Raw genomic sequence first — 44,486 nt, 5'->3', positions numbered from 1 at the left:
AATCATCGCTTTCAAATCACCATAAGGTACAGCATTAAGCCATTCTTGATCATTATCAATATCAAAAGCTGCCCAACCACCAGGTTTGCATTGCATTGTCGCAATCCAATTTAAAGCCCTATTAATGGCTTGTTTTTTTAGTTCTTCATTTGACAATTTAGCCTGATGTAAAGCCATAACAACTACAGCAGAATCATCCACATCTGGATAAAAACGATTTTCAAATTCAAACGCCCAAGCACCGGGAGTTCCCTGCTTGTTTTTGACGTTCCAATCACCATAATCAAGAATTTGTTTCTCTATTAACCATTCTCCAGCTTTGACAATAGCGGCATCATTTGGCTCTAAACCTGAATCTATTAAAGCCCGAATCGCCCAAGCTGTGTCCCATACAGGAGAAACACAAGGTTGGACACAGTAACTATTTTCTATTTCAATAGCAAAATTATCAACTGCTTTTAAACCTCGTTTGATAATTGGATCATTAGCATCATAATCTAAACACTTTAAAGCTAATAGAGAATTTAACATAGCGGGAATAATTCCCCCCCAATCACCTGTAACTTCTTGACGTTCTAAAATCCACTTTTCTGCCGCTTTAATCCCCTCATTTCTAAAAGGAACAAAATTTAGACTTTCTGCTAATTTAAAACCATCATCCAGAATGTTAAATATATCTGACCAATCACCATTTTTTGGTAATTTCCAACGGACATTATTCACACCTTCAGCATATAATTCATCTAAATTAATTGGCTGATCAATTTTAAAGACAGGTTTTTGATCAAAGACAATTAATAAAGGTACAGTGCTAGAACGCGCCCAACTCGAAAGTTCATAAATATTGAAGAAAAAATTATCGGGTAGCAACATTACCCATGGTGGTAAAGAAGGCAGTCCGCGCCAATTATAACAGCCAATTAAAGCTAGATGTAATTTTGTAAAAATGCGAGTTTTGCTAATACCACCTTTAGCTAAAATTAGGGATTTCGCTTTTAGCAATGCTGGGTCTGTAGGGGATACACCTAACAACCTCAAAGCCATATAAGCTTCTACGGTTGTACTTAAATCTCCACCATCACCATAAAATAATTCCCAACCTCCATGTTCTCGCTGTTGAGAACGGAGATAATTTTCAACTTTATGCAAAGGTCTGGTTTTATCAGTTCCCCAAATCTTATGCAGTAAAACAGCTTCCGAAGTGATGGTAACATTAGATTCTAACTCTGCCCACCAATAACCATCGGGATTTTGAATAGAAAGCAGATGTTTTTGACTGGCGGCTATCGCATCAACAACTTTATTGACTTCTGTTCTATCTTGTGTTTCCATCAAATACCTACCTCAGCACCAAACTCAAGTATTTAATAACATAACCGAATTACGAGAAAATTCTTCCCCAAAATCAGCAGACATTGTATTCTATCCAAGTCAGTGACAATTAAATTTGTTTTTAAGTTTTAAATTGGAGTATAGCAACAGTTATGGCAACAATTATCTTGAGTTTGACCCTTCTATCCTTAGTCATTTGGTTATTTTTAATCTTATTTTGGGGGCAATTTTGGCGAATTAATCACCAATTAGAAGCAACGCCAGACAAAAATATTGAGAATAACACCTTACCCACAGTGTGCGTAATCATTCCCGCCCGCAATGAAGCCGATGTCATTCCCATTAGCTTGCGATCGCTCCTCCTGCAAGACTATCCTGGTAACTTCACCATCTTCCTCGTAGACGATCAAAGTAGCGATGGTACAGCCAACATTGCCCAAGGAGTAGCCTACGCCCTCGACAAAACCCCACAATTGCAGATTATATCCAGCCCCCCATTACCTCCGGGTTGGACAGGCAAATTATGGGCAATGGAACAAGGTGTACAAACAGCCAGCCAATTAAAACCAGACTATTTTTTACTTACCGACGCAGATATAGAACATCATCCCAGTAACCTCAGCCGCCTAGTTGCCAAAGCCGAAGCACAGAAATTAGACCTCGTATCCATCATGGTACGATTACGCTGTCAAAGCTTTTGGGAACAACTATTAATACCCGCATTCGTCTTCTTCTTCCAAAAACTCTATCCCTTTTCCTGGGTAAATAACCCCAAAAAGGCGATCGCCGCCGCCGCCGGAGGTTGTATTCTCATTCAGAAAGAAGCCCTCAATCGAATTGGTGGATTACAAGTTATTCGTCAAGCCCTAATTGATGACTGTTCTCTAGCCAAAGCCGTCAAATCAACCAAGGGAAAAATCTGGTTAGGACTCAGCACTCTCACCCGTAGCTTACGCCCCTACGATTCCCTCAAAACAATTTGGGATATGGTCGCCAGAAGTGCTTATACACAACTGAATTATTCCCCCTTTCTCCTCCTAGGTAGCCTCTTAGGAATGATCTTAGTTTATATAGTCCCCCCAATAGGAATTATTTTAGGACTGGTATTCGGGAATTGGATAATTACCCTCACCTCTGTCATCGGATACCTGCTAATGACTTTTGCTTACTTCCCAATTACTCGCTTTTACAAATGCTCCCCCGCTTTTGCCTTTAGCCTACCCATAATTGCCTTTATGTATACTTGTATGACACTAGATTCAGCATTACAACATTGGCAAGGTCGTGGAGGCGCGTGGAAAGGTAGAGTATATGCCAATTGACAAAGTAGGACGAGCAAAAGCAGCAAAGACAGAAATTTCCCTCTTCTTTTGACTTCTGACTTGGCGTAAGCCATACTCGTGATTCCTGACCCCTGATCCCTAATCAAGCCAGAGTTTACCCCGTTGACAACCAGTAGCAGACATTTTTCCTAAAAATCCCCATTTTTACCCATTAAACACCAGCCCCAGCATTAACCACACATTAGGATTACTGGTAAAGACAGTAGATCAAAAGTAGTCAGAATATTTAAAACAAGTCCGGATTGGACATTAACAATTAGGGATTAAGTTATAGGAATCTGGACTTGAGAACAGGGAAGAGAAAATTTTCCCATTGATATCAAGTATCATAACCGCAAACTAAAACAGATTGTCATGTTTACAGCCAATGATAAAAGCCCAACTCAGGAATTTGCGTGTTATTGACCTCAACTTCACAGAAACTTCACAACTAATAACACAATATCTAGGCTATACTGTTTTCGGGCAATCAAAGTAAACTTTCTCGTTAGTGAAAAACTAAGAGTCCTTAAATCAAATCAGGCATAAACTTCAGCATCTTCCCGCGTCTGGGTGTAGTCGGCAAAAACCCCAAGTCTTAAATAGACCTGGATTTGATTATATGAGGTGAAAAATTTGGTACACAAATATGGATATAAAGAGAGTTTTATCTGGCATAGAAACTAACCGTATCTGACTATCCGAAAAAATTATCTCCACCAACTCTGGCTACTCAACTGCAAGCCAGGGAAGTTTCGTCATAAGTAATTGGACAAAAATATTTACAGTCATTGCGAGCGAAGGGAAGCAATCACAACCCTTGCAATTGCTTCATTCCACTTCATTCCATTCACAATGACATTGTGTAATTAATTCTGTCTCACTACTTACCAGGGTATTAACTACTATTCCCTTATTTCCATCAAAAGTTACTCTAGCGACTCAAGCTTAGGGGCAACCACACATATTTACCCCAAAGGTATGAACTTCTGTCCATACTGTCACCAACACTCTAGCCACTCAACTACAGCCTAGAGCTATTTCTCAATGCAGATTTATGGCAAATACCTGTGTAACTAGCGTGGAACTATCTATTACACCAGCTTTGCTGTAACCGAAATTTGTCAACCATCGAAAAAAACTAATAACACTACATCATTATGGACACCACAACTGTAGATAGCAGCAATCTATTAACAGAACTAGATCCTATGTCCGCCACAACTGAAGATACTAGCAATCTATTAACAGAACTAGATCCTATGTCCGCCACAACTGAAGATACTAGCAATCCATCAACAGAACTAGATCCTATGTCCACCACAACTGAAGATACTAGCAATCCATCAACAGAACCAGATTCTAATCCTATTGCCACCGCAACTGGAGTTAGCAGCAATCCATCGATCATAACAAGTGAAAATACCCCAGTTGAGGAGATCCCATTTGAAGCAGCCCTACCAGATCCTAATTCCAGCAGTGAAGATGAAGAGTTATTTTTGATCGGTATAGATCCTGTAACTGGCGAGACTATTGTTATCGATCCTGTAAGTGGTGAGATTATACCCACTTCCACTCCCATATCCAACAACAACGGCTTTACTATCAAGGGTGTAAGTAGCGATGAGTTCGGCTACTCAGTTAGCGCTGTTGATATTAATGGTGATGGAATTGAAGATATCGTCATTGGCTCACCTTTGAGCGATCCTAATAACAAAAGCAACGGCGGAAAAACCTATGTAGTCTTTGGTGAAAGAGATTCACGTAATCGAACCATAGATGTCTCTAGCCTCGATAACACTAAAGGCTTTGTGATCAATGGGCCTAACGCGGGTGATAAATTCGGCTATTCTGTTAAGAATATTGGGGATATTAATGGTGATGGTGTTGATGACCTAGCCATTGGCGCACCTGGTGCAAATGGGAATAGTCTCGGCTCTGCTTATGTCATCTTTGGCAGTAATGACCCCAACTATTTTAATAGTCCCATCGAACTTTCCAACCTTGGCAGTAAGGGCTTTACGATTCAAGGCAGTGAATATAGTCGTAATGCCGGTTGGTCTGTTAGTGCCGCTGGTGATATCAATGGTGATGGCATCAAAGACCTATTAATTGGCGCAACTAATCCTGGTGATAATGGATCAGGGACTATAGGTGAAAGCTATATCATCTTTGGGAAAGAGAATTTTGACTCAACCCTAAACCTCGACGACCCAAACTTTGGGCTTGATGACGGTTTGATTATCTACAGCTATAACCCGGATAACCCAAGTGATGACAACAATAGCTTAGGTTATTCTGTCAGTGACGCTGGGGATATCAACGGTGATGGAATTGATGACCTCATCATTGGTGCGCCCTATGCGAATCCCAATGGTAACAATTCTGGCAGCAGTTATGTCATTTATGGGCGTAGCAATGACAACTCCTTTACTGATGATATTAACATTTACAACCTCAGTAGCAGCGATGGCTTTGTCATCAATGGACAAGATGGTGATCAATCAGGACTCTCTGTTAGCAAAGCTGGGGATATCAACGGTGACCGCATCGGAGACTTGATTATTGGTGGGAAAGGCAAAGGCTATGTGGTCTTTGGCAAAGAAGATTTTGGTTCTAGCATCAATCTTTCTGACCTTAATGGTAGCAATGGCTTTACCATCAATGGTATTTCAACCCTTGATAACTCCGATTGGTATGTCAGTGGTGCTGGGAATATTAACAATGATGACATTGATGACATCATCATTGGGGCAAAAAATGCTAATAATAATGTTGGACAAGTCTACGTCATTTATGGCACAGAGGAAGACTTTGCACCTACCTTTGAACTCTCAAGTCTCGAAAGTCCCGACAGTCAAAATGGCTTTATAATTGACGGTGCTTCTATAGGTGATAAGTTAGGTAGCTCGATCAGTAATGGAGATTTTGATGGTGACGGTGTTAACGATTTAATTATTGGCGCACCTGGATCAGGGAAAGTCTATGTGCGGCTTGGCACTGGCACTGATACTGACACGGGAACCGACACGGGAACCGACACTGGCACTGATACTGGCACTGATACTGGCACTGACACGGAAACTGACACGGGAACCGACACGGGAACCGACACGGGAACCGACACGGGAACTGATACGGGAACCGACACGGGAACTGACACTGGCACTGACACAGAAACTGACACGGGAACTGATACGGGAACTGACACTGGCACTGACACGGGAACTGATACGGGAACCGACACGGGAACTGATACGGGAACCGACACGGGAACTGACACTGGCACTGACACAGAAACTGACACAGAAACTGACACTGGCACTGATACGGGAACTGACACTGGCACTGATACGGGAACTGATACGGGAACCGACACGGGAACTGACACTGGCACTGACACGGAAACTGTTAACGTTAACGATTTCCTCTCACTAATTAGTGATAATGTCTTCAATATCAAAGATAACGACGGCAAAGTGACACTAGAAGTAAAATTGACAGGATTCAATTTTAATGGTTTCTATGAAATAGGAGTATTTACTGTTGATGATGCGTCTGGTAAAATAGATGGAATTGCCCCAGGTGAACCTGGTTATGCAGAAAAAGCATTAGCAAAAGGTCAGATAATTTTCTCTACTATTACTAATCTTCCTGCTGGATTTGATCTCACTAGCCTCGGTAGGTTATTAGAGTTTAACTCCAATGACAATTTGAGATTCTATTTAGTAAAAGATGGTTCAACCGATTCTGTACTGAATAAGAACACACCCATTGGCAATGTTCTCTTTGCCAACCCTTCTACTGTAAAAATTACAGACTTGGGGTCTAATAGTTTCTCCCTAAATTGGGAAGATGGTTCTGGTAATTCAACTGGGTTCGACGATTTGCAAGTCCAGATTCAAGCAAATGATAAATCTATGCCTTTGGGTACAGCTTTGCAAAGTAAACCACAAGGCGAATCGCTGGATTTACGGGGTATTACTGGTGCAGTAACCGCTGATTTTACTGTTTACCGAGAAGCAAGTTACAACAATTTCGTTGGTTTCTATCGCGTAACTGATGGGAATGGCGGTATTGATACTAATGGTGATGGTATCGCTGATATCCTCCCAGGACAGGATGGTTATGTGCAAGCGGCTCTGAATGGCCGTGTTTCTGATGTTAGCTTGAACGTGAATAACGGCGGAACAGCAGGTTTCAATACTACCATTCAAGGTGGTGCTATGTATGTACCATTTCTTGTGGCTAATGGTACACTTGATGCCCTACTTGATAGAAATCCTAATAATAACCCAGATATTTACTTCGCCTTCTTGGGGGCTAACTCAGATGGTGTTGATCATGTGCGGATATTAGGTGATAATACCTTTGGCTTTGAGGATTTACGTGGTGGTGGTGATAAAGACTTCAATGATGTGATTGTTAAAGTCAATTTGGCATCAGTGGTTTAGCTTAAGGGACTTCCAATTAAAAAAATCCCCAAAAGTTTCTTGTGGTGCGGGCATCTTGCCCGCTAATTACCAAGGACAGGCAGGATTGCCCATCCCACAAAATTGGGTAATTTATTTTTTGGTGATCCCTAAAAGATATTTCTCCGGTTTAAATTCTGTTTAGATCCCCGACTTCTTAGAGAAGTCGGGGATCTTATGGGTCTATTGGACATTCTTGCCTTAAGCCGTAAACAATAATTGTGTAACTGTTGTTAAAGCTCTGAGTCCTTTTAATGAACCGGTAATTAATCGAGTTGCTGCTAGGGGTTGACGGATTAATTCCCAAGCTAAGGGTAAAGGTTGTAATGAGCCGTCTGCGCTAATGGCTGAGGTGATATTGGGGATGTCATGGTGAGCATCATCGCTAACTACTCGTAGGATGGCTACTTGTACTGGTGGAGAAACTGCGTCAGATGGTTGCTGGAAAAATTCGAGAAAAGCGTATCCTTCCATATCTACAACGTCAGCGCCGGATTGTTCTTGTAACTGGCGTTTTTGTTTGGCTTTATATAAGAGGCGATCACTCGTTAACCCTTTGACTAAAGATACATGATCTCCAAGTTTATTATGTATATCTGCGGTAAAGGAATTATCGCCCTCTTGCAGATTTCCTTGATAAAGACAATTTTGATATAAAACAATATCTCCAATTTGATATTTTTGGCTCAAGCTACCGCATAAACCCATCATCAGCATCCGATTTGCTTGATTATGGGTGAATTGTTGTAAATATTTCCGCACTGGTTCAATTCCCATTGGTATCGCTAATACCTTGACTTGGGAACTGGGGACGCGCCTTAATCCGCGACAGACGGCTTGATATTCTGCTCCCTGGGGGACTAGGATCAAAGTTGACATGAGAATAAAAAACTTAGAAACTATTTTCCTTTTACTACTAAGAGTGTAAAATACTAAAGATACAACAATTTAATGTTATCCGTGTCTGCTAAAGATATTTTTCATGAATCAGTCAGAAAAGCTTTAGAAAAAGAACAGTGGTTAATTACAGATGATCCACTAAAATTTAAATTTGGTGATGTCAATTTTCAGGTCGATTTAGCTGCCTAGAAATTACTTGGTGCGGAAAAAGCAGGTGAGAAAATAGCTGTAGAAATCAAAAGTTTTCTCAATCCTTCGGCAATTACAGACTTTTAGGCTGCGTTAGGTCAGTTTCTCAGTTATCGTCTATATCGTCTAGCATTGGAAACTATTGAACCAAATCGTATACTGTACTTAGCGATTCCCTTAGATGCTTATGAAATATTTTTCCAACTTGAATTTACTCAAATTGCACTACAAAGATATCAAGTACCATTAGTAGTCTATGAACCCAGGAAAGAGGTAATTTTTAAATGGATAAAATAGCTAAATATCGAGAATATATTCAAACTTTGTTAACTAATTACGCCAAAGATGATGAAGAAGAAGAACTACAACTGATTTTTGATACCCAAAGGGATCATTACCAATGGATGAATGTCGGCTGGCAAGAACTACATCGAGTTTATCGTAGTGTCATGCACTTTGATATTAAAGATGGCAAAATTTGGCTACAACAAAATTTGACAGACCAAAATCCTGCTGAGGAGTTAGTAAAAATGGGTGTTCCCAAAGAAGATATTGTGTTGGGGTTGCATCCACCCTACAAGCGTCCATATACAGATTATGGTGTTGCTTAGAATACTTTGAACAAGGAACGAAAGGATTAAGGATCTACCATGACTAAACATCTACAACCATTTTCACCCTAGAAGTTCTATACTAGCCTGTCAGTTGTCAGTGATCAAAAGACTGACAACTAATGACCAAGGACTCAAATAATTTTATCAGATGGTACAGACCAATACACAATCTACACGCGAAAGCTTCAATATTTCCAAATTAGCGATTAAGTTTTCTTGGTTGACAGTGTGTTTTTGGATAGGTATAGCGGTAGCTGGTATCCTGGCATTCAGTTCCCTCAAATATGCTTTATTTCCAGACATCACCTTTCCGGTAGTGGTGGTAAATGCCCAAGCACCCTTAACATCTGCCCTAGATACGGAAGAACAACTAACTAAACCCCTGGAGGCAAGTCTCAAATCACTGGCAGGTCTTGAGGATATTCGTTCATCAACCTATCCTGGTCAAACTGCCGTAATTTCCTCTTTTGTGGTGGGGACAAATTTAGAAACTGCGACCAAGAAAATTTCTCAAATCGTCAATCAATTAAATCTACCCAAGAATGCCACTAAAAAAATCATCCCTTTGAATCTGAACGAATCAGCGGCTGTTAGCTATGCCATTGAAAGTGCTACTGGGAAGATTGATAATTTACAGCAACTAGCAAAAGAGAAAATTGTCCCAGCGATCGCTAAATTACCAGGAGTTCTCAAAGTCTCCCTCTTAGGAGATGGCAGCACAAGGAGTCAGGAGGGTAGGGGCGCAGGGCCTGCGCCCGTAACTCCCATAAGTCAGGAAGAAGAAAGAAGAAGGAATGTTTTATTACCCTCATCTGGCACTTTAGTAAGATTCAATGGTAAACAGGCTTTAGCCTTTCAAGTAATTAAAAAAGGTAATGCCAACACCCTAGAAGTAGTCAGTCAGGTAGAAAAAGAAGTACAACAGCTAAGGTTGAGCTTAAAAGATGTCACCCTCACCTTAGCTGCTACCCAAGCTGAATATATTCACAACGCCACCCATTCCACCATAGATGCACTGATCGAAGCGATCGTCCTCTCAGTAGTTGTCATCTTTCCCTTTTTATGGAATTGGCAAGCCACCCTAATTTCTGCCTTAGCTATTCCCGTGTCTTTGTTAGGGACATTTATCGTCATGGCGATATATGGCTTTAACCTAGAAACCATCACCCTGTTAGCCTTAGCTTTAGTCATTGGCTCGATAGTAGATGATGCCATAGTTGATGTAGAAAACATCATGCGGCATATAGAAGAAGGAAAAACCCCCCGCGAAGCCGCACTCATAGCCACCAATGAAATTGGTTTAACTGTCACCGCAGCCACTTTAACAGCAGTAGCGGTATTTTTGCCTATCGGTTTAATGGGTGGAGTCATTGGTCAATTTTTCAAACCCTTTGGGATTACAGTTTCCGCTGCGATGCTGACATCTTTATTAGTAGCCCGAACCTTATCACCCGTCTTAGCTATTTACTGGCTCAAAGCTAAATCATCCAGTTCTCCCCAAAAGCAAAGTAAAATTTGGCTAGAATTTGATCAGGCTTACCGTAACTTGTTAGCCTGGTCATTGCAGCACCGCTTAATAGTTGTCGGCTTGGCAGTTGGTAGTTTAATAGCTGGTTTAGCCCTGATTCCCCTAATTCCCAAAGGGTTTATTCCCAAACTTGACCGAGGAGAATTTAATATTGTCTATACTGCTCCCTTACCTAATCTTCCTGGGAATCTTGGACAAGCGGGGCAAGGAGGACGACAACAACCAGGAGGACAACCAGGACAAGCGGGACAAAAAGATAAATTAGAAAATTCGTCTTTGTCTGCTGCGGCTTTAGCTGCTTCATCATCTTCTATTCCCATTCCTAATCCTCTAAACGATTCTTTGGATGTTGCTAAGAAACTGGAAGAAGTAGTGAGGAAGTTCCCCGCAGTGGCAACGGTATTTACTACTGTGGGTTCTCGTGAAGGTGAACCAAACAAAGGTACGCTGTACGTTAAGCTCAAAGCAGAGCGAGAAGTGAAAACGGTAGAAATACAAGACCAACTCCGCGCTGCTTTGCCAAAATTGGCGGGTGTAACTACAAGTGTAGAAGATATTCAGTTTGTGGACACAGGTGGACAAAAACCTCTGCAAATAGCCTTACAAGGTAATGATCTTCAAGCCTTAACGACAGCAGCTAAAGCAGTAAAAGCCCGAATTGAGAAAATATCTGGGTTTGCTGATGTCACTATCACAGGTGCATCTGATCAACAAGATCCAATTTTACAAATTGAACGTTTGAATAATCAGCGGGTGGCTTATATCGGTGCTAATCTGGGTCAAAATTTAACTTTGGGTGATGCGACGGATAAGGTGGTAGCAGAAGCTAAAGCAGTTATACCTGCGGGTGTTTCTTTGAATTTAGGGGGAGATTCTGCCCGTCAGAATGAGGTTTTTGGGAGTTTTGGCACGACTTTGGGGTTATCAGCACTTTGTATTATTGTGGTGTTAATTTGGTTATTTAAAAGTTGGGTAGACCCCATAGTTATTGGTCTTTCTTTACCTTTAGCAATCGTGGGGGCGTTGTTGGCACTGCTATTTACAAAAAGTGATTTTGGGATGATATCTCTAATTGGTTTTGTATTTTTGCTGGGGATTACTAACAAAAATGCCATCCTAATTGTAGATTACATTAATCAGTTAAGAGATTCTGGACTAGAAAGAACTGAGGCAATTCTCAAAGCTGGACCTGTCCGGTTGCGTCCCATTATGATGACAACTGCGGCGACAATTTTGGGGATGGTTCCCATTGCTTTGGGTTTAGGTGCGGGTTCAGAATTGCGATCGCCTATGGCTGTATCTATAGCCGGTGGTTTGGTCAGTTCTACTATTCTCAGCTTGTTTGTTGTCCCCGTATTTTACGCCATTTTAGATGATTGGTTTCCTAGAAAGAAGATAAAACAATAAAAACTCGTAGGGTGCGTCAAAAGTTAATTTAATAATTAGATGATGAATTAACAAGTTTGACGCACCGTTTCAGTAGAAAACTTTTAATTCTTAATATCCCTAACTTCTTGAACAAATTGGTGATATTTCACTAATATATCTATCGTCAGATATAGCTATATCTAACTCTTGGGGATGAAGTTAAGTGAATCGTTAAAGCCTAGAATACACTTACTATTGCCAAAGCCACCTTTAGTTTTAAATATTAAATTATAAGTTGGAGGTAATCAGTCATCATGTTTAGGACTTCTCTCACTCATAATTGTTTGATTGATAAGACAAATTATTGATTTGAATACTGGAGATAAAAAAATGGAATATACCGAGTTTATAACCCATGTTCAAAGTTTAGCTCAATCGGAATTTCGTGAAGAAGCAGAAGTTGCTACTCGTGCTACTTTTGAAAGTATTAAAAAAATTATTCCTAGTGATGAAAGAGAAGAATTAGCAGCACAAATACCCCAGGAATTGAGAGAATATTTGTATGGAGGTGAAACAGAACCTATTCAATCTTTGAATTTACAAGAATTTATTAAATGTATCAGTGACAAAGAAAAGGTAGAACCCACGATAGCTGCTATTCATGTGCGGGCTGTTTTTGCTGTTGTACAACTTGCTGTTTCTCCGGAAAATTTCCGCAAATTTTATAACTATTTCTCTCATGATTATGAGGAATTATTTACCATCTCACTCGCTTAGTTAAAAGAGATTTGTCAAGGGAAAATTTGAAAATACTCGATTTCTCTAAGAAGTCGGGTATATTTTTGTTTACTAAATATTGAAAATGAATTACTATAGATACAGAATCATCAAAATTAAAGTTAATTTCAGGAATTATGCTGACTTTTACTCAACGTCAACCACCTAATGATGATACTATAGTTACTTTCACTCTTTCACTGACTGCGGAAGAACGAACTCGTAGCCGCCATAAATTTACATTAGCACATGGTAAGGAAGTTTTTTTGCGTTTGGCTAGAGGTACAGTATTAAATGATGGCGATATTCTCATAAATGAAAATGAAAGTATGAATATGAGAATTATTGCTAAACCTGAACCAGTTTTAACTGTATTAGCAGAAATTCCTTTATTATTAAGGGCTGCGTATCATTTAGGAAATCGTCATGTATCTGTGGAAATTACTCCCACTTATTTACGCTTATCTCCAGATACGGTTTTAGCTGCTATGTTGACACAATTGGGATTAGAAATTAAAGAGGAAGTTGTACCTTTTCAACCAGAATTAGGGGCTTATGGAAATCACTCTCACACATAGCCATTTTTTGGCGATTTTACAATTAGCAAGTCCAGCTTTACCTGTTGGTGCTTATGGCTATTCAGAAGGGTTGGAAATGTTAGTAGAAAATGGGACTATTACTAATATTGAAAATCTCCAAGATTGGCTAAAATCTGAGTTAATTTATGGCTCAATTCGCCTAGATGCAGCGGTAATGGTGAGGGGTTTTCATGCTATCCAATCAGGTGATAGGTCGGCTTTAAAGCGGTGGAATTTATGGTTATCAGCGGCGAGGGATACGGAGGAATTACGGGCTGCTAGTTGGCAAATGGGACGTTCTCTGATGCAATTATTGGGGAAGCTAGAACCGGATATTTTACCTGTGGTGAATGCTGTGGGTTATCCTAGCAATTATGCGATCGCTTTTGCTATAGCTTGCGCTCATTGGGATATCAATATTCAAGCTGCTTTATTAGCTTATTTACACAGTTGGGCGAATAATTTAATTACTGCTGGTATTAAAATTATTCCGCTGGGACAAACTGCGGGACAACAGTTATTACTGTGTTTACAACCTTTATTAACTACTACTGTGGGGGAAATTTTGACAATGGCAGATGATGATTTAGGATGTTGTAATTGGGGTTTGTCTTTAGCGAGTATGCAGCACGAAACCCAATATACTAGATTGTTTAGGAGTTAAAAATTATGACGGCTTTAAGAGTAGGCGTTGCGGGTCCTGTAGGTTCGGGGAAAACGGCTTTGGTAGATGCTTTGTGTAAGGGTTTACGGGAAAAATATCAGTTAGCTGTGGTGACAAATGATATCTATACTCAAGAGGATGCTCAGTTTTTAGTGCGTTCTCAGGCTTTGTCAAGCGATCGCATTTTGGGTGTAGAAACAGGTGGTTGTCCCCATACTGCTATCCGTGAAGATGCTTCCATGAATTTAGCCGCAATTGAACAATTAGAAGAAAAATTTACCAATTTAGATTTAGTCTTTTTAGAAAGTGGTGGAGATAATTTAGCTGCTACTTTTAGTCCTGAATTAGTAGATTTAACAATTTATGTCATTGATGTAGCTGCTGGTGATAAAATTCCCCGTAAAGGTGGACCGGGTATTACTAAATCTGATTTATTAGTGATTAATAAAACTGATCTTGCTCCCTATGTTGGTGCTGATTTGAATGTGATGGAAAGAGATGCGAAAAAAATGCGTGGTGATAAGCCTTTTATTTTTACAAACCTGAAAACTCAAGCTGGTTTAGAAGATGTGATTCAGTTTGTGAATGCAGCTATTTGTTAATTATTTGAATCAGGATTTATAGGATTAAAAGATTTACAGGATGTTAGCTTGTGATTGATTTGTTTTCAACAATAAACATTTGACAAAGTACAAATCAGCCAAATACAAAAAGCTTTTAACATTACTTCAATCTTAAATTAAAAATGTTTATTCAAGTGTTTGTATGAATATTTTAGAAGTTATTGATTTAATCAGTCAAGAAATTAAATACTGTGACATAAAATAGGATGGTAGGAAAAGTAGTTATCATTGATATTTAGGTTTTTCTTTCCTTCCCCTGATGAATTTTCTTGTAAAAATCCAACGGAATCATTATATGTATAATTACAAACAAGCTATTTTATCATTATTTTTAGTTGTGTCCTGCACCGTTATTAGCAGTTGCGATTCTAACAATACTGCTGATAAATCAATTCCAGAAACAATACCAAAAAGCAAAATTAACCTCAGTCCCCCAAAGAAACTACAGAAGTCTCCCACTACCGCAGTTGAACCATATACCAATAATTCTAATACTACAGCCATTTCTGGTAAAACTACCAACATCACCGTATACACAAGTGATACTCAATGTCAAGAACTGATCCCTCAAAAAGCCGAGGTTTCCGCAGCAGCACCTATGAATGAGGCTATAGGTAAAATATTCAAAGCACAAAATACAGCAGATTTTAGCGTATCTGGCTATCGTGTTAATGTTAAAAATGGTATTGCGACAGTTGATTTACGAATATCACAAAATTCAAAACGACAAATAGCTTCTCTTTCTAGTTGTGAACAGTTTGCATTGTTTAGTAGTGTTCGCAAAACCTTAATTAGTAATTCTCAGTGGAAAATTAAAGATGTCCACTTTACTGAGCGCGGAGAGGAGATTATGCTGTGAGGAAGGTGAATTTATTAACTTAACAATTCTTGGTAACTACAGTCTAATCGTATCGGCTCAATAAGTAGGGGTAGGTGATAGATAGACTGATAAAGTGAACACTCTATCTCTATGACTAATTATTAAATGGGTTATTGAGCAAAATAGCGGTTAATTGCTGAGAATGAAGCTTTGATAGCTCTTCATTGCCCCTTGATCGTGCATCGTCTGCAAGCTCTATAATTTGATGCATTGCATCCTTTCGCCCACACATGAACTGTTTATGCTCTTGTTCATTTCTAAGTTGATCCTTTTCAATTTCAGCGAGACGAATATCTCGATCAGAAGATATCTTTGCGCGCTGTGTTTCATTCTCCTCTACTACACGAACCATCTCAGACTGAGCACAGATAAAGGCCTTAGCACAATCCATGAGGGACGATTGCATCATCCAACTATTCACAAGCTCTGCATCTAATAGGTCTGCTAGGCGTGGCGCAATTGCTTCTACTATTGGCTTGATAATAAGTGAATTTTCAGGCGTTCCCATAGTTACGTTCCTTTTTATGTTATGTACTGATCAAAATCTCAATTTGGTAAGCTGAATCAAACAATTTAGCGTCTATACTGTTCAAATAGTGTTACCGCATCAGAGCATAGCGCTCCATTCTCATTTAATACTGTTGCTCTCGATAATACAGCAGCTAAACAGCAAGCAGAATTCAAAACCGTTCTCAATAGCTGAACATCCCTAAAATCGTCTTTCGGATCTCCAATGTTGAAATACTTATGAGCAAAATCCTGAATCGTAAACAGGAGATCGTTGAGAAACTTTAATACTATATTGCCCTTCAAAGTGTTAGTAGCTCTATTCCTGCGATGCTCAGGTAAGGCATTAAATTCCACTAAATTTACTTCAAGCAATTCTGTCATCGAACCTACGCCATCATTTAACTCTAGTAATCGCGCTTCCACAAGAGATAACTGACCCCGAAAGCAATTAATATGCGCTATTTCAACGTCAATATTGGCTTGATATTCTAGCGCTTCCGTAAGAATGGTTTCTGTATCAGCAGAAAACTTAGTGGCCATTATTGCGAGCGCTGGCGGTAGTATAGCCCCAAAAGCACTACCCACAGCAAGACCTGAAGTAGATGCAGCGAAAAGCTTGATAGTAGCTGCTTTTGTGCCGTATAAAGCAAAGGAATTCAACGTATTTTGAAATCCCATCCTGGAGATTCCTTGGAGTAGGCTAGATGCTGAGAGATTAATTGCCGCTTTTGTTACTGCCCCTGCTCCACCGTATACAATTTTACCAGAGTCTACAGAGCGCATCTCATATGTATATGTGTTAACCTCTTGATCAAATGAAAGAGTGAAAGACTGAAGAATTTTTGGGGAATCTAATAATGCGTAAACTTTATTGATCGTACTAACTGCGTGCAATTGAGTCTGTCCATACTGTTCAGCCAGTAATCCAAGCTGCTTCACATCCCATTTTAGTTGTAAACAAACATTATGGTAATTGTGTTCCGCACTCTTCCCAATGGACTGTGCTTTACTGAAATTCGATATTGCAAATCCTGTGTGACCAACAGCCTTGCCGATACAAGCTCCAGTCACTAATGGAACGGCTATTTGCGTAATAAGAATTAAAATCGGGACTGGCATAATTTATGAAAGGTTGCTTGAGAAGTTGCTGAGATTTTAAGCAGTTACTAATCCCCCCTTGGGGGGCTAGGGGGGAACGGCCATTTTTGCCAAAGAGGATTTTTAATACATCCTCTTACGTTAGTTTGCGGCTGATGGTCTCACCAGTTCAATAGCAGCCTGAACAACTACTCCGGTTAGACAACCTACAAGCGGGGTAACGGGAAGAACAAGTAGCCCTGATACCGCACCGATAGCACAGTCCGTGGCAATGTTCTGAGATGCTGTCTGCGCTTGGCTAGGGCTAGACTGTTGATTACTTGATTCCATAATAAACTCAACCTTCTTTTTGATGTAATTAGGAACTGAGTTTTTACCCAGTTGCAGCGTGTTTTGATATTGGCACGAAATTATGTATATGACAGTTCGTTTGTTGTATCTGAAACGTTCGTATTTATAAAATGGGTATAATCTTTGTCCAGCAAGCATTCCAAAAATAAAGTGCCTAAAGTTCGTTTTGTTGTATCTGAAACGTTCGTTTTTTCTACCTATAATTTAGATAATGGGTATAACCTTTATTCAGTAAGCATTCCAAAAATAAGGTGCGTTTGCCTTGCCCATTTATTTCTATAAATGTGTCCTGTATGCGTATATGAAATTTAATAATTATCTTTTTAAGATTAAGCCGAAATTTCCCTTAAATTTAGTTTTTGTGCAAAAATATGTTTCAATAAATATTGAACTCAGTATTCATCCTGGTACTATTGAATGAAAAGGAAAGCAGATAGTTACTATATTCACAAAGACAGTAGAGATAAAATAAGACAAGCAATAGAGAATCTAAAGGATCGAGAAATAACAATAGAAACATTCCTCACTGATTATCTATCGGGTTATCCCTCACTTTCAAGAACTACTTTTTACAGAGTAATGTATGACAGAACTGTATCTATGGGAACAATAAAAGCAGTAGAGTATGCTTTAAATAAATCTGGAGAACTAAAAGATGGAGAAAAGCTCAGATATATACATAAGTCTGAAAGGAAAGCGGAACAAGAGAATAAAAATTGCGAAGTCAACAATACTATTAATGAAGATAATCAAGACCTTTTAACTACAAGCGAACCGAGTAACTCAGAATCTTTAGTCTCAACTGTCAACTCTAATGGTCGAAATGATCATGACAGCGATGATTTGTGTGCTACAATCCAAAAAATTCAAAAAACCATAGAACAGAGAATTAAGGAGAAATGCGGCAAAATAAGAATTCTGAAAATGCGAGAACCAATATCAACTTTAGAACTCTATGTAAACATTGATATTGACATTGATACTTGTAACCAACAAAAGAAAAAAAGACTGCATCTAGATAATATTTTCGCCAAGGAGCTTGTTAAGATTGATAATGAGAATCAACCACACAGCCAAAGACTCATAGTTATTGGCAGCACAGGTAGTGGTAAAACAATGCTACTTCGGAGGTTAGCTCTGAGTTGTTTTCAAGAAAACAGCTTTTTAAAGGAGAAAAAACATTTTCCAATTTATATCCGCTTAAGGGAATACACAGAGAACAAAGAAAAAATTCAGGATCTTGATCAGTACATTGTTAGTGAGTATAATATTGATATTTCAGACATTCACTTATTATCAAAGACAGGTCAGTTCCTCATACTCCTTGATGGATTTGACTCAATAGAGTCAGATCAACAAACACTCGAAGAGTATATATTAGAGTATATTCAAAATATTCTCTCTACTCACCCCAGATTGAACCTCCAAAAGCTATATAATGTGCAAGATATTCTTACTTCATTGGAATCTGAAAACACGCTCTTCATTAAGAGAAGCGACTGGAGATACGAATTTCCTAACCCGATATTTAAAGATTTTTGGCTCTTGCGTCACTTTTATGGAGAATTAATACTAAAGTGCCAGTTTAATAAACTACGTAATCTAAAATTACTAAAGTTACGAAATCCATATCCAAGTCTTTTGATTAATTTGAGTTTATTATTAATTCCTTCTACAGTACCACTGGTAGTTCTATCGTCAAAATAACCTACGACTTCACCAAACCATCTAATTATTGTTCCTATACTTTTGGGAAAATACTTCATTCCATCATGCATCCAATCTAATAAATTTATTATGTTTTCACCCCAAGGCTTAGTAGATTCAAATATGTCTCGAAACTCTTCTTTGAGGGCGTGCATTTTTGCCAGAATAGGGGAAACTTCTTGAACATTATCTAATCTTTCTTTTTGTTGTTCATTCAAGGAATCTTCATTTTTTATTAAGCTATATTTGCTTTTATTTAATCCTGCTAATATTCGATCTTTCTCTGATTTATTATCTAAAGACATAGCGGCTCTCTTTTCAGATTTACGCATAGCATCTAACTCATCATTTACTTGTTTCATTACATGAAATCTATCAGCAGTTATATTTGCATTTGGCATTAATTCTTCTACTAAACTTTTATAAGGAGACCACAGATCCATACTCACTTCAACTATTTGTTCCAGTACCTGAGATCCCCATTTCACAATAACTTCACGTATTTCTTCTATTCTTCTTGACTTCACTAACTCAATTGGTTTACGAGTATCTAAATCTACTAATACTGCTAAATAATTTCCTTGACCTTTCACTAAAGCAATTTCATCTATGCCTAACCTTTTTACCTCACTTAAATTAATATTTAATATTTGTGATGCTTGTGCTTTTAACATTGATTCAACTTCTTCGTCGCTCAAGTCATTTCTTTTGGCAACACTATGAATATTACTATCTAATACTTGTTTCACTATATCTATGGCTAATCTTTTAGTATATCCTTTACTTTTATCTACAAAATTTAGATTTTCACTAAAGACCTTTTTACACTTCTTACATTTAAATTGACGGCGATTTATTTTTAACAATACTGGTTTTTCACTCCAAAATAAATCATGAATCATCCGCCAATGATTTTGATGTATACTATAGGTAGTTTTTGCACAGTTCGGGCAATTAGAATAGTTGACAGCTTTCTCTATTGTTATAATTATTTCTTCCCCTTCGATTTCTTGAAAATCTAACACTTTCATCTCTGGCAGATTGAGAATTTGATCTACGCTAAATTTCATAACTATCCCTAAAACTTTTGTATTTGATAATTATGATTATACTCTTATGCTAATTCACTTGTATCTAAAAGTTTGCAAACCTTTACAGAGATAGAGTTTTCAGCTTTTATGATTTAAATTTATCAGCATTAAATTTTAGTGATCTTAGTTTTTACCATAAAAGTGACGCAAGAGCCAGATTTTTTCACAATGTTTTTCATTAGAAGAGAATTTAAATCTCTGGACAGATTTAAGTCACAAGATATTTTTCGCCAACATCGTACCAGATGGGAGAGATTTTTGAAAGTGGCTGAGAGTGCATATCCTATAATTTTTGACGAGGAAGTTAATTAATATTAAGAGTAATCGCTGATCGAGATTTGCAGTGAAATAAAATCTAAGAAGATATATCTTATTTTCCTAACAAATTGAAGAATGTTTCTTTATCAATACCAACATCTTGAATCATTCCTGTTAAAGTACCTTGTTTAATATCTTTTCCTGAATGAATAGGAATCACAACTCTACGCCCATCATTATGCTTGTAAATGGCGTGACTCCCCTTTTGACGATCAAAATAAAAACCTAATTTTTCAACAACTTTAATAAAGTCTTTAGCTTTGACGCTCGGAAAAATACTCATACTAAAACACTTAATGGCTTAACAATATAATCTTCTTTAGGGATAGGTTGATGATCAGCCATTAGACTTTCAAGATATAATTCTACAGCTTCTGTTATATTGGCGATCGCTTCTTCAAAAGTATCTCCTTGGGAATGACAACCTTTAAGCAGAGGACAAAAAGCGTGATAACCTCCGTCTTCTTCCCTTTCGAGAATGATAGTGTAATTGTAAACTTTTTTGTCGTTGTTATTCATATACAGTAAATTTCTCACCAAAATCTATTTCATTATAAACTGTTTTGATAAATTCGCTAAAGGTCATTGAAGCTGTACCCGGACATACAGAAATTAAGGAATTGTTAAGACAGAAAATTCTGAAAAACTTAAATGCTCAATAGCGCAATAGTGAAGCGCGACCTAGTAATCGCTTATAGGTAATTGGGGATAAAATTCCTATTTTGATCCCGTCCGTCCTCTCATCCTGGACATTATCTCGACTATGGCTACGCCACGCAGGCTATCGCTCGATAATCACTTGATTCTGACAGTTGCCCCCGACCGTACCATAAAAGTGGTATAGTGACAATAACCCAAGTATGGTAAAGATTTCTAGTGATTTTGCCCAAATGCAAAAACACGATATTAAAATCGGAAAGTCTGAAGTTAAGGGGATAAAATTAATGGACATCAAACTAATTTTAGTGGGTTTAACTGTTATATTTACGGTTTCGTGCTTATTCTTTGGTACGAAAAATGGCTTTTATGATTCCGATAACTATCATGGTAACGGTTCTGCACATTAACAAGAGTGACAACTTAGGATTCCCACTTCTTTGAACTTTGCAGAGGAATATTGCTAAAAGCCAAGTTTCTCAGCCAATAGTTTGATTGAGGGGAGGAGCAAATAATGAATAATATATCAATTGATGCTGGAACAACAGCTAACGAGTTGGAATGCTTTCCCTATAGTGTTCAGCATCAAGATGAAGGGGTGTGTCTACTGGTCAGGATGGGACCACACCGGATCATGTTAGATTTCGGTTTGACAAATATTTCCCCTGTAGCGCAGGAAATGACTCAATCGGCACATCATGGGATACCAGCGGATTTAGTCCTAATTAGTCATGCTCATCCAGATCATGCCAGAGGCTTATTAACACTACATCAAGCTTTTCCCCTATTACCTATTTATGCTAGTGAGGTAACAACGAAGTTATTACCGCTAAATTGGCTAGATGAAGAACTACCAGGAATTGTATCATTTTGCCAGGCTTTACCATTGCGATCGCCTGTGGAAATCAGAGAAAATTTAATAGTAGAATTATTCCCCGCAGGTCATTTACCCGGTGCTGTGGCGATTCTCCTCACTTACCACACCCCCAACCGTGATTATAAATTACTTTACACAGGTGATTTTTTCCTATCCAACTCCCGTTTAGTCGAAGGGTTGCGACTAGATGAACTCCGGGGTTTAAATTTAGACGTGCTATTAATTGAAGGTAGTTATGGTACATCCCGTCATACCCATCGTCGTAACCAAGAAAATCAACTAGCAGAAAGGATTCATCGCGCCATTAGTTCTAGTGGCACAGAGAAAAACAATTCAATAATTTTACCAACCCCAGCATTAGGATTAGGTCAAGAATTACTCATGCTGTTACGTTCCCATCACCACTTTACAGGTCGAGATTTAGATATTTGGGTTGATGGTGCTGTAGCTGCTGGTTGCGATGCCTACTTAGAACTTTTACCCCATCTCCCCGCCGCTGTCCAGAATTTTGCCCGACACCAACCTTTATTTTGGGATGACCGGGTAAAGCCTCGTGTAAGAAGATTAAAGCCGGAAAACCTAGCCAGTTTAGGGACATCTCCTTGTATTGTTCTCACGGACTCTTCCGCAGATTTACGTAAATACTGCCAATATAACACAGGCAATTGGTTGATTCTTTTACCGGAAAAAATTGATCTTCCCGTTAACCCAGAATATTTAGCACCAACGAAATTTGAAAGTTATCTTTTAGCGCAACATAGTGATGGACCAGGAACAACCCAGCTAATTCATAATTTACGACCCCAGCACGTTATTTTTGTGCATGGTTCTCCCAGCTACCTAGCAGATTTAACTTGCTTAGAAGAGCTACAAAACCGCTATCATGTCCACTCACCAGCAGCCGGAACTCTAGTAGAATTACCAATTGGGGAAACATTTTTACAACCTGCCGCCCCAGAAACTAATTATGAGGGAGAGTTAACGGAATTAGGTACGGTTATTACCATCACTCTCCCTGATACAGTAACAGCAGACCCCCGCTGGAGACAATTCGCTGATACGGGTTTAATAGAAGCGCGTTGGCAGGGTGAAGACCTGGTATTGCGGGGGTTATCCCCACGAGAACTGGTAAACCCCAATCATCTTCGCCCTAATTCTGGTGATGTTGAGTGCTGTGGTAGCTGCCGATACCAAAGGGGGCAACGGTGTTGGAACCCCGCTGCCCCCTTATATAATTTCAAAGTTACCCTTGACGGATACTGTCCTGCTTTTGAACGCTTGACGTGAATTTGGTCTAGAAGCGTTTAATAAGCTATTAGCAATCAGCATTGAGTTAATTTTGGGTTTAATTCCGCCACCTCTACAGGTGGAATGTTGTTGAGGTGGGGTTTAAATCCTCTTGTTAACAACACGCTGACGGCTATTTCAATCTGGATTTAGGTCAGTATAAGGGTTAGGGATACGCTCTGCTTCTGGACACTCTTCAGTTGTCAGCGGATCTATGTTACCGCGTTGCACTGAAGCTAATTTTTGAGTAACAGATCCGATGCTTTCAAGACGAACCATCTCCTCCCAAGAACAAACTTCATCTTCTTCGTCTGTCTCATAGCGTAAAGTCACTAAATCGCCCTCGATATCAATGATGCGGGCCCGCTCTATCCAGCGTTGCTGATCCCGCAAAAAAACACATACCTCCCGCCCGTCGCAACACAGTTGATAAATTTTGCGGTGTAGCATGTAGTGCTTCTGCCTTTTTATACAACGTAGTTAAACCTGTCAAATTCGGGTTTTATACCTGGAACATCCGCCTCTAAGAGGTGAATTTCGTAGTCAGAACCCAGTAAGTTTAGTGACTCAATTTTACCACTTATTTTTAGTCATTAGTGTTGGGTGAAATTTTGGGTCTTAAGCTTTAGTTTACCGCATTAGTTGAACGGCTATGGCAACTGTTAACATCTACAGACATTTTTCTCTGATTTGGCGTTTCTAGGGGCAAGGCTAGTTATCCTTATTAGCACGCTTTGTCAATAGAAATATTATGTCTGGGCGCAACATAGCTTTCAGCCCTTTAATGAGACTATCTAGCTAAGTACAGATAACCGATTGGATAGTCTATAGAAGATTTTCCCCAAGGTTAAAATGTGTATTCTATGTCAATGATAACATTATTTCTAGTTTCTTAAAGGTAAATAATTTTTTTTGTATAAATTTTTGAATAAGATTAGCCAGGCGTTACGGAAGCAAAATGTAAATTTATATGTGGAGGTATTTTAGTGGCACATCTCTACATCGGGTTTAAGATGGTATAAGTGATTGTATCCATGAAATTAGCAATTTTACATACAGTGTAAAGGTCAGCATGGTACTGGTAGTTCGTCAAATTTATTTTGACGGGTAATGATCGGAAAAAACTTCTGTTCTTCCCTCCCCTGCCTCTGTTCTCCCCCTGCTTTCCTTCACCCGTCATTTTCGGGTTGACAGACTACTAGGTTAGAAACTGGCGAAAATCTTCATCTTTCTGACTCAATTGCACCCAATCTAAGTTAAGAGCTTGAAATTTCTGAACTAGGCGATCGCACGCGGGGCGTTCTGTGGCATAATGTCCAGCATCAATTAATACAAGATCACGATCACGACTTTCTTGGAATTGATGAAATTTGCAGTCAGAGGTTAGGTAAACCTGAGCATTAGTTTTGACTACTGCTGAAATATAACCTGCACCTGAACCACCTAAAACAGCTACCCGGGAAATTTGCTGTTGTAAATCAGCCATTGGCGAAAAAATTAAATGGGGCGGATTTAATTGAGATTGAATATTATTAATTAATTCTTGCAATGTCAAAGTAGGTTTTATATTTCCTACACGCCCATAACCTAAACCTGATTGAGTAGGGACAATGGGTGATACTTGTTGAAGTTCAAGCAGTTGGGCTAAAACGTCAGCAGTTCCATCTGCTACTTGGTCAAAATTAGTATGGGCGGTGTAAATTCCGATGTTATGGGCAAAAGCTAACCGCACCATTTCTGTTAAAGCGTCCCCAGTGCGGAAAGATTTGGGGGGATGAAAAATGAGGGGGTGATGGGCAAATATAAGATTAGCATGGAGAGCGATCGCTTCCTGCATAACGGCTAAAGTCGGAGTTAAACACACCAAGACCCGTGCTTCTGTAGACAAAACACCGGGTTCAACTTGCCAACCGCAATTATCCCAGCTTTCGCACCAAGCAGGATTTGCCCATTCTTCAAACCAAGTAATTAAATCAGTAACTTTCATTAAATTCAAATAAATCAATAGATTAAACGTATTTAATTATAATCCTACTGGTGGAGATAACCTAAAAAAATGTTTCTTAATCCAGAAAGATACATTGACTAAACTAATTAAGACTGGCACTTCTACCAATGGTCCAATGACAGCAGCAAAAGCCACACCAGATTTAATTCCGAATACAGAAATAGCGACAGCTATTGCTAATTCAAAATTATTACCAGCAGCGGTAAATGCCACACTAGCAGCTTTTGCATAGTCGGCTTTAATTTTCCATGCTAGGTAAAAACTACCCAAAAACATGAATAGGAAATAGATAATTAGGGGAATGGCAATGCGGACAACATCTAGAGGAATCTGCACAATCAAATTACCCTTTAAACTAAACATAACCACAATGGTAAATAAGAGAGCAATTAGAGTAATGGGACTAATTTTGGGAATAAATTCTTGATGATACCACTGCTTACCTTTAGCTTTCACTAAAATAACGCGAGTCATAAATCCAGCCAGAAAAGGAATACCTAAATAGATAAAAACGCTGTTGGCAATTTCCCTAATACTGATATTTACAATGGTTCCTTGTATGCCAAATAAAGGCGGTAAAATCGCCAAAAAAAACCAAGCATAAACGCTGTAAAAGAGAATTTGAAAAATACTATTAAAAGCAACCAGTCCGGCTGTATATTCAGTGTCTCCCTTAGCTAATTCACTCCAGACAATTATCATAGCAATACAAGGGGCTATTCCCACCATAATTAACCCAGTCATATACTCAGGTTTATCACGTAAGAAAAGCATGGCAAGCGTAAACATCACTATTGGGGCAATTATCCAAGTTAGTGATAATGATAGTCCAAGAATTTTTTTATTACGAAATACATCTGCTAATTCTTCATATTTTACCTTTGCCAATGGCGGGTACATCATCAAAATTAAACCAATAGCAATTGGGATGTTAGTTGTTCCTACTTGGAAATGATTGATAAAAACTTCTACTGTGGGGAAAAAATACCCTAAACCCACTCCAGTTGCCATTGCCAGAAATATCCACAATGTCAAAAAGCGATCCAGAAAAGAAAGGCGTTTTATAGTCGGTTGTTTAGTTATAGATTTCACTTAATTCATCTCAATTTAGATCAGATCCCCGACTTCTCCAAGAATTCGGAAATATTTTTGTCATTATAAAATGTGTATTTATTACAAATTAGTATTTAGGCAAGAGGCAAAAACTGTCACCAATTGCCTACTACCATATTTAAACTCAAATAAATTTTGGAGTCATCCAACTAGAGTAGGATATACCTGTTTACATAGCATATCTTTAGACTGGGACATATTATTCTCCGTCTCCAGTTTTCCAAGCTATAGATTTACTAGGTTGAGGATTAGGTAACTTCAGAGAAACTAAACCTGCTGCGAATACGAAAAACATTGATGTCCACAGACAACCAACTAAGCCAAATATTTGATAAACCAAACCGGATAAAACTGTACCCACAAGACGACCACCGGAGTTTGCCATATAGTAAAAACCCACATTTAAAGCGACCTTATCATCATCAGTAAATGCTAAAACCAGATAGGAATGGACAGCGGAATTGAAAGCAAATACGACACCAAAAACGAGAAGTCCAGCAATAATTACGATATTAGCGGGTAAACCTAATTGTAATGCCAGAGCGATCGCACCGGGAACAGCCGTTAATGTAAATGTCCAGAATCGAATAGTTTGAGATTGAGGTGGACGACCAGAACCAAACCGCTGCATGAGTGTTGGTGCTAAAAATTGAATAATCCCATAACCAATCACCCAACAAGCTAAAAATCCCCCTACCTGATAAAAAGACCAGCCTAATGTACCCCGTAAAAAAACTGGTAAAGCCACAACAAACCATACATCTCTAGATCCAAATAAAAAGAATCGCGCCGCCGAGAGAACATTTATTTCTGCGCTTTTAGAGAAAAGTTGGCTAAATTTGACCTTTTTCTTGATTTTACCCATGGCTTTGGGCAGCATTAACCCAGAAAACATAATTAAAGCCAGTCCCCCAGCCATAATCCATAGGGAATTAATAAAACCCACAGAACTGAGAAGGGCGCTACCAAGAAAGAAACCAACACCTTTCAAAGCATTCTTAGAACCTGTGAGTACAGCCACCCACTTAAACAAAGAAGATTGAGCATCTTGAGGCACAACCAAGCGAATGGCGCTTTTAGAACTCATCTTCGTTAAGTCCTTAGCAATTCCCGAAAATGCCTGTGCAACCATCACATAAAGGACTGAAAGCCACTGCGCCCACCCTGGATTCAGAAAAGACAGCATAATTAAAGAAAACACCTGTAATCCAATCCCAGTATAAAGAGTTACTTTTAACCCAAACTGAGAACCAATCCAACCGCCGAGAAAGTTTGTAACAATTCCAAATACCTCGTAAAACAGGAACAGAGAGGCAATTTGAATAGGTGTATAACCAATTTTATTAAAATAGAGCAAAACCAACATTCGCAAAGCCCCATCAGTCAAAGTGAAGCCCCAGTATGCCAGTGTCACCAGGATATAATTCTTGAAATTAGGATTAGAAGCAGTAGTAGAAGCCATGATTAAAAGTTCAAAATCGTAAATACAAACTAAAATTCTCTCTCCGTCTCTGCGCCTCTGCGCCTCTGCGTGCAAAAATCTTTATGGGGTAGGACCGAAAACCCACCCCTAGAAAACCATTATTTCTGCAAACTTAAAGCCACCTTTCGCGCTAATTCAGTCATGCGGTTAACATAACCCCATTCATTGTCATACCAAGCCAAGATTTTCACCTGAGTTTCGTTGATAACCATTGTCGAAAGGGCATCAATAATTGCAGAACGAGGATCATCTTTATAATCAATAGAAACTAAAGGACGTTCTTCATAACCCAAAATTCCTATTAATGGTTCTTGTGCAGATGCAGTTTTCAATAAATCATTAACTTCGGCTATTGTTGTCGGACGCACAACTTCAAATACACAATCTGTGAGAGAAGCATTTAACAAAGGTACACGCACGGCTAAACCATTTAATTTACCATTCAATTCTGGATAAATTAACCCAATAGCTGTGGCTGAACCTGTGCTAGTGGGAATTAATGACATACTTGTAGCCCTAGCCCGACGCAAATCTTTATGAGGTGCATCTACAATAGTTTGAGTATTAGTATTATCGTGAATTGTGGTAATTACTCCATGTTTAATTCCTAAACCTTCATGAATTACTTTTACGACTGGGGCTAAACAATTAGTAGTACAAGAAGCTGCTGTTAACAAATGATGTTTATCGGCTTGATAGAGGTGATCATTTACCCCCATGACAATGTTTAAAGCCTCTTGTTTAACAGGTGCAGCAACAATTACCTTCTGCACACCTCTTTTAAAATATGGATCAAGGGTAGCGGGGGTTCTAAACTTACCAGAACATTCCAAAACTATATCAACCCCAAAATCTTCCCAAGGAACTTCACCCGGTTGAGAATATTCAGTAAAACTAAGAGATTTACCATCAATAACAACTTGGTTTTTGACCGCTTCTACTTCTGGTGTCCAACGCCCATGTACAGAATCAAATTTGAGTAAATGTGCTGCGGCTTCTGTTCCACCTTTGGTTTCATTAATGTGAACAAATTCTATTTCTGTCCAATCCCAAGCAGCACGAACGGACAACCTGCCCATGCGTCCGAATCCATTAATTCCTACTTTAATTGTCATGATTTTTATTAATTACTAAAATTGCTTTTGTTTGCGTAACAATTGCCCAAGACTTAGGTTAAACTCCGATTTACCACCAAATACTGTTCCGGCTTTGCCTTTATACAAGTGGATAGAATTAAGTTTGTAAGCTTCCTCTGATAAGGGAACATAGCCAACAGAACTGACTATTTTTGCCGCATTTTTAATGTAGAAATCCGCAAGGTTATACACCAAAGTTTTGTTTTTACTAGACCGAAGATTGACATATATGAATAGAGGTCGAGAAAGTGGTTGATATCTGGCTTTTTCTACTGTTTCTGGTGATGGTAAAACAGCACCTTTACCACTATTAACTGCTAAAACTTTTAACTTATCTTTGTTTTCTTGGTAGTAGGCATAACCAAAGTAACCCAAAGCATTAGGGTCTTTATTAACACCAGTAACTAAAACTTCATCATTTTCACTGGCTGTGTAATCTTTGCGACTGGCTTTGGCTTTACCGACAATTGCTTCGGTAAAATAATCATAAGTTCCAGACTTACCACCAGGACCATATAATTTAATTGGGCGGTCTGGCCAAGAATCTCGGACTTGATTCCATTTTGTAATTTTTCCTTCAGCCGCAGGTTCCCAGATTTTTTTCAATTCGGCTACTGTAATGTCTTTTGCCCAAGTGTTTTGGGGGTTAACAGCAATGGTTACGGCATCAAAAGCTATAGGTAATTCCATGTAACTTACGCCATTTTTCTTGCAAGCTGCCATTTCTGACTGGTTAATTGGTCGAGAAGCATTACTGATATCTATTTTACGAGTACAAAATTTTTCAAATCCACCGCTAGTACCAGAAATATTTACTTGTATTTGACCATTATTTTTTAGGTTGGCTTGGTATGCTTTAGCTATGGACTGGGTAATGGGATATACGGTACTAGAACCATCTACTTTAATAAGTGCGTCAGTGGCAGAGTTAGTAACTTTTGTCGCTTCATTTGGTTTTTGAATATTTTGGGCAAGACCAAGCGTATTTGTAAAACTGCTTGTCAATGCTAGTATTCCGAAAGTTAAGACTAATTGGCTTGCTGTTTTATTCACTGATTTCACCTGTATAATTAGTGAGTAGACTTTTGATCCTATGTACTTATTATTTCAAAAAAAGTTGATATGTCAATATTTACCTTACCATCAGATGTCCAAATTAATCAAGAAAAATTGATGTATTGTTTATACATAGCAGAAACATGATTTTAGCTGCTTGCAAATCTCCAACATCAAAAGATGTTTGTTCACCAACCGCAATCTGAGTAGCAGGTTTTCGACTAAAGTGAAGTAAAAGCTTTTTCCTCGTGTGGAGAATCACAATTGTGAAGTTACAGCGACCAATATTAGTGGGAGGACTAGGACTATCGTTCTCCCTGTGGATGTTAGACAGTTGGCATGATTCAATAGTGCAAGTGGGGGAATTCGGACTCCTGAGTGCTTTAGCCGTCGGTGGGGGTTTGTGGTTATTGAAAAAAAATCAGCCCCAATTAGGTGAACAGCTAAATGATATAGTTGCAGCTAGAACGGTTGTGGAACAAGCGATCGCTCAAACAGAAGTAATAATTAATCAGCTTTCTCAAGAAGCGGACAATCATCCTCACCTGGCAATTCTCCGCGAAAAACTGGCTAAATTGCCCTTAGAATTGAATAGAAAGGAAATATTCATTGCCGTTACTGGTGGGAAATCCGTAGGTAAAAGTACAGTTATTAAAGTTCTAAAAACTTCCCCAACCCTTCCGGGACTGTCTTTACATTTTTCGGAAACAGCGCCTTTATTTTCGGTAGTTGGTGAAAACTCCGATGTTGTTACCTTATCAGAAATGCAGAAATCTGATTTTGTCTTATTTCTGACAAACGGTGATTTAACAGATTCAGAATTTCAGGTTTTACAACAGCTAAAAGCTGTAAAACAACCAAGTTTGCTGGTTTTCAACAAACAGGATCAATATCAACCTGATCAACGCGCTACAGTTTTACAATCATTAAAGCAGCGCATTGGTGCAAATGTAGTTGGAACTGCGACTTCTCCCGTACCGGTGAAAGTGCGAAAACATCAAGAAGATGGTTCTTTCCAAGAATGGATGGAACAACCAACGCCAGATATCCAGCAGTTGACACAACAAATAGGGGAAGTTGTGGGACAGCAGAGAGAACAGCTAGTTTGTAATACTACAAATCGCAGAGTATTATTACTGAAAGCTGAAGCTAAAAATTGTTTAAATGGTGTGAGAAGAGATCAAGCTACACCCTTTGTAGAAAAATACCAGTGGATTGCAGCAGCAGCGGCATTTGCTAACCCTGTACCTGCTTTAGATATTCTCGCCACTGCGGCGATTACTGCTCAAATGGTGATAGATTTAGGTAATATATATCAGCAGAAAATTTCCTTAGAACAAGCGCAACAAGTAGCGGTAACTATGGGAAGTTTGATGTTGAAATTAGGTTTAGTGGAACTTTCCACTAGGGCTGTAACGGGTATTATGAAAACTAATGTTGCTACCTTTGTCGCTGGGGGAATGGTAGAAGGAGTTAGCGCTGCTTACCTAACCAGAGTAGCCGGATTAAGTTTAGTGGCATATTTTGAACAGCAAGAAATTGCTTTAGAACCGGCAAGCGCTTTAAATCTCGACAAACTGCGTCAAGTTTTGCAAACTGTATTCCAGCAAAATCAAAAAATGGCTGTTTTGGAAGCTTTTGTCAAGCAAGGTGTAAAGCGGTTGCTACCAGAAGCAAAACCAGTAGAAGTTGTTGCTTAACCTTTCATATCCCCGACTTCTTAAATAAGTCGGGGATATGAATCTCTCTCTCAATTGTCAGAATCAGGATATCCAGGATTTTAGGATGTACAGGATGTTGGTTTATAGATGGTTTGTTGGTTGGTGATGAAAGTTGTATTTGTCTGAATCAGGATAACCAAGATTTTAGGATGTACAGGATATTAGTTTATAGATGGTTTGTTGGTGATGAAAGTTGTATTTGTCTGAATCAGGATAACCAGGATTTTAGGATGTACAGGATATTAGTTTATAGATGGTTTGTTTGGTGATGAAAGTTGTATTTGTCTGAATCAGGATAACCAAGATTTTAGGATGTACAGGATATTAGTTTATAGATGGTTTAAATTATTCAAAAACAATCATTTAAAAACATCCTTAAAAACCTCAAACTCCCACCAAAAATCATCTAACAACATCCTGAAAATCCTCAAATCCTCGACATCCTCATTCAGACAAAAAAACCTCAAACTCCCACCAAAAATCATCCAACAACATCCCGAAAATCCTCAAATCCTCGACATCCTCATTCAGACAAAAAAATCACCAAATCCCCACCAAAAATCATCCAACAACATCCCGAAAATCCTCAAATCCTGGACATCCTGATTCAGACAAAAAATCACCAAATCCCCACCAAAAATCATCCAACAACATCCTGAAAATCCTCAAATCCTGGACATCCTCATTCAGACAAAAAAACTCAAACTCCCACCAAAAATCATCCAACAACATCCCGAGAATCCTCAAATCCTGGACATCCTGATTCAGACAAAAAAACTCAAACTCCCACCAAAAATCATCCAACAACATCCCAAAAATCCTCAAATCCTCGACATCCTGATTCAGACAAAAAAACTCAAACTCCCACCAAAAATCATCCAACAACATCCTGAAAATCCTCAAATCCTCGACATCCTGATTCACACAATTAAAATTCCTAGATATATCATCAACTATTCACCCAACTTCTGAAAGCCTTTAATGTTGCATTTCTTCCTATAGTTCGACTTTTTTCTAAATATTGAGGAATGACTTCAATTAAAGGTAAATCAGGAAAATTTAAACTAGATTTCGATTCCACATAAACACCATCTTGTAAAATATTAATTCGCAAAATTCCGTTTTCAAACCGCCATACTTCAGGAACTTTTAAACCTTGATATATGTTCAAATGGGTACGGGAAGTAATATCAATTTCCAAAGCTAAATCTGGAGGAGGGTCAATTGTTAAATCTAATCTTTTTTTACCCCGAATTACAGCTTCATTTTTAATATAAAAACATTGGTCAGGTTCTATACCCTGTGCCATAAATTGATTTTTAAAGGTCGTAGAACCAAGACATCTAAACTCAATATTTAATTCTTCTAATAAAGCCTTAACTAAATCGCTAATAATTTCTTTATCGTCTTCATGTTCTGGTAAAGGACTCATAATTTCTAATCTTCCCCTATCATAAGCAATTCGCGCGGCACGATGTTCTCCCAATTCTTCAATAATTGTTTCTAATTCTTTCCAAGTCACATTTTCTAATATAACTCTTTGTCCTGGTGGTACATGAATGCGCTTTAATTCTAACAACATCATTGCCACTCCTTATGATTTAAATATTTTGATATTATAACATCCAGGACAAGATCCCCGACTTCTTCAAGAAGTCGGGGATCTAACGCAACGCAATGATATATTTAAATTAATCTCCACCGTATCTACTAACAAAGGTATGATTATTTGGCAACCAGAGCAACAAATTAATAACGGTAGATTTATCATTCAAGGTAAACCCTTGGGTAGCGGTGGTTTTGGGACTACGTACAAAGCCTTAGAACCCAACACGGGTAAATTTACGCCATTAAAACTCTCAATCAGCAAATGCAATTGCGAGAGGATTTTGCAGAACAACAGGTTAAGTTTATTAACGAAGCCTTGACAATTAAAGGTTTTGATCATCAGCATATTCTCAAAGTCCATGAAGTCATTCAAGCAGGTCAGCTTTTTGGCGTGGTAATGGAATATATTGATGGAGTAACTTTATTTCAATATCTTCGACAAAAGGGACAACTTACCGAAAGCGAAGCACTATTATATATAGATCAAATTAGTCAGGCTTTAGGATATATTCACGCTAAAGGAAGTTTACACCGGGATATTAAACCTCAAAATATTCTCTTACGCCAAAATAAACAAGAAGCAGTTTTAATTGATTTTGGTTTAACTCGCAGTATTGCTACTAAAAGTATGACAGCTTCTTTAACAGAAGGTTATGCACCTATTGAACAATATCGTCGCAAAGGGAGTTTTGGACCTCATACCGATGTTTACGCTTTAGCTGCTACTTTATATTATCTGCTGACGGCTGATGGACTCAACAAAGAGGGTGAATTTAGTCCCGTACCCGCACAAAACCGGAAATATGATGATGAACCTTTACCTGCACCAAAGCATTATAATTCTGGCATTAGTCAGAGGGTAAATGATGCTATTTTAGCAGGGATGGAAATAGAACCGGAAAACCGGACTCCGACGGTTTTGAAGTTTCGGGAAAATTTGGGTTTGGTGGTTCAACAACCCATTAATTTTGATATTCAACAACCCATTAATGTAGAGACGTTCCATGGAACGTCTCTACAAACATCTAATATGGACTACAGCAAACTGCGTGACTACCTCGCACAAGGAAAATGGAAAGAAGCAGACGCGGAAACAACACGGGTAATGTTAGCAGTTGCGAAGCGAGAAAAACAAGGTTGGTTAGATGATAAAAGTATTGATAATTTTCCCTGTGAAGACCTTCGTACCATTGACCAGTTGTGGGTAAAATACGGTGATGGTAAGTTTGGTTTTTCTGTGCAGAAACGAATTTATCAAGGTTTTGGTGGAACGAGAGAATATAATAGGGAAATATGGGAGAAGTTCGGGGACAAGGTAGGATGGAGAAAAGGAGGCGACTGGTTGTACCACAAAGATATTACTTTTGACAAGAAAGCACCAGAAGGACACCTCCCTGGTAGTAGGTTAGGTTGGGTAAGGTGGTGGTGGTTCTTCTCTCGCGTCCAGACTTGTAAACTGTAACATTTAAGGGTTACAGAAAAATATTAAGTCTGAATCAGGATATCCAGGATTAAAGGATTTTCAGGATTGTGATACTATACATTACCTATCCTGAAAACCAACATAAATCATGTCATGTTTGATGAAATATTACAAAGAATAAGAGAAAAAATTACATCACTTCAATATGTAATGACACTTCATGCAGAAGAAGAAATGAACGATGATAACTTAACAATATATGACATCGAACAAAGTATCCTGAATGGTGAAATTATAGAACGTCAAAAAGACAGAATTACCGCAGAATCAAAATATCGCATTAGAGGAGTAACCACCGATGGTGTAGAAATTGAAATTATCACTAAACTCAGTCTGAGCGGAAAATTAGTTATCATTACAGTATATACAGTTTAAAATCAGGTAACAGAAATATGAAATGCGACATTTGTAATAGCGAAGGTGTACATATCCGCAACATTACCAGAACTTATGGGAAAGGAGAAGAATTACTAATAATTGAAAATCTACCTATTATTAGTTGTCCTCATTGCGGTGAAAGTTACATGACAGCAGAAACATTACATAAAATTGAACAAATTAAACTCAACCGCAAAAATCTTGCAGTTGCACGTTTTATAGATGTTGTAAGTTTGAGTGCGTAGAATGTGTTAGGAATGCGTTAATTGTCACAAATCAGGTGGTTATCGAGCGAAGTCGAGATAATATCCAGGATTAAAGGATGTACAGGATGGTAATTTATAGATGGTTTGTTTGGTGATGAAAGTTGTATTTGTCTGAATCAGGATAACCAGGATTAAAGGATTAACAGGATAGTAGTTTATAGATGGTTTAAATTATTTAAAAACAATCATTCAAAAACATACTGAAAATCCTCAAATCCTGGACATCCTGATTCAGACAAATAAAATTCCTAGATATATCATCAACTATTCACCCAACTTCTGAAAGCCTTTAATGTTGCATTTCTTCCTATAGTTCGACTTTTTTCTAAATATTGAGGAATGACTTCAACTAAAGGTAAATCAGGAAAAATTTAAACTAGATTTCGATTCCACATAAACACCATCTTGTAAAATATTAATTCGCAAAATTCCGTTTTCAAACCGCCATACTTCAGGAACTTTCAAACCTTGATATTATAACATCCAAGACAAGATCCCCGACTTCTTCAAGAAGTCGGGGATCTAACGCAACGCAATGATATATTTAAATTAATCTCCACCGTATCTACTAACAAAGGTATGATTATTTGGCAACCAGAGCAACAAATTAATAACGGTAGATTTATCATTCAAGGTAAACCCTTGGGTAGCGGCGGTTTTGGTACTACTTATAAAGCCTTAGAACCCAGCACGGGGAAATTACACGCCATTAAAACCCTCAATCAGCAAATGCAATTGCGAGAAGACTTTGCAGAACAACAGGTTAAGTTTATTAACGAAGCCTTGACAATTAAAGGTTTTGATCATGAGCATATTCTCAAAGTCCATGAAGTCATTCAAGAAGGTCAGCTTTTTGGCGTGGTAATGGAATATATTGATGGAGTAACTTTATTTCAATATCTTCGACAAAAGGGACAACTTACCGAAAGCGAAGCACTATTATATATAGATCAAATTGGTCAGGCTTTAGGATATATTCACGCTAAAGGCAGTTTACACCGGGACATTAAACCTGCAAATATTCTTTTACGTCAAAATAAACAAGAAGCGGTTTTAATTGATTTTGGTTTAACTCGCAGTATTGCTACTAAAAGTATGACAGCCTCCTTAACAGAAGGTTATGCACCTATTGAACAATATCGTCGCAAAGGGAGTTTTGGACCCCATACCGATGTTTATGCTTTAGCTGCTACTTTATATTATCTGCTGACGGCTGATGGACTCAACAAAGAGGGTGAATTTAGTCCCGTACCCGCACAAAACCGGAAATATGATGATGAACCTTTACCTGCACCAAAGCATTATAATTCTCGCATTAGTCAGAGGGTGAATGATGCTATTTTAGCAGGGATGGAAATAGAACCGGAAAACCGGACTCCGACGGTGTTGGAGTTTCGGGAAAATTTGGGTTTGGTAAGAACCCCACCCCCCAACCCCCTCCCCGCAAGCGAGGAGGGGGGACTAAAATCATCCTGCGGAATGGACTACAGGAAACTGCGTGACTACCTCGCACAAGGGAAATGGAAAGAAGCAGACGAGGAAACAGAACGGGTAATGTTAGCTGTTGCGAAACGGGAAAAGGAAGGTTGGTTAGATACTAACAGTATTGATAATTTTCCCTGTGAAGACCTCCGCACAATATTTACAGGATGGTAATTTATAGATGGTTTGTTGGTGATGAAAGTTGTATTTGTCAGAATCAGGATATCCAGGATGTAAAGATTTACAGGATGGTAATTTATAGATGGTTTGTTGGTGATGAAATTTGCATTTGTCTGAATCAGGATATCCAGGATTAAAGGATTGACAGGATGGTAATTTATAGATGGTTTAAATTATTAAAAAATAATCATTCAAAAACATCCTAAAAAAAACCAACTCCCTACCAAAAATCATCCAATAACATCCTGTACATCCTCAAATCCTGGACATCCTGATTCAGACAAAAAAAACCTCAAACTCCCACCAAAAATCATCCAACAACATCCTGAAAATCCTCAAATCCTGGATATCCTGATTCAGAATATTACAGAATAAGATATGATCAAATTGGGTAAATAATCAAAATAATCTATGAATACACTAGAACTTCGTGAACAAATCCAAGAATATGTTGAACAACTGTCACCTGAAAAATTACTAGTAGCAGTTGATTTTTTAGCATATCTAGCAACAAGAGAAGATGATGCTACTCAAGAGTTATTAGAAATTGTAGGATTTAAAGAAAATTTTGATCATGCTAGAGAAAACGTAAAACAAGGAAAGGTGATTACTGTTGACCAACTTAAACGAAAATATTAATTATACTGTTGTTATTAGTATTGATGCAGGGGAGTTTTTTGAATCTGCTTCTGCCATCTTACAACGGAAGTTAGACAGATGTTTTGATCGTTTAAAAATTAATCCTCGTAATCATCCTAATATAAAATCTCTCAAAGGTGAGTTATCAGGTTATTATCGTTATCGAGTAGGTGACTATAGAGTTATTTATGAAGTTAATGATGATTTAAAAATGGTAACAGTTGTTTTTATTGCCCATAGAAGTAAAGTTTATGAATAGCTTGTAGGGTGCGTTAGGATAACCAAAAGATTATAAAATGTACACATAAATTAACTACGCGACGCAACGCACCATTGATATTGTCTGAATCAGGATAACCAGGATTAAAGGATTAACAGGATGGTAATTTATAGCTGGTTTAAATTATTCAAAAACAATCATTCAAAAACATCCTAAAAAAAACCAACTCCCCACCAAAAATCATCCAACAACATCCCGAAAATTCTCAAATCCTGGATATTATCTCGACTTCGCTCGATAACCACCTGATTCTGACAAAAATATTCTTGGGAAGACAAAGCCCTATATATATGGGCGCACAAATTTCTACTATACTTAGACGATAACCGAAACTCGGAAACTTGTCAAGAGTATTTTTAATAATTTTACCGTTTTTTTATCCAACCTCCTCGGCAAAAATCTCTAAACTATGTAAAATAAGATATCTCTATAAAAAATATCCAATATGCAATCTACCATTACCCTAACAATTACCACAGGGAAATTATCAGGTAAACAATATATATTCGACAGTCGCACCACTTGTTTAATTGGCAGAAATGATGATTGTTATTTATCAATTCCCGACCAATTTGATCAACGGGTTTCTCGCTATCATTGTTTATTAGATATCAACCCTCCAGAAATCCGAATTAGAGATTTAGGAAGTTTAAATGGGACTTATATTAATAATACAAAAATTGGCGGTAGACAATCTCACCAAAATGCCGAAGAAGCTGCTAAATTAAACTTTCCTGAATACGACTTACAACATGGTGATCATATTACTGTAGGTGATACTATTTTAAAAATTACCACTGAAATAAAACAAGCAGTTAATCAACATCCTGATATTAAGACTCCACGTTTTATCACACCAGAACCAAAAGCGAAAACAAAGCTTTTTGATGTCATTCAAAAATTAATTAAACTAGCGATAGGTGGAGAAAGGAATTTAAAAGCATTACTCAACTATCAAATAATCAAATCTATCGGTAAAGGTGGTTTTGGTGAAGTTTATTTAGCCCAACATTCCCAAACTGGTAAATTTGTGGCGTTAAAAGTGATGTTACCTGCGGTTGCTGGAGATGAGAATCATGTACAGATGTTTCTTCGGGAAATCGAAAACATGAAAGCTTTAAAACATCCCAATGTCGTGGAATTATTAGATTATGGTTATGCGGAAAACTTGTTTTTCTTAGTCATGGAATATTACGAAGGTGGAAATGTTTATGATGCAATGCAGCAATTTGGAGGAAAATTATATATAGATATGGCTTTAGGAATTATTCTGCAAGTTTTAGATGGTTTAATATATACCCACAATGCAGAAATTCCTTATGTCAAATTAGCTAATGGTAGCTTTGGTAAAGGTAAAGGTTTAGTTCATCGTGATTTAAAACCTCATAATATTTTTCTCTGTAATATTAACGGTAAACTAACAGCAAAAATCGGTGATTATGGTTTAGCTAAATCCTTTGATTTAGCTGGGTTAAGTGGACAAACTTTCACAAAGATGATAGGAGGAACACCTGGTTTTATTCCTCGTCAACAGGTGCTTAAATTTAAAAATTCCCAACCTGATGTAGATGTATGGGCGAGTGCAGCTTGCTTGTATAATATGTTAACAGGATATGTTCCCCGTAAGTTTACAAAAGATCCTTTTATGGATGTCTTAGAAAATGATCCTGTACCCATTCTCCAACGTAATGGAAATATACCCAAAAAATTAGCTCAAGTGATAGATTTAGCCTTAATTGAAAAACCGCAAATCCATTTTGATAGTGCTGCAAAATTTAAAGAAGCATTAATTAATATTTAGTTGTCAATAAAAAATCAGGTATCTAATCAATGATACAATCATTTAATGAAACACAAATTCATCTGCGTTTATCTGCGTCCATCCTCTTCCATCTGCGGTTAAATCTTTCTTATTAGACCTCATTTAAATCGGAATGTAGGATAAAACATTTAAATCAACATCTGCGGTATCGAACTTATGATTAAGAAGCTAAAACTACCCCAAAAATTAATGCTGCTTGGTTCAGGAGAACTGGGAAAAGAATTTGTCATTGCTGCTCAACGTCTAGGAAATTATATCATTGCTGTGGACAGATATGCCGATGCTCCTGCTATGCAGGTAGCTGATTGTGCAGAAGTTATTTCTATGCTAAGTGCTGATGATTTAGAAGCGGTTGTCAATAAACATCAACCCGATTTTATTATTCCCGAAATTGAAGCAATTAGAACCGAAAAATTACAAGAATTTGAACAAAGAGGAATTACAGTTATTCCCACAGCAGCAGCGACTAATTACACCATGAACCGCGACAGAATTAGGGAATTAGCACATCAAGAATTAGGAATTAGAACTGCTAAATATGGTTATGCAGTTACTTTAGAAGAGTTAATTACTATTTCTGAAGAAATTGGTTTTCCCAATGTTGTCAAACCGGTAATGTCATCTTCTGGAAAAGGTCAATCTGTCGTTAATGATAGCAGCGAAGTAGAAAAAGCTTGGAATTATGCTATTGCTAATTCTCGTGGTGATAGCCAAAAGTTAATTGTTGAAGAATTTATTAATTTTGAAATTGAAATTACTTTACTAACGATTAAACAATGGGACGCACCGACTATTTTTTGTGATCCCATTGGCCACCGTCAAGAAAGAGGTGATTATCAAGAATCTTGGCAACCCGCAGCTATTTCTGAAGATAAAATCTTAGCATCTCAAGAAATTGCTAAAAAAGTTACTGATGCTTTAGGTGGTGCGGGAATTTTTGGGGTTGAATTTTTCATTACTAAAGATGAAGTCATTTTTTCAGAACTGTCTCCCAGACCCCATGATACAGGGATGGTGACATTAATTTCTCAGAATTTGAATGAATTTGAATTACATCTGCGAGCTATTTTAGGTTTACCCATTCCCCATATTGAACAGTTGGGATTTTCTGCAAGTGCGGTAATTTTAGCTTCAGAAAAATCTGATTCTATTACTTTTACTGGTGTAGCTGAAGCTTTAGCTGAAAAAGATGTAGATATTAAGTTATTTGGTAAACCTACTGCTCATCCTTATCGTCGCATGGGTGTGGCTTTAGCAAAAGGTGGGGATATTCAAGAAGCTAGAGAAAAGGCGACAAAAGCAGCTAGTCAGGTGAAAATAAATTAAGCATTCAGCTATAGCGGTAAGTAGTGAGACAGAATTAATTACACAATGTTATTGCGTTAGCGTTGCGTGGCGTTAGCCATATGGAACGAAGTGAAATGAAGCAATTCCAAGGGTTGTGATTGCTTCCCTTCCCTCGCAATGACTGTAAATATTTTTGTCCAATTACTTATGCACTGGCAATGAGATGAAAGGTTTATTATAAGGAACTTTTTCTTCTCTCTTGCTATTGAATGGGCGCAGTCCTGGGGTTCAACGGGCGCAGTCCCTGCGCCCCTACAGAATATTTGATTTATGAGTATGAGAGCCAGAATTGAAAATAATGTTTTATTTATTCACCATGAAGATGTACCAGAATTTAAAAAAGGCGGTTCTGTAGTTAGAAATTCTTACTTTTGGGCTTTACGTTCCATTGCTGGACGTGCTAGACGCTATCATGATTGGGAATATGAATCAGAAGTTTGGTTTGCACTGGAACGAATGCTTTTGTCTTTTACTGAATCTGGGTATTTAGGTTATAAAGAAACAATGTTAGAGTTTCCCTTATCGCAAGGTGAAATTCCCAGTGTGTTGCGGAATGCAGCCACTTGGGAATAAATTTCAGGAAATTAACACTTCCTCTTGAAGTAAATTAGGATAAGTAGTGGGACACAATTAATTACACAACGTCATTGCGTTAGCGCAGCGTGGCGTTAGCTATATGGAACGAAGTGAAATGAAGCAATTCCAAGGGTTGTGATTGCTTCCCTTCCCTCGCAATGACTGTAAATATTTTTGTCTAATTATTTAGATTCAATAATACTCAGCTAATTGGTGTAATTACGTGCAGGAGAGTCACTAATGAGAGAACCCAGTAAAAATTCAAATTCTAAACCTTTATTTACTCAAGAAACACCAACAGAAGTAGAACAAATGGGGCTAACCTGGTTAGTAGCAGCGGCTATAGTCACAGCAATTATGTGGCAAATACCCATAGGTAATTATATTTTGTACCCATTTTCTATCTTAGCTACTTGGTTTCATGAAATGGGTCACGGTTTGATGGCTTTGATGTTGGGGGGACAATTTCAAAAACTAGAAATTTTTGGTAACGGTTCTGGCGTAGCTCATTATACTTTAAGTAACACCTGGGGATACCTTGGTATCGGCTTAGTAGCGGCTGCGGGTCCAATGGGTCCACCTATTGCCGGTGCCACCTTAATTCTCGCTTCTGGGAGTTGGAAAACAACTTCCTTGAGTTTAAAGATTTTAGGGGGATTTTTACTGCTGTCTACGTTGATTTGGGTGCGTTCTTGGTTTGGCTTTGTGGCTATTCCCTTTTTAGGTTTGATGATCTTGGGAGTTGCGTTAAAAACACCTCTTTGGGTACAAGGGTTTGCAATTCAATTTTTAGGTGTGCAGGCTTGTGTTAGTACCTATCATCAACTTGATTATTTATTTAGTTATACTGCGGGTCCACTAGGACTATCAGATACAGGACAAATGCAGAGGTATTTATTTTTACCTTATTGGTTTTGGGGGTTATTAATGGCGATCGCATCTCTCATCATTTTAGTCCAAAGTCTCCGCGTTGTCTATTCAACAAATCAGCAATAAATGATACTTTTCTCAAATAGGTTGCGTAAATATTGCGAGGGTGATTTTAGCTGTTTCATCTACCCTGAGAAATAAAATAAATATTAGCAAAATCAGTATTTCATAAAACTTCCTACTTTAACTTTTTTCTAGATTTCATCTGTGTCAAAGTAGGAAGAATTTTTCCACTATAGTTTAATTTTTGATACAGTATTAATGCTGAATGTAATATAACGCCATTATTTTCCATGTCAACACAAAAACCATCTGTGAGTCTGATTCGGGCTAAATCCTACGAACAGGAAGCTTTAAAAGAATCATTGGAAACACTACTAGAACCTTTAGGGGGTATGGCTGCTTTTGTGAAACCGGGAAACCGCGTTTTACTCAAACCCAACTTACTCACCGGTTCTCGTCCGACTAAAGAATGTACCACCCGTCCAGAATTAGTGCGTGCCGTTGCCGAAATGGTAATTGCCGTTGGTGGCAACCCATTTTTAGGAGATAGTCCCGCTTTTGGTAGTGCTAAGGGTGTGGCTATAGCCAATGGGTTATTACCAATTTTGGAAGAACTGAAGTTACCACTTGTGGAATTTCATGGTAAACGTTATCAAACGGTAAACGATAATTTTAATCACTTGCTTTTATCTAAAGAAGCAATGGAAGCAGATGTGATTATTAATCTTCCTAAAGTGAAATCTCATATGCAATTAACTCTAACTTTAGGAGTAAAAAATCTCTTTGGCTGTGTTCCTGGGAAAATGAAAGCTTGGTGGCACATGGAATCTGGCAAAGATGCTGACAAATTTGGAGAAATGTTAGTAGAAACTGCCAGGGCAATTAATCCAACTTTAACAATTTTAGATGGAATTATTGGTCATGAAGGTAATGGACCAAGTGGGGGAGAACCTCGGAATTTAGAAATTTTAGCAGCATCAAGTAATGTATTTGCTTTAGATAGAGCAATGTTAGAAGTTCTCCAAGTTGCACCTGCACAAGTTCCCACGATTGCAGCTTCACAACGATTGGGAATATGTCCAGAATTAAGTGATATTCACTTTCCGAATTTATCCCCCGATTTATTACAAATTACAGATTGGCAATTACCGGAAAAGTTAATGCCCATAGATTTTGCTATGCCCCGTGTGATTAAATCTACCTTTAGGCATCTTTACATCCGCTTTATCAAAGAACCCATGAGCGCTTATAGAGTCAGTCGGTAAAAAGAGGCAGGGGAGTTGGGGAGGTAGGGGAGTAGGGGGAGTAGGGGGAGTAGGGGAGTTGGGGGAGTTGGGGGAGTTGGGGGAGTTGGGGGAGTTGGGGGAGTTGGGGGAAAGATACAAGACAAAGCCTTTACTCCGCCTCAGTTTACCTGAATTCTGGTGTATGTATTTATTGTCTCTAAGTTGTAAATTCACCAAATAAAAGTTAAAAAACAGAGAATTTTTTCACAAATTATTGGGGACTGCTATAATTGCCTGACTATAATGAGATCGACTTTTAGTAGTTTCATCAATGATCCCCGTATAGGTGACTCAAAAATAAGATGACAAAACAAAACCCTAAAACTCAGAACTGCTGTTGAATACAACGCCCATGAATCAACTGAACAATGGTTTTACAATATTTCTCAGTCTACTAGTGGAGGCGATGCCATTTTTACTGCTGGGTGTGTTCTTATCCAGTCTATTACTACTATTTGTTGATGAAAGTAAATTGGTGGAGAAAATGCCCAAAAATCCTCTATTGGGGGCTTTATTTGGCAGTATGATCGGCTTTTTGTTTCCAGT

The 44,486-nt window shown here is 38.1% G+C and carries 39 protein-coding genes and 3 pseudogenes (2 of these 42 running past the window's edge); 26 read left to right on the top strand and 16 right to left on the bottom strand.

The features are described from left to right. Positions 1-1,332: the 5' portion of a squalene--hopene cyclase gene (gene shc, locus NG743_RS09605; RefSeq protein WP_257121904.1), read on the bottom strand. 576 nt of this gene lie to the left of the window's left edge; 1,332 of the gene's 1,908 nt are visible here — the first part of the coding sequence; its start codon is at positions 1,330-1,332; its stop codon lies beyond the left edge, outside the window. Positions 1,333-1,484: 152 nt separating this feature from the next. Between shc and NG743_RS09600 the strand changes: the two genes are divergently transcribed. Both NG743_RS09600 and NG743_RS09595 read left to right on the top strand, forming a co-directional pair. Continuing rightward, positions 1,485-2,654: a glycosyltransferase gene (locus NG743_RS09600; RefSeq protein ID WP_257121903.1), complete on the top strand. Its 1,170-nt coding sequence runs from the start codon at positions 1,485-1,487 to the stop codon at positions 2,652-2,654. Between the two features lie 1,160 nt (positions 2,655-3,814). Then, entirely contained in the window at positions 3,815-7,108 is a 3,294-nt protein-coding gene (locus NG743_RS09595) for a DUF4114 domain-containing protein (RefSeq protein WP_257121902.1), read from the top strand. Positions 7,109-7,327: 219 nt separating this feature from the next. On the opposite strand, the gene NG743_RS09590 is transcribed toward NG743_RS09595, so the two are convergent. Further along, complete coding sequence (locus tag NG743_RS09590) at positions 7,328-8,005, bottom strand: 5'-methylthioadenosine/S-adenosylhomocysteine nucleosidase family protein (RefSeq protein ID WP_027403894.1); 678 nt, start codon at positions 8,003-8,005, stop codon at positions 7,328-7,330. Between the two features lie 81 nt (positions 8,006-8,086). Between NG743_RS09590 and NG743_RS09585 the strand changes: the two are divergent. From NG743_RS09585 to NG743_RS09550, 8 genes and pseudogenes are all read left to right on the top strand, one after another. After that, positions 8,087-8,512, top strand: a pseudogene (locus tag NG743_RS09585) (XisH family protein). Beyond that, on the top strand, positions 8,500-8,826 hold the full coding sequence (locus tag NG743_RS09580; RefSeq protein ID WP_027403892.1) for a XisI protein: 327 nt from the start codon (positions 8,500-8,502) through the stop codon (positions 8,824-8,826). The pseudogene NG743_RS09585 and the gene NG743_RS09580 overlap by 13 nt, the downstream one beginning before the upstream one ends. Before the next feature lie 151 nt (positions 8,827-8,977). Next, positions 8,978-11,764: an efflux RND transporter permease subunit gene (locus NG743_RS09575; RefSeq protein WP_257121901.1), complete on the top strand. Its 2,787-nt coding sequence runs from the start codon at positions 8,978-8,980 to the stop codon at positions 11,762-11,764. A gap of 351 nt (positions 11,765-12,115) precedes the next feature. Beyond that, the gene (locus NG743_RS09570; RefSeq protein WP_027403890.1) at positions 12,116-12,502 is read left to right on the top strand and encodes a DUF2267 domain-containing protein; all 387 of its coding nucleotides are present in this window, start codon (positions 12,116-12,118) and stop codon (positions 12,500-12,502) included. A gap of 137 nt (positions 12,503-12,639) precedes the next feature. After that, positions 12,640-13,080 carry an urease accessory protein UreE gene (gene ureE, locus NG743_RS09565; RefSeq protein ID WP_257121900.1) on the top strand — a complete coding sequence of 147 codons (441 nt, stop codon included), beginning with the start codon at positions 12,640-12,642 and terminating at the stop codon, positions 13,078-13,080. After that, positions 13,058-13,744, top strand: coding sequence for an urease accessory protein UreF (locus tag NG743_RS09560; protein WP_027403888.1), 687 nt, complete (start codon positions 13,058-13,060; stop codon positions 13,742-13,744). The genes ureE and NG743_RS09560 overlap by 23 nt, the downstream gene beginning before the upstream one ends. 5 nt (positions 13,745-13,749) lie before the next feature. After that, the gene (gene ureG, locus NG743_RS09555) at positions 13,750-14,346 is read left to right on the top strand and encodes an urease accessory protein UreG (RefSeq protein WP_027403887.1); all 597 of its coding nucleotides are present in this window, start codon (positions 13,750-13,752) and stop codon (positions 14,344-14,346) included. 316 nt (positions 14,347-14,662) lie between these two features. After that, positions 14,663-15,226, top strand: a complete 564-nt coding sequence (locus tag NG743_RS09550) for a hypothetical protein (protein ID WP_027403886.1) — start codon at positions 14,663-14,665, stop codon at positions 15,224-15,226. 115 nt (positions 15,227-15,341) lie between these two features. Here the strand turns inward: NG743_RS09550 and NG743_RS09545 are convergent, their stop codons facing one another. The 3 genes from NG743_RS09545 to NG743_RS09535 all read right to left on the bottom strand — a co-directional run bounded on the left by NG743_RS09545 (position 15,342) and on the right by NG743_RS09535 (position 17,185). Then, positions 15,342-15,755, bottom strand: a complete 414-nt coding sequence (locus NG743_RS09545) for a hypothetical protein (protein WP_257121899.1) — start codon at positions 15,753-15,755, stop codon at positions 15,342-15,344. 65 nt (positions 15,756-15,820) lie between these two features. Further along, positions 15,821-16,876 (bottom strand): hypothetical protein, encoded by a 1,056-nt coding sequence (locus NG743_RS09540; protein ID WP_257121898.1) that lies wholly within the window; start codon positions 16,874-16,876, stop codon positions 15,821-15,823. Positions 16,877-16,996: 120 nt separating this feature from the next. Continuing rightward, positions 16,997-17,185: a hypothetical protein gene (locus tag NG743_RS09535; protein WP_152540487.1), complete on the bottom strand. Its 189-nt coding sequence runs from the start codon at positions 17,183-17,185 to the stop codon at positions 16,997-16,999. 438 nt (positions 17,186-17,623) lie between these two features. Between NG743_RS09535 and NG743_RS26665 the strand changes: the two are divergent. Then, positions 17,624-18,619, top strand: a pseudogene (locus NG743_RS26665) (NACHT domain-containing protein); the annotation flags it as partial. 143 nt (positions 18,620-18,762) lie between these two features. On the opposite strand, the gene NG743_RS09525 reads toward NG743_RS26665, so the two are convergent. The 3 genes from NG743_RS09525 to NG743_RS09515 form a co-directional block, all read right to left on the bottom strand. Then, positions 18,763-19,983 carry an ISL3 family transposase gene (locus NG743_RS09525; protein ID WP_027400610.1) on the bottom strand — a complete coding sequence of 407 codons (1,221 nt, stop codon included), beginning with the start codon at positions 19,981-19,983 and terminating at the stop codon, positions 18,763-18,765. A gap of 391 nt (positions 19,984-20,374) precedes the next feature. Further along, entirely contained in the window at positions 20,375-20,605 is a 231-nt protein-coding gene (locus NG743_RS09520) for a type II toxin-antitoxin system HicA family toxin (protein WP_027403881.1), read from the bottom strand. Then, entirely contained in the window at positions 20,602-20,841 is a 240-nt protein-coding gene (locus tag NG743_RS09515; RefSeq protein ID WP_027403880.1) for a type II toxin-antitoxin system HicB family antitoxin, read from the bottom strand. The genes NG743_RS09520 and NG743_RS09515 overlap by 4 nt, the downstream gene beginning before the upstream one ends. A gap of 425 nt (positions 20,842-21,266) precedes the next feature. On the opposite strand from NG743_RS09515, the gene NG743_RS09510 reads away from it, so the two are divergent. Together NG743_RS09510 and NG743_RS09505 are read left to right on the top strand one after the other, a co-directional pair. Then, positions 21,267-21,389, top strand: coding sequence for a DUF8629 family protein (locus tag NG743_RS09510; RefSeq protein WP_035083073.1), 123 nt, complete (start codon positions 21,267-21,269; stop codon positions 21,387-21,389). A 104-nt stretch (positions 21,390-21,493) separates the two neighbouring features. Continuing rightward, positions 21,494-23,143, top strand: a complete 1,650-nt coding sequence (locus NG743_RS09505; RefSeq protein WP_257121897.1) for an MBL fold metallo-hydrolase — start codon at positions 21,494-21,496, stop codon at positions 23,141-23,143. 138 nt (positions 23,144-23,281) lie between these two features. Here NG743_RS09505 and NG743_RS09500 read toward each other — a convergent pair whose 3' ends face one another. The 6 genes from NG743_RS09500 to NG743_RS09475 all read right to left on the bottom strand — a co-directional run bounded on the left by NG743_RS09500 (position 23,282) and on the right by NG743_RS09475 (position 29,936). Continuing rightward, the gene (locus tag NG743_RS09500) at positions 23,282-23,593 is read right to left on the bottom strand and encodes a DUF6679 family protein (protein WP_027403878.1); all 312 of its coding nucleotides are present in this window, start codon (positions 23,591-23,593) and stop codon (positions 23,282-23,284) included. 748 nt (positions 23,594-24,341) lie between these two features. Then, entirely contained in the window at positions 24,342-25,130 is a 789-nt protein-coding gene (locus NG743_RS09495; RefSeq protein ID WP_257121896.1) for a Nif3-like dinuclear metal center hexameric protein, read from the bottom strand. 36 nt (positions 25,131-25,166) lie between these two features. Further along, complete coding sequence (gene arsB / locus NG743_RS09490) at positions 25,167-26,243, bottom strand: ACR3 family arsenite efflux transporter (RefSeq protein WP_284081206.1); 1,077 nt, start codon at positions 26,241-26,243, stop codon at positions 25,167-25,169. 220 nt (positions 26,244-26,463) lie between these two features. Further along, positions 26,464-27,726: an organoarsenical effux MFS transporter ArsJ gene (arsJ, locus tag NG743_RS09485; protein ID WP_257121895.1), complete on the bottom strand. Its 1,263-nt coding sequence runs from the start codon at positions 27,724-27,726 to the stop codon at positions 26,464-26,466. Between the two features lie 119 nt (positions 27,727-27,845). Further along, positions 27,846-28,862, bottom strand: coding sequence for an ArsJ-associated glyceraldehyde-3-phosphate dehydrogenase (locus NG743_RS09480; RefSeq protein ID WP_027403874.1), 1,017 nt, complete (start codon positions 28,860-28,862; stop codon positions 27,846-27,848). A 15-nt stretch (positions 28,863-28,877) separates the two neighbouring features. Beyond that, a complete protein-coding gene (locus NG743_RS09475) occupies positions 28,878-29,936 on the bottom strand; it encodes a PstS family phosphate ABC transporter substrate-binding protein (protein ID WP_027403873.1) in 1,059 nt (352 codons plus the stop codon). Between the two features lie 269 nt (positions 29,937-30,205). On the opposite strand from NG743_RS09475, the gene NG743_RS09470 reads away from it, so the two are divergent. Further along, the gene (locus NG743_RS09470; RefSeq protein ID WP_257121894.1) at positions 30,206-31,639 is read left to right on the top strand and encodes a slr1306 family protein; all 1,434 of its coding nucleotides are present in this window, start codon (positions 30,206-30,208) and stop codon (positions 31,637-31,639) included. A gap of 582 nt (positions 31,640-32,221) precedes the next feature. Here the strand turns inward: NG743_RS09470 and NG743_RS09465 are convergent. Further along, the gene (locus NG743_RS09465; protein ID WP_257121893.1) at positions 32,222-32,584 is read right to left on the bottom strand and encodes a hypothetical protein; all 363 of its coding nucleotides are present in this window, start codon (positions 32,582-32,584) and stop codon (positions 32,222-32,224) included. 25 nt (positions 32,585-32,609) lie between these two features. Further along, on the bottom strand, positions 32,610-33,242 hold the full coding sequence (locus tag NG743_RS09460; RefSeq protein ID WP_027403870.1) for a Uma2 family endonuclease: 633 nt from the start codon (positions 33,240-33,242) through the stop codon (positions 32,610-32,612). A 139-nt stretch (positions 33,243-33,381) separates the two neighbouring features. Here NG743_RS09460 and NG743_RS09455 point away from each other — a divergent pair. The 12 genes and pseudogenes from NG743_RS09455 to NG743_RS09395 form a co-directional block, all read left to right on the top strand. Next, positions 33,382-34,730: pseudogene (locus NG743_RS09455) on the top strand (GUN4 domain-containing protein). Positions 34,731-34,901: 171 nt separating this feature from the next. Further along, positions 34,902-35,126, top strand: a complete 225-nt coding sequence (locus NG743_RS09450) for a DUF4258 domain-containing protein (RefSeq protein ID WP_196803142.1) — start codon at positions 34,902-34,904, stop codon at positions 35,124-35,126. 17 nt (positions 35,127-35,143) lie between these two features. Continuing rightward, entirely contained in the window at positions 35,144-35,374 is a 231-nt protein-coding gene (locus NG743_RS09445) for a type II toxin-antitoxin system MqsA family antitoxin (protein WP_027403867.1), read from the top strand. A 600-nt stretch (positions 35,375-35,974) separates the two neighbouring features. Further along, entirely contained in the window at positions 35,975-37,051 is a 1,077-nt protein-coding gene (locus NG743_RS09435) for a serine/threonine-protein kinase (protein WP_306459836.1), read from the top strand. A gap of 417 nt (positions 37,052-37,468) precedes the next feature. After that, positions 37,469-37,696 (top strand): hypothetical protein, encoded by a 228-nt coding sequence (locus NG743_RS09430; protein ID WP_027403866.1) that lies wholly within the window; start codon positions 37,469-37,471, stop codon positions 37,694-37,696. Continuing rightward, positions 37,671-37,955: a type II toxin-antitoxin system RelE family toxin gene (locus tag NG743_RS09425; protein ID WP_053539305.1), complete on the top strand. Its 285-nt coding sequence runs from the start codon at positions 37,671-37,673 to the stop codon at positions 37,953-37,955. The genes NG743_RS09430 and NG743_RS09425 overlap by 26 nt, the downstream gene beginning before the upstream one ends. A gap of 466 nt (positions 37,956-38,421) precedes the next feature. Then, positions 38,422-39,777, top strand: coding sequence for a protein kinase domain-containing protein (locus tag NG743_RS09420; protein ID WP_257121891.1), 1,356 nt, complete (start codon positions 38,422-38,424; stop codon positions 39,775-39,777). Positions 39,778-39,954: 177 nt separating this feature from the next. Then, a complete protein-coding gene (gene purT, locus NG743_RS09415; protein ID WP_193964369.1) occupies positions 39,955-41,124 on the top strand; it encodes a formate-dependent phosphoribosylglycinamide formyltransferase in 1,170 nt (389 codons plus the stop codon). Positions 41,125-41,421: 297 nt separating this feature from the next. Continuing rightward, positions 41,422-41,718, top strand: coding sequence for a hypothetical protein (locus NG743_RS09410; protein ID WP_027403863.1), 297 nt, complete (start codon positions 41,422-41,424; stop codon positions 41,716-41,718). A gap of 243 nt (positions 41,719-41,961) precedes the next feature. After that, positions 41,962-42,717, top strand: coding sequence for a M50 family metallopeptidase (locus tag NG743_RS09405; protein WP_027403862.1), 756 nt, complete (start codon positions 41,962-41,964; stop codon positions 42,715-42,717). Positions 42,718-42,944: 227 nt separating this feature from the next. Further along, positions 42,945-43,919 carry an Npun_F2552 family protein gene (locus NG743_RS09400; protein WP_027403861.1) on the top strand — a complete coding sequence of 325 codons (975 nt, stop codon included), beginning with the start codon at positions 42,945-42,947 and terminating at the stop codon, positions 43,917-43,919. Positions 43,920-44,292: 373 nt separating this feature from the next. Next, positions 44,293-44,486: the 5' portion of a permease gene (locus tag NG743_RS09395; protein WP_027403860.1), read on the top strand. Its footprint extends 859 nt past the window's final position; only the first 194 of its 1,053 coding nucleotides appear in the window; it begins with the start codon at positions 44,293-44,295; its stop codon lies beyond the right edge, outside the window.

Origin of the sequence: Dolichospermum heterosporum TAC447, assembly GCF_024584745.1 — a bacterium.
GTDB lineage: Bacteria > Cyanobacteriota > Cyanobacteriia > Cyanobacteriales > Nostocaceae > Dolichospermum > Dolichospermum heterosporum.
Note: the sequence above shows the minus strand (reverse complement) of the source record. Positions and strands in the feature narration are given on the sequence as shown.

Excerpts from the sequence above, each read along its gene's own strand:
- NG743_RS09600 (WP_257121903.1), top strand. The coding sequence starts at position 1,485 with ATGGCAACAATTATCTTGAGTTTGACCCTTCTATCCTTAGTCATTTGG.
- NG743_RS09595 (WP_257121902.1), top strand. The coding sequence starts at position 3,815 with ATGGACACCACAACTGTAGATAGCAGCAATCTATTAACAGAACTAGAT.
- NG743_RS09590 (WP_027403894.1), bottom strand. The coding sequence starts at position 8,005 with ATGTCAACTTTGATCCTAGTCCCCCAGGGAGCAGAATATCAAGCCGTC.
- NG743_RS09580 (WP_027403892.1), top strand. The coding sequence starts at position 8,500 with ATGGATAAAATAGCTAAATATCGAGAATATATTCAAACTTTGTTAACT.
- NG743_RS09575 (WP_257121901.1), top strand. The coding sequence starts at position 8,978 with ATGGTACAGACCAATACACAATCTACACGCGAAAGCTTCAATATTTCC.
- NG743_RS09570 (WP_027403890.1), top strand. The coding sequence starts at position 12,116 with ATGGAATATACCGAGTTTATAACCCATGTTCAAAGTTTAGCTCAATCG.
- ureE (WP_257121900.1), top strand. The coding sequence starts at position 12,640 with ATGCTGACTTTTACTCAACGTCAACCACCTAATGATGATACTATAGTT.
- NG743_RS09560 (WP_027403888.1), top strand. The coding sequence starts at position 13,058 with ATGGAAATCACTCTCACACATAGCCATTTTTTGGCGATTTTACAATTA.
- ureG (WP_027403887.1), top strand. The coding sequence starts at position 13,750 with ATGACGGCTTTAAGAGTAGGCGTTGCGGGTCCTGTAGGTTCGGGGAAA.
- NG743_RS09550 (WP_027403886.1), top strand. The coding sequence starts at position 14,663 with ATGTATAATTACAAACAAGCTATTTTATCATTATTTTTAGTTGTGTCC.
- NG743_RS09545 (WP_257121899.1), bottom strand. The coding sequence starts at position 15,755 with ATGGGAACGCCTGAAAATTCACTTATTATCAAGCCAATAGTAGAAGCA.
- NG743_RS09540 (WP_257121898.1), bottom strand. The coding sequence starts at position 16,876 with ATGCCAGTCCCGATTTTAATTCTTATTACGCAAATAGCCGTTCCATTA.
- NG743_RS09535 (WP_152540487.1), bottom strand. The coding sequence starts at position 17,185 with ATGGAATCAAGTAATCAACAGTCTAGCCCTAGCCAAGCGCAGACAGCA.
- NG743_RS09525 (WP_027400610.1), bottom strand. The coding sequence starts at position 19,983 with ATGAAATTTAGCGTAGATCAAATTCTCAATCTGCCAGAGATGAAAGTG.
- NG743_RS09520 (WP_027403881.1), bottom strand. The coding sequence starts at position 20,605 with ATGAGTATTTTTCCGAGCGTCAAAGCTAAAGACTTTATTAAAGTTGTT.
- NG743_RS09515 (WP_027403880.1), bottom strand. The coding sequence starts at position 20,841 with ATGAATAACAACGACAAAAAAGTTTACAATTACACTATCATTCTCGAA.
- NG743_RS09510 (WP_035083073.1), top strand. The coding sequence starts at position 21,267 with ATGGACATCAAACTAATTTTAGTGGGTTTAACTGTTATATTTACGGTT.
- NG743_RS09505 (WP_257121897.1), top strand. The coding sequence starts at position 21,494 with ATGAATAATATATCAATTGATGCTGGAACAACAGCTAACGAGTTGGAA.
- NG743_RS09500 (WP_027403878.1), bottom strand. The coding sequence starts at position 23,593 with ATGCTACACCGCAAAATTTATCAACTGTGTTGCGACGGGCGGGAGGTA.
- NG743_RS09495 (WP_257121896.1), bottom strand. The coding sequence starts at position 25,130 with ATGAAAGTTACTGATTTAATTACTTGGTTTGAAGAATGGGCAAATCCT.
- arsJ (WP_257121895.1), bottom strand. The coding sequence starts at position 27,726 with ATGGCTTCTACTACTGCTTCTAATCCTAATTTCAAGAATTATATCCTG.
- NG743_RS09480 (WP_027403874.1), bottom strand. The coding sequence starts at position 28,862 with ATGACAATTAAAGTAGGAATTAATGGATTCGGACGCATGGGCAGGTTG.
- NG743_RS09460 (WP_027403870.1), bottom strand. The coding sequence starts at position 33,242 with ATGTTGTTAGAATTAAAGCGCATTCATGTACCACCAGGACAAAGAGTT.
- NG743_RS09450 (WP_196803142.1), top strand. The coding sequence starts at position 34,902 with ATGACACTTCATGCAGAAGAAGAAATGAACGATGATAACTTAACAATA.
- NG743_RS09445 (WP_027403867.1), top strand. The coding sequence starts at position 35,144 with ATGAAATGCGACATTTGTAATAGCGAAGGTGTACATATCCGCAACATT.
- NG743_RS09435 (WP_306459836.1), top strand. The coding sequence starts at position 35,975 with ATGATTATTTGGCAACCAGAGCAACAAATTAATAACGGTAGATTTATC.
- NG743_RS09430 (WP_027403866.1), top strand. The coding sequence starts at position 37,469 with ATGAATACACTAGAACTTCGTGAACAAATCCAAGAATATGTTGAACAA.
- NG743_RS09420 (WP_257121891.1), top strand. The coding sequence starts at position 38,422 with ATGCAATCTACCATTACCCTAACAATTACCACAGGGAAATTATCAGGT.
- purT (WP_193964369.1), top strand. The coding sequence starts at position 39,955 with ATGATTAAGAAGCTAAAACTACCCCAAAAATTAATGCTGCTTGGTTCA.
- NG743_RS09410 (WP_027403863.1), top strand. The coding sequence starts at position 41,422 with ATGAGAGCCAGAATTGAAAATAATGTTTTATTTATTCACCATGAAGAT.
- NG743_RS09405 (WP_027403862.1), top strand. The coding sequence starts at position 41,962 with ATGAGAGAACCCAGTAAAAATTCAAATTCTAAACCTTTATTTACTCAA.
- NG743_RS09400 (WP_027403861.1), top strand. The coding sequence starts at position 42,945 with ATGTCAACACAAAAACCATCTGTGAGTCTGATTCGGGCTAAATCCTAC.